Origin of the sequence: Burkholderia sp. MSMB1835, assembly GCF_001526365.1 — a bacterium.
GTDB lineage: Bacteria > Pseudomonadota > Gammaproteobacteria > Burkholderiales > Burkholderiaceae > Burkholderia.
Genome location: NZ_LOYP01000001.1, coordinates 1 through 56,259, shown reverse-complemented (window position 1 = coordinate 56,259; position 56,259 = coordinate 1). Strand labels below are relative to the sequence as shown.

At 66.8% G+C, this 56,259-nt stretch carries 55 protein-coding genes and 1 tRNA gene (1 of these 56 only partly in view); 41 read left to right on the top strand and 15 right to left on the bottom strand.

The genetic code is table 11. The features are described 5' to 3' along the window. The 6 genes in view from gspI to WS96_RS00255 are tightly spaced (at most 36 nt apart) and all read left to right on the top strand, a layout consistent with a single transcriptional unit that may run on beyond the window. Positions 1–299, top strand: partial view of a type II secretion system minor pseudopilin GspI gene (gene gspI / locus WS96_RS00280; protein WP_059780481.1) — the 3' portion only. The gene continues 103 nt to the left of window position 1, outside the view; the window shows 299 of its 402 coding nt (coding positions 104–402); its start codon lies off the left edge, out of view; the stop codon is at positions 297–299. A 7-nt stretch (positions 300–306) separates the two neighbouring features. Next, positions 307–975, top strand: coding sequence for a PulJ/GspJ family protein (locus WS96_RS00275; RefSeq protein WP_034209673.1), 669 nt, complete (start codon positions 307–309; stop codon positions 973–975). Between the two features lie 2 nt (positions 976–977). Further along, positions 978–2,087: a type II secretion system minor pseudopilin GspK gene (gspK, locus tag WS96_RS00270; protein ID WP_059830031.1), complete on the top strand. Its 1,110-nt coding sequence runs from the start codon at positions 978–980 to the stop codon at positions 2,085–2,087. A 26-nt stretch (positions 2,088–2,113) separates the two neighbouring features. Continuing rightward, positions 2,114–3,490 carry a type II secretion system protein GspL gene (gene gspL / locus WS96_RS00265; RefSeq protein WP_059829843.1) on the top strand — a complete coding sequence of 459 codons (1,377 nt, stop codon included), beginning with the start codon at positions 2,114–2,116 and terminating at the stop codon, positions 3,488–3,490. Then, complete coding sequence (gspM, locus tag WS96_RS00260; RefSeq protein ID WP_034209865.1) at positions 3,487–3,993, top strand: type II secretion system protein GspM; 507 nt, start codon at positions 3,487–3,489, stop codon at positions 3,991–3,993. The genes gspL and gspM overlap by 4 nt, the downstream gene beginning before the upstream one ends. 36 nt (positions 3,994–4,029) lie before the next feature. Beyond that, positions 4,030–4,818, top strand: a complete 789-nt coding sequence (locus WS96_RS00255) for a type II secretion system protein N (RefSeq protein WP_059780483.1) — start codon at positions 4,030–4,032, stop codon at positions 4,816–4,818. A 25-nt stretch (positions 4,819–4,843) separates the two neighbouring features. Here WS96_RS00255 and WS96_RS00250 read toward each other — a convergent pair whose 3' ends face one another. Next, entirely contained in the window at positions 4,844–6,418 is a 1,575-nt protein-coding gene (locus WS96_RS00250; RefSeq protein ID WP_059829841.1) for an efflux transporter outer membrane subunit, read from the bottom strand. A gap of 297 nt (positions 6,419–6,715) precedes the next feature. After that, positions 6,716–7,000, bottom strand: coding sequence for a multidrug ABC transporter ATPase (locus WS96_RS00245; RefSeq protein ID WP_179949902.1), 285 nt, complete (start codon positions 6,998–7,000; stop codon positions 6,716–6,718). 174 nt (positions 7,001–7,174) lie between these two features. Between WS96_RS00245 and WS96_RS00240 the strand changes: the two genes are divergently transcribed. The 4 genes from WS96_RS00240 (at position 7,175) to WS96_RS00225 (ending at position 10,140) form a co-directional block, all read left to right on the top strand. Beyond that, positions 7,175–7,663, top strand: a complete 489-nt coding sequence (locus tag WS96_RS00240; RefSeq protein WP_059780439.1) for a MarR family winged helix-turn-helix transcriptional regulator — start codon at positions 7,175–7,177, stop codon at positions 7,661–7,663. 177 nt (positions 7,664–7,840) lie between these two features. Beyond that, positions 7,841–9,403: a DHA2 family efflux MFS transporter permease subunit gene (locus WS96_RS00235; protein ID WP_059780440.1), complete on the top strand. Its 1,563-nt coding sequence runs from the start codon at positions 7,841–7,843 to the stop codon at positions 9,401–9,403. A gap of 105 nt (positions 9,404–9,508) precedes the next feature. Further along, positions 9,509–9,757 carry a type II toxin-antitoxin system Phd/YefM family antitoxin gene (locus WS96_RS00230; protein WP_059829836.1) on the top strand — a complete coding sequence of 83 codons (249 nt, stop codon included), beginning with the start codon at positions 9,509–9,511 and terminating at the stop codon, positions 9,755–9,757. Then, positions 9,754–10,140, top strand: a complete 387-nt coding sequence (locus WS96_RS00225; RefSeq protein ID WP_059829835.1) for a type II toxin-antitoxin system VapC family toxin — start codon at positions 9,754–9,756, stop codon at positions 10,138–10,140. Before WS96_RS00230 ends, WS96_RS00225 begins: the two co-directional genes overlap by 4 nt. 22 nt (positions 10,141–10,162) lie before the next feature. Here WS96_RS00225 and WS96_RS00220 read toward each other — a convergent pair whose 3' ends face one another. Beyond that, the gene (locus WS96_RS00220; protein WP_059829833.1) at positions 10,163–11,089 is read right to left on the bottom strand and encodes a LysR family transcriptional regulator; all 927 of its coding nucleotides are present in this window, start codon (positions 11,087–11,089) and stop codon (positions 10,163–10,165) included. A 141-nt stretch (positions 11,090–11,230) separates the two neighbouring features. Between WS96_RS00220 and WS96_RS00215 the strand changes: the two genes are divergently transcribed. From WS96_RS00215 to fliR, 9 genes are all read left to right on the top strand, one after another. Next, positions 11,231–11,704, top strand: a complete 474-nt coding sequence (locus tag WS96_RS00215) for a CidA/LrgA family protein (protein WP_059827192.1) — start codon at positions 11,231–11,233, stop codon at positions 11,702–11,704. A 13-nt stretch (positions 11,705–11,717) separates the two neighbouring features. Next, on the top strand, positions 11,718–12,440 hold the full coding sequence (locus WS96_RS00210) for an LrgB family protein (protein WP_059503099.1): 723 nt from the start codon (positions 11,718–11,720) through the stop codon (positions 12,438–12,440). A 258-nt stretch (positions 12,441–12,698) separates the two neighbouring features. Continuing rightward, positions 12,699–13,199, top strand: coding sequence for a flagellar basal body-associated protein FliL (fliL, locus tag WS96_RS00205; protein WP_034209686.1), 501 nt, complete (start codon positions 12,699–12,701; stop codon positions 13,197–13,199). Positions 13,200–13,221: 22 nt separating this feature from the next. Next, positions 13,222–14,220, top strand: coding sequence for a flagellar motor switch protein FliM (gene fliM / locus WS96_RS00200; RefSeq protein ID WP_034209687.1), 999 nt, complete (start codon positions 13,222–13,224; stop codon positions 14,218–14,220). Beyond that, a complete protein-coding gene (gene fliN / locus WS96_RS00195) occupies positions 14,213–14,701 on the top strand; it encodes a flagellar motor switch protein FliN (RefSeq protein WP_034209688.1) in 489 nt (162 codons plus the stop codon). Before fliM ends, fliN begins: the two co-directional genes overlap by 8 nt. Next, positions 14,698–15,279 (top strand): flagellar biosynthetic protein FliO, encoded by a 582-nt coding sequence (fliO, locus tag WS96_RS00190; RefSeq protein ID WP_059829831.1) that lies wholly within the window; start codon positions 14,698–14,700, stop codon positions 15,277–15,279. Before fliN ends, fliO begins: the two co-directional genes overlap by 4 nt. A gap of 36 nt (positions 15,280–15,315) precedes the next feature. Then, positions 15,316–16,077: a flagellar type III secretion system pore protein FliP gene (gene fliP / locus WS96_RS00185; RefSeq protein ID WP_034188215.1), complete on the top strand. Its 762-nt coding sequence runs from the start codon at positions 15,316–15,318 to the stop codon at positions 16,075–16,077. Between the two features lie 17 nt (positions 16,078–16,094). Continuing rightward, complete coding sequence (gene fliQ / locus WS96_RS00180; RefSeq protein WP_006491272.1) at positions 16,095–16,367, top strand: flagellar biosynthesis protein FliQ; 273 nt, start codon at positions 16,095–16,097, stop codon at positions 16,365–16,367. A 22-nt stretch (positions 16,368–16,389) separates the two neighbouring features. After that, positions 16,390–17,172: a flagellar biosynthetic protein FliR gene (gene fliR / locus WS96_RS00175; protein ID WP_059829829.1), complete on the top strand. Its 783-nt coding sequence runs from the start codon at positions 16,390–16,392 to the stop codon at positions 17,170–17,172. 137 nt (positions 17,173–17,309) lie between these two features. Here the strand turns inward: fliR and WS96_RS00170 are convergent, their stop codons facing one another. Beyond that, a complete protein-coding gene (locus WS96_RS00170; RefSeq protein ID WP_156443540.1) occupies positions 17,310–17,624 on the bottom strand; it encodes a hypothetical protein in 315 nt (104 codons plus the stop codon). Between the two features lie 204 nt (positions 17,625–17,828). Then, positions 17,829–18,122 (bottom strand): hypothetical protein, encoded by a 294-nt coding sequence (locus WS96_RS33440; protein ID WP_156443539.1) that lies wholly within the window; start codon positions 18,120–18,122, stop codon positions 17,829–17,831. 39 nt (positions 18,123–18,161) lie between these two features. On the opposite strand from WS96_RS33440, the gene WS96_RS00165 reads away from it, so the two are divergent. The 15 genes from WS96_RS00165 (at position 18,162) to WS96_RS00095 (ending at position 35,838) form a co-directional block, all read left to right on the top strand. Next, positions 18,162–19,166, top strand: coding sequence for an ABC transporter substrate-binding protein (locus WS96_RS00165; protein ID WP_059830029.1), 1,005 nt, complete (start codon positions 18,162–18,164; stop codon positions 19,164–19,166). A gap of 112 nt (positions 19,167–19,278) precedes the next feature. Continuing rightward, the gene (locus WS96_RS00160; protein WP_059780449.1) at positions 19,279–20,076 is read left to right on the top strand and encodes an ABC transporter ATP-binding protein; all 798 of its coding nucleotides are present in this window, start codon (positions 19,279–19,281) and stop codon (positions 20,074–20,076) included. A 26-nt stretch (positions 20,077–20,102) separates the two neighbouring features. Next, positions 20,103–20,951, top strand: coding sequence for an ABC transporter permease (locus WS96_RS00155; protein ID WP_034209866.1), 849 nt, complete (start codon positions 20,103–20,105; stop codon positions 20,949–20,951). An 88-nt stretch (positions 20,952–21,039) separates the two neighbouring features. Next, positions 21,040–22,407, top strand: coding sequence for a sensor histidine kinase (locus tag WS96_RS00150; protein WP_059829825.1), 1,368 nt, complete (start codon positions 21,040–21,042; stop codon positions 22,405–22,407). A 13-nt stretch (positions 22,408–22,420) separates the two neighbouring features. Continuing rightward, positions 22,421–23,098, top strand: coding sequence for a response regulator (locus WS96_RS00145; protein WP_034209696.1), 678 nt, complete (start codon positions 22,421–22,423; stop codon positions 23,096–23,098). A gap of 282 nt (positions 23,099–23,380) precedes the next feature. Further along, positions 23,381–24,508, top strand: coding sequence for a porin (locus WS96_RS00140; protein WP_034209697.1), 1,128 nt, complete (start codon positions 23,381–23,383; stop codon positions 24,506–24,508). A gap of 336 nt (positions 24,509–24,844) precedes the next feature. Further along, the gene (locus WS96_RS00135; protein ID WP_257127904.1) at positions 24,845–26,146 is read left to right on the top strand and encodes a TolC family outer membrane protein; all 1,302 of its coding nucleotides are present in this window, start codon (positions 24,845–24,847) and stop codon (positions 26,144–26,146) included. 40 nt (positions 26,147–26,186) lie between these two features. Beyond that, on the top strand, positions 26,187–27,446 hold the full coding sequence (locus WS96_RS00130) for an HlyD family secretion protein (protein WP_059829821.1): 1,260 nt from the start codon (positions 26,187–26,189) through the stop codon (positions 27,444–27,446). A gap of 41 nt (positions 27,447–27,487) precedes the next feature. Beyond that, complete coding sequence (locus tag WS96_RS00125) at positions 27,488–29,626, top strand: peptidase domain-containing ABC transporter (RefSeq protein WP_059829819.1); 2,139 nt, start codon at positions 27,488–27,490, stop codon at positions 29,624–29,626. 103 nt (positions 29,627–29,729) lie between these two features. Beyond that, entirely contained in the window at positions 29,730–30,044 is a 315-nt protein-coding gene (locus tag WS96_RS00120; RefSeq protein WP_059829817.1) for a hypothetical protein, read from the top strand. Positions 30,045–30,154: 110 nt separating this feature from the next. Next, positions 30,155–30,394, top strand: coding sequence for a hypothetical protein (locus tag WS96_RS00115; protein ID WP_059829815.1), 240 nt, complete (start codon positions 30,155–30,157; stop codon positions 30,392–30,394). Positions 30,395–30,590: 196 nt separating this feature from the next. Next, positions 30,591–31,136, top strand: a complete 546-nt coding sequence (locus WS96_RS00110; RefSeq protein WP_034209703.1) for a fimbrial protein — start codon at positions 30,591–30,593, stop codon at positions 31,134–31,136. Between the two features lie 210 nt (positions 31,137–31,346). Continuing rightward, on the top strand, positions 31,347–32,051 hold the full coding sequence (locus WS96_RS00105; protein ID WP_257127807.1) for a fimbria/pilus periplasmic chaperone: 705 nt from the start codon (positions 31,347–31,349) through the stop codon (positions 32,049–32,051). A 140-nt stretch (positions 32,052–32,191) separates the two neighbouring features. Beyond that, positions 32,192–34,828, top strand: coding sequence for a fimbria/pilus outer membrane usher protein (locus WS96_RS00100; protein ID WP_257127903.1), 2,637 nt, complete (start codon positions 32,192–32,194; stop codon positions 34,826–34,828). Beyond that, complete coding sequence (locus WS96_RS00095; RefSeq protein WP_059829811.1) at positions 34,828–35,838, top strand: fimbrial protein; 1,011 nt, start codon at positions 34,828–34,830, stop codon at positions 35,836–35,838. The genes WS96_RS00100 and WS96_RS00095 overlap by 1 nt, the downstream gene beginning before the upstream one ends. 25 nt (positions 35,839–35,863) lie before the next feature. Here the strand turns inward: WS96_RS00095 and WS96_RS00090 are convergent, their stop codons facing one another. Further along, entirely contained in the window at positions 35,864–36,616 is a 753-nt protein-coding gene (locus WS96_RS00090; RefSeq protein WP_257127902.1) for a response regulator transcription factor, read from the bottom strand. 435 nt (positions 36,617–37,051) lie between these two features. Here WS96_RS00090 and WS96_RS00085 point away from each other — a divergent pair, with 435 nt between their 5' ends. Together WS96_RS00085 and WS96_RS00080 are read left to right on the top strand one after the other, a co-directional pair. Further along, positions 37,052–39,070, top strand: a complete 2,019-nt coding sequence (locus WS96_RS00085) for a site-specific DNA-methyltransferase (RefSeq protein ID WP_059829807.1) — start codon at positions 37,052–37,054, stop codon at positions 39,068–39,070. After that, on the top strand, positions 39,070–42,096 hold the full coding sequence (locus WS96_RS00080; RefSeq protein WP_059829805.1) for a type III restriction-modification system endonuclease: 3,027 nt from the start codon (positions 39,070–39,072) through the stop codon (positions 42,094–42,096). Before WS96_RS00085 ends, WS96_RS00080 begins: the two co-directional genes overlap by 1 nt. A 247-nt stretch (positions 42,097–42,343) precedes the next feature. On the opposite strand, the gene WS96_RS00075 is transcribed toward WS96_RS00080, so the two are convergent. The 5 genes from WS96_RS00075 to egtB form a co-directional block, all read right to left on the bottom strand. Then, positions 42,344–42,712, bottom strand: a complete 369-nt coding sequence (locus WS96_RS00075; RefSeq protein WP_059829803.1) for a hypothetical protein — start codon at positions 42,710–42,712, stop codon at positions 42,344–42,346. A 175-nt stretch (positions 42,713–42,887) separates the two neighbouring features. Beyond that, positions 42,888–43,142: a hypothetical protein gene (locus WS96_RS00070; RefSeq protein ID WP_059829802.1), complete on the bottom strand. Its 255-nt coding sequence runs from the start codon at positions 43,140–43,142 to the stop codon at positions 42,888–42,890. A 36-nt stretch (positions 43,143–43,178) separates the two neighbouring features. After that, positions 43,179–43,469, bottom strand: coding sequence for a hypothetical protein (locus tag WS96_RS00065; RefSeq protein ID WP_059829800.1), 291 nt, complete (start codon positions 43,467–43,469; stop codon positions 43,179–43,181). 291 nt (positions 43,470–43,760) lie between these two features. After that, entirely contained in the window at positions 43,761–44,774 is a 1,014-nt protein-coding gene (egtD, locus tag WS96_RS00060) for an L-histidine N(alpha)-methyltransferase (protein WP_059829798.1), read from the bottom strand. After that, positions 44,758–45,984 (bottom strand): ergothioneine biosynthesis protein EgtB, encoded by a 1,227-nt coding sequence (gene egtB / locus WS96_RS00055; protein WP_059829796.1) that lies wholly within the window; start codon positions 45,982–45,984, stop codon positions 44,758–44,760. Before egtB ends, egtD begins: the two co-directional genes overlap by 17 nt. Before the next feature lie 579 nt (positions 45,985–46,563). Here egtB and WS96_RS00050 point away from each other — a divergent pair. Then, on the top strand, positions 46,564–47,040 hold the full coding sequence (locus tag WS96_RS00050) for a carboxymuconolactone decarboxylase family protein (RefSeq protein WP_059829793.1): 477 nt from the start codon (positions 46,564–46,566) through the stop codon (positions 47,038–47,040). Beyond that, positions 47,040–47,921 (top strand): sigma-70 family RNA polymerase sigma factor, encoded by an 882-nt coding sequence (locus WS96_RS00045; RefSeq protein ID WP_059829791.1) that lies wholly within the window; start codon positions 47,040–47,042, stop codon positions 47,919–47,921. The genes WS96_RS00050 and WS96_RS00045 overlap by 1 nt, the downstream gene beginning before the upstream one ends. A 106-nt stretch (positions 47,922–48,027) precedes the next feature. Here WS96_RS00045 and WS96_RS00040 read toward each other — a convergent pair whose 3' ends face one another. Further along, the gene (locus tag WS96_RS00040; RefSeq protein ID WP_059830027.1) at positions 48,028–48,543 is read right to left on the bottom strand and encodes a DUF2628 domain-containing protein; all 516 of its coding nucleotides are present in this window, start codon (positions 48,541–48,543) and stop codon (positions 48,028–48,030) included. A gap of 312 nt (positions 48,544–48,855) precedes the next feature. After that, positions 48,856–48,932: transfer RNA gene (locus WS96_RS00035), tRNA-Val, on the bottom strand. A gap of 1,453 nt (positions 48,933–50,385) precedes the next feature. Here WS96_RS00035 and WS96_RS00030 point away from each other — a divergent pair. Next, a complete protein-coding gene (locus WS96_RS00030) occupies positions 50,386–51,543 on the top strand; it encodes a JmjC domain-containing protein (RefSeq protein WP_059829789.1) in 1,158 nt (385 codons plus the stop codon). A gap of 1,127 nt (positions 51,544–52,670) precedes the next feature. Here the strand turns inward: WS96_RS00030 and WS96_RS00020 are convergent. Together WS96_RS00020 and WS96_RS00015 are read right to left on the bottom strand one after the other, a co-directional pair. Next, positions 52,671–53,429, bottom strand: a complete 759-nt coding sequence (locus tag WS96_RS00020; protein ID WP_034209720.1) for an anti-sigma factor family protein — start codon at positions 53,427–53,429, stop codon at positions 52,671–52,673. After that, positions 53,426–53,947 (bottom strand): sigma-70 family RNA polymerase sigma factor, encoded by a 522-nt coding sequence (locus WS96_RS00015; RefSeq protein WP_059829784.1) that lies wholly within the window; start codon positions 53,945–53,947, stop codon positions 53,426–53,428. The genes WS96_RS00020 and WS96_RS00015 overlap by 4 nt, the downstream gene beginning before the upstream one ends. A gap of 157 nt (positions 53,948–54,104) precedes the next feature. Between WS96_RS00015 and WS96_RS00010 the strand changes: the two genes are divergently transcribed. Beyond that, positions 54,105–55,193: a catalase family peroxidase gene (locus WS96_RS00010; RefSeq protein ID WP_059829782.1), complete on the top strand. Its 1,089-nt coding sequence runs from the start codon at positions 54,105–54,107 to the stop codon at positions 55,191–55,193. Continuing rightward, complete coding sequence (locus tag WS96_RS00005; RefSeq protein ID WP_059829780.1) at positions 55,190–55,723, top strand: cytochrome b; 534 nt, start codon at positions 55,190–55,192, stop codon at positions 55,721–55,723. Before WS96_RS00010 ends, WS96_RS00005 begins: the two co-directional genes overlap by 4 nt. The last annotated feature ends 536 nt before the right edge of the window (positions 55,724–56,259 follow it).

Genomic DNA, 56,259 nt, shown 5'->3' with positions numbered 1-56,259 from the left:
TCCGCGCGGTCGGCACGATGGCGACCAACGCGTCCGACCTGCATCGCCGGCTGCTCGCCGGCTGGAGCGCCGACAACGCACTCGCGCAGTTGCGGCTCACGCATGCGTGGCCGGAGGTCGGCGAACAGAGTTTCGACTGCTCGCAAGGCAACGTGCAGCTCGTCTGCACGCAGCGCGTGAGCACCACGCCGAACCCGGTGTTCCGGCGCGTGCGGATTTCGGTGAGCATGCCCGGCCGCGCCGGCGTGCTCGCGCAGATGGTGACGGTGGTCGCGAATGAAACCAGCCGTCCGCTCTGACGCGCCGATGCGCCGCCTGTCCGCTCCCTCGGGCCGCCCTGCCCGCGGCTTCACGCTGATCGAGCTGATGATCGCGATCGCGATTCTCGCGGTGGTCGCGATCCTCGCGTGGCGCGGGCTCGACCAGATCATGCGCGGCCGCGACAAGGTCGCGTCCGCGATGGAAGACGAGCGCGTGTTCGCGCAGATGTTCGACCAGATGCGCATCGACGCGCGGCTCGCCGCCACCGACGACGAGGCCGGCCAGCCGGCGATCGGCGTCGCCGGCAATACGCTGCAGATCGTGCGCGAACTCGACGTGCCGGGCGTCGCGCCGCGGCTGCAGGTGGTCCGCTACCGGATCGCCGGCGGCCGGGTCGTGCGCTATGCATCGCCGCCGATCGACGACACGAACCGGCTGCGCACCCTGCTGAAGGACAGCAGCGTCGAAGGCTGGAGCTGGGTCGCGCTGATGGGCGGCGTCGGCGCGATCGACGCGAAGCTGTACGTGCCGCGCGTGGGCTGGACCACCAACCTGCAGACGGCCGACGAAGCGCTCGCGCAGAACAACGACGCGCTCAAGGTGCCGCAGATCGGCAACGCACCGCCCGCGCGCGCGGTGACCGGGCTGCAGGTCAGCATCGGCGCGACGTCGCTGCGCGTGCCGGTCACGCGCATCTTCCTCGTCGGGGAATGACGATGCGTGCGCGCCCTGCCCGCCGAATGCCCGCCCGCCGCCAGCGCGGCGCCGCGATCATCACCGCGCTGCTCGTGGTCGCGCTGTCGGCGATCCTCGTGTCGGGGATGCTGTGGCGCCAGCAGGTGCAGATCCGCCGCATCGAGAACCAGCGCACGATCGCGCAGGCGCAGTGGGTCGCGCGCGGCGCGCTCGACTGGACCCGGATGATCCTGCGCTCCGAAGGCGACACGGCGCCCGGCATCACCTATCTCGGCGGGATCTGGGGCGTGCCGATCGCGAAGACGAAGCTGTCGGATTTCCTCGGCCGGATCGGCTCGCCCAACGACAGCGGCGGCGAAGACACCTATATCTCCGGCTCGATCGAGGACGCGCAGGCGAAGTTCAACCTGCGCAACCTCGTGTCGTCGCCGGCGCCCGGCGTGCTGCAATTGAACGTCACGCAGATGCAGGCGTTCCAGCGCCTGCTGACGACGCTCGGCTACGACAGCGCGTTCGCGAAGCGCATCGCGCTCCAGGTGCGCGCGGGCCTGCTGCATTCGGCCACGCGGTTCCAGATGCCGAACCTGCCCGGCGGCGGCGCGACCGCCGCGAACGCCGCGACCGCACCGGTGACGAGCGGCGACCTGCAGGGCAGCGGCTTCACCGACGATCCCGGCATGGCCGGCGGGGACCGCGGGCCCGCGCCGCTGATGATGACGCGCGTGGACAGCCTGCTCGACGTCGACGGCGTGACGCCCGAGATGGTCGCGCGGCTGCGCCCGTTCGTCACCGTGCTGCCGACCACGACGCCCGTGAACATGAACACCGCGCCGGCCGAAGTGATCGCGGCGCTGGTGCCGGGGATGAGCGTGTCGTCCGCGCAGGCGCTCGTGTCGCGCCGAGAGACCGTGTTTTTCCGGAACGTCGGCGACGTGCAGCTCGCGCTGCGCGGCGCCGGCGCGCCGCCGAACGTGACGATCGACTCGAGCCTCGTCGACGTCAATTCGAGCTATTTCATCGTGCATGGCCGGATCCAGCACGAACGCGCGGAGGTCGACCGCACCTCGCTCGTGTATCGTGATCCGACCACGCACTCGACGCGGGTCGTGCGTATCCGCGACCAGCTATAACGACGCCAATCGGGAGAGGAGCTCTTGTGAGCACGTTGATTGTTTCTTTGCCGCCGCGCGAGCCTGCCGTGCCGTTGCAGGAATGGCAGTGGCCCGAGCTGCCGTTCACGCTCGTCGACAAGGCCGGCCAGGTGCAGCGCGCCGGCCGCGCCGCGCTGGCGCTGCTGCCGCGGGCGAACGCGACGGTGCTGATCGTCGCCGCGCGCGACGTGCTGCTGCTGGCCGCGACCGTGCCGCCGCTGAAAGGGCCGAAGCTGCGCCAGGCGCTGCCCAACATCGTCGAGGATCAGCTGATCCAGGATCCGCTCGGCTGCCACATCGCGCTCGACCCGGCCGCGCTGCCGGACGGGCGCCGCGTGCTGGCCGTCGTCGATCGCGCGTGGTTCCGCACGATCTGCGACGCGTTCACCGCGGCCGGCCACCGGCACCTGAGCGCGGTGCCCGCGACCCGCTGCCTGCCGGCGCCGCGCGCGCCGGCCGAAGCGGCATCCGTCGCGCCGGCGGCCGACGACGAGGCCATCGATGCCGCCCCGCTCGTCACGGCCGCGACCGAGCCGCCCGCCCGCCCGACGACGGTCGCCGCGGTGCTCGGGCTCGCGACGGCGGTCGAACCGGTGCTCGTCGAAGCCGGCGCGCTGCCGGCGGCGGCCGGTGCGCCGCGCCTCGAGCTGGCCGTCGCGCGCGGCGCGCTCGGCGAAGGCTTCGCGGCGCCCGCGTCGCGCGCGGCCGGCACGCTGGCCGCGCTCGCCGGCGGCGGCGACATCGAACTGTACGAACTCGGCGAACCGGGCGCGGAGCCGCGGCTCGCATCGGTCGGCCGCACCGACGGCCCGCTGCTGCCGGGCGCCGCGCCGTTGTCGTTCGACACGTTCGCGCGCCGGGCGCTGACCGAGCCATTCGACCTGTGCCAGTTCGAATTCGAATCGCAGCCGTGGCGCTTCGACCGCGCGACGCTCAAGCGCCTGCGCGTGCCGATCGCGCTCGCCGCGGCGACGCTCGGCGTCGCGGTGATCGGGATGAACCTGCACTGGTGGAAGCTGTCGCGCGAGCGCGATGCGCTGTCCGCGCAGATCACCGAGACGCTGCTGTCCGCGTTCCCGAAGACGACCACCGTGCTCGATCCGCCCGCGCAGATGCAGCGTCAGCTCGACCAGCTGCGCCTCGCGGCCGGCGAGCTGTCGCCGAACGATTTCCTCGCGCTGTCGAGCGGCTTGTCGCGCTCGATGGGCGCGCTGCCGCTGAACGGCATCGCGTCGCTCGACTATCACGACCGTCGGCTCGACGTCGGCTTCAAGCCGGAGGTCAAGGTCGATCCCGATTTCACGCAGCGCCTCGCGCGTAACGGACTGTCCGGCGAAGTCGACAGCAACACGGGCAAATGGACGATCCGGAGCCGCTCATGAAAACCGAACAACTGAACCAGACGCTGACCCAGTTCTGGGGCGAGCGCTCGCCGCGCGAAAAGACGCTGCTCGGCTGGGGCGGCGCCGTGCTGGCGGTCGCGATCGCGTATTCGGTGCTGTGGTCGCCCGCGCAGGAAGGCCGCGCGCGGATCCAGCGCGAATTGCCGACGATGCGTCGCGAACTCGCGCAGATGACTGCGCAGGCGAACGAGGCGAAGTCGCTGACGGCCGCCGCGCAGGGCGTCGCGCCGACCGGCCTCGCGCTGAAGGACGCGCTGACCGCGTCGCTGTCCGATCACGGGTTGCAGGGCGCGCAGGTGCAGATCGTCGGCAACGGCGTGCAGATCCAGATGAAGAACGTGTCGTTCCCGGCATGGACCCAGTGGCTCGACGATGCGCGCCGGCAGTTCAAGGTGCAGGTCGGCGAAGCCCACGCCACGGCGCTGAAGGAAGACGGCCAGGTGGACCTGACGGCCGTGATGCAACCTTCCGTCCAGAAGTAGATGACGGCAGTGGATGACGCAAACGAAGGGCGGCCGATGCGGCCGTGGGCAAGGCGGCTCGTCGCCGTATTGCCGTGGGTGCTGGCGGGCGGCCTGGCGACGGCGGTGACGCTCGTCGCGCTCGCGCCGGCCGCGTGGATCGCGCCGCAGTTCGCGCGTGCGACCGGCGGCCACGTGAATCTCGTCGATCCGGACGGGTCGCTGTGGCACGGCTCGGGCACGCTGATGCTCGCGCCGGGCGCCGATCAGAGCGCGGCGACGCTGCTGCCGGGCCGGGTCGAATGGACCACGCGGTTCTGGCCGCTGCTGACCGGGCGCGTGCAGATGCGCATGCGGCAGACGGAAGCGATGCCCGATGCGGTCACGCTCGATGCGACCTGGCGCGGCGCGGTGCTGTCGGCGGGCACGATGGCCGTGCCCGCGTCGCTGCTCGCGGGGCTCGGCACGCCGTTCAACACGCTCGACCTGCAGGGCGACGTGCGGCTCGGCTGGAGCGACTGGCGGCTCATCGGCACCAACGCGTTCGGCCAGTTGACGGTGACGATCGATTCGATGAGTTCGCGCGTGTCGCGCGTGAAGCCGCTGGGTTCGTACCGGGCGGTATTGCAGGCGAAGGGCGCGGGCGCCGATCTCGATCTGTCGACGACGCAGGGCCCGCTGTTCCTCGACGGGCACGGCAGCTTCGGCCCCGGCCAGGGCTCGTTCCGCGGGACCGCGCATGCGGCGCCCGAGCAGCAGGCGAACCTTGCCGGGCTGCTGAACCTGCTCGGGCATCCGATCGGCAACAACCAGGTGTCGCTGATCTTCGGCGACGCGCAGCGCTGAACGCGCGCGTCGGCCGCTTCCCTTCCTACTTCTGCGCGAGCGGCGCGGCGGCCGACGGTGCGGCGGCCGACGGTGCGGCGGCCGCACCGGACGCCGGCAAAGGCGCCGGCGCCGCCATGTCGCCGTTCTCGCGCGCCATCTCCGATACGTTCCAGCCGCCGCCGAGCGCCTTCACGAGCCCGACCGACGACACCATCCGCTGCCCGGCGATCGTCGCGAGCTTTTGCTGCGCGGTGAACGCGGTGGTCTGCGCGGTCAGCACGTTCAGGTACGCGACCGTGCCGGCCTTGTACTGGTTCGTGACGATCGCGAGCGCGTGCTCGGCGCTGTCGACGGCCTGCCGCTGCACGTCGATTTCCTGCGCGAGGATGCGCTGCGACGCGAGGTTGTCCTCGACGTCCTGGAACGCGGTGAGCACCGCGAGGCGATAGGCGGCGACGTCCTGGTCGTAGGTCGCGCGCGCGGCGTCGGTCTGCGCGGCGCGCAGGCCCGCGTCGAACAGCGTGGCCGCGAGCTGCGGGCCGACCGTCCAGAAGCGCGCGGGCAGCGTGAACAGCTGCGACCACACCGAGCTCTGGAAGCCGCCGCTGGCCGACAGCGTCAGCGTGGGGAAGAACGCGGCGATCGCGACGCCGATCTGCTCGTTCGCGGCCGCCGCGCGGCGCTCGGCCGCCGCGACGTCGGGCCGGCGCTCGAGGATCGCCGACGGCACGTCGACCGGCGTGATCGGCGGCTCGGCCGCGAGCGGGGCCGGCGGCAGCGAGAAGGTCGACGCCGGTTCGCCGATCAGCGTCGCGATCGCATGCTCGTACTGCGCGCGCGCGACGCCGTTGTCGATCTGCGCGGCCTGCGCGCTCTGCAACTGCGTCTGCGCCTGGATCACGTCCGCGCGCGCGGCGACGCCTTGCGCGTACTGGTTCTGCGTGAGCTGCAGCGACCGTTCGTACGACTTCACGGTGTCGTCGAGCAGCTTTTGCAGCGCGTCGGACGTGCGCAACTGGAAATAGGTCTGCGCGAGCAGCGCCTGCTGCGACAGCCGCGCGTTCGCGAGATCGGCCGCGGCGGCCGCTTCGCCGGCGCGCTGCGCGCTGACGGTGCGGCTCACCTTGCCCCACAGGTCGGGTTCCCAACTGGCGTCGAGGCCGACGCTGTAGCTGTTGTTGATCGACCCCGTCGATCCGCTGCCGAAATTCGACGACGAGCTCGACGACAGCGACGTGCGCGGCGTCCGCGCGCGCGAGCCCGATGCGCTCAGCCCGACGGTCGGGAAATACGCGGCGCGCGCCTCGGTGACGAGCGCGCGCGCCTGCCGGTAGGCGGCCGCCGATTGCGCGATGGTCTGGTTCGACGCGTTGAGCTTGCCGATCAGCGCGTCGAGCTGCGGATCGCTGTAGACCGTCCACCACGCGCCGCGGTCGGCGCGATCGGCGGGTTGCGCGACTTTCCAGCCGGCCGGCGCTTCCTTGAAGGCGGCGGGGATCGACGTGTCGGGCCGGTGATAGTCGGGCCCGACGGCGCAGCCGGCGAGCAGCACGGCCGTCGCAATGGCGACGGCGGCGCTCAGCGGGCGAACGGCGCGCGGGAGGGAGGCGTACGGCATGGTGGTTTTCCTGTCTGGGCGTGGCGGCCGGCGAGCGGCGCCGCGCGATGCGGTCGTCGTGCCGCTGGCGGACAAATGGTAACTGACGGCGAGAAAGCTGCGCAGCCCTAAGGGTACGGTGCGCGGCGGCCCGGATGTGTTACCGGCGCGGCCGGCCGGGTTACCGGCCATTACGGCTTGCTTGCGGGACGGCAGGCGGGCGAACGGGCATACGACGCCGGCCGCGCGTGACGCGGCGGGCGATCGGACAGACTGGAATCGGGCCGGGATAGTGTGGCGCGCGGACGCGGTGCGGCGTCAGTGGCAGCGCACGGGCGCCGGGACGGGTTCGGCGGCGGCCCGCCATGTCGACGGCTCCGTCGCGGCCGGCTGGCTCGTGCGGCGCGCGCCGCCCTTCGCGTTGCGCTGCCGGCGATGATCGAACCACGCGAACCCGAGCGCCGCGAGCGAGCCGCCAGGCACGACCAGCATCGTCACGTACAGCGCGATTTTCCAGCCGCGGTGCGGCCCGGAAAACACATGATGAGCGGTATCGGTCAGGGTGCGGCGCAGCGCGCCGGCGGCATTTTTCAGGAACAGCATCGCGAACATCCTCGGGTGCCCGGCAGTGCGGGCCGATCGGTCAGAACATAGTCTCCGGCAGTGCAACATGCACGTCGTAACTGGTTGACTCAAATAATATTGACTAAGCAATCATTTTTCAAGATACTGGACGCGTTTTAACCCGAAACGCACTATTGCTGCGCGCGCAATCGTATGACCGGCGGCCTCTACGATCCCGAGAACATCGCGCTGGAAACGAGCCTCGGCTATTACCTGTCGAAGGCGAAGCAGGCGCTCGTCGAGCGGATGGATCGTGCGCTCGAGCCGTTCGACCTCACCGCGCAGCAGATCGGCGTGATCCTGCTGCTGTCGCGCGGCTACGCACGCACGCCGTTCGAACTGTCGCGCAAGATGTCGTACGACAGCGGGTCGATGACGCGCATGCTCGACCGGCTCGAACGCAAGGGGCTGATCGCACGCACGCGCAGCGAGCAGGACCGCCGGATGATCGAGCTGACGCTCACCGAGCGCGGCGTCGAAGCCGCCCGCGCGCTGCCGTCGCTGGTCGCGACCGTGCTCAACGCGCAGCTCGAAGGCTTCTCGGCCGACGAACTCGCGACGCTCACCGGCCTGCTGCAGCGCTTCATCGCCAACGGGCCCGGTTCGACCGGCTGCCCGAAGCCTGACGAAGCCGACTGCTGATGCGCGTGGAGCCCTCATGTCTCAGTTAAACGTTCGCTTATTTCTCTGTCTGGGCAGAAGATGACGAGGCACGTGCTCCACCTTTCCCCTTTTTCATTCCACCCGGCCGGGCCGCGCTGCGTCGCGCGTCCGTGCGTTGTGCCGGCGCGTCGCGCGCGCCGCGTCTAGGAGATTCCGATGTCCGCCACCACGGCATCCGCCCCCTCCCCCGCTGCCGAACCGGCACCGCTGACCGGCGGCGCGCTCGCGCTGCTGACCGTCGGGCTCGCGCTCGGCACCTTCATGGAAGTGCTCGACACGTCGATCGCGAACGTCGCGGTGCCGACCATCTCGGGCAGCCTCGGCGTCGCGACGAGCGAGGGCACGTGGGTGATTTCGTCGTACTCGGTCGCGTCAGCGATCGCGGTGCCGCTCACCGGCTGGCTCGCGCGGCGGGTCGGCGAAGTGAGGCTGTTCACGCTGTCGGTGCTCGCGTTCACGATCGCGTCGGCGCTGTGCGGCCTCGCGTCGAACTTCGAGACGCTGATCGCGTTCCGGCTGCTGCAGGGCCTCGTGTCGGGGCCGATGGTGCCGCTGTCGCAGACGATCCTGATGCGCAGCTACCCGCCCGCGAAACGCGGGCTCGCACTCGGGCTATGGGCGATGACGGTGATCGTCGCGCCGATCTTCGGCCCGTTGCTGGGCGGCTGGATCAGCGACAACTACACGTGGCCGTGGATCTTCTACATCAACCTGCCGATCGGCGTGTTCTCGGCGACTTGCGCGTACTTCCTGCTGCGCGGCCGCGAAACGAAGACGTCGAAGCAGCGGATCGACGCGATCGGCCTCGCGCTGCTCGTGATCGGCGTGTCGTGCCTGCAGATGATGCTCGACCTCGGCAAGGACCGCGACTGGTTCAACTCGTCGTTCATCGTCGCGCTCGCGCTGATCGCGGTCGTGTCGCTCGCGTTCATGCTGGTGTGGGAGGCGACCGAGAAGGAGCCGGTGGTCGACCTGTCGCTCTTCAAGGACCGCAATTTCGCGCTCGGCGCGCTGATCATCTCGTTCGGCTTCATGGCGTTCTTCGGCTCGGTCGTGATCTTCCCGCTGTGGCTGCAGACGGTGATGGGCTACACGGCCGGCAAGGCCGGCCTCGCGACCGCGCCGGTCGGGCTGCTCGCGCTCGTGCTGTCGCCGCTGATCGGGCGCAACATGCATCGGCTCGACCTGCGGATGGTCGCGAGCTTCGCGTTCATCGTGTTCGCGGGCGTGTCGATGTGGAACGCGACGTTCACGCTCGACGTGCCGTTCAACCACGTGATCCTGCCGCGGCTCGTGCAGGGCATCGGCGTCGCGTGTTTCTTCGTGCCGATGACGACGATCACGCTGTCGAGCATCTCCGACGAACGGCTCGCGAGCGCGTCGGGGCTGTCGAACTTCCTGCGCACGCTGTCCGGCGCGATCGGCACCGCGGCCAGCTCGACGTTCTGGGAGAACGACGCGATCTACCATCATGCGCGGCTGTCCGAATCGGTGAGCGTCTACGCGCAGAACACGACCGATTACCAGGGCGCGCTCGCGCAGCTCGGCATCGTCGGCCAGACGGCCAATGCGCAGCTCAACCAGCTCGTCACGCAGCAGGGCTTCATGATGGCGACCAACGACTTCTTCCACCTGTCGGCGGTGGTGTTCATCGCGCTCGCGGCGCTCGTGTGGATCACGAAGCCGAAGAAGGGCGCGGGGCCGGCGATGGGGCATTGAGGACACGCCGGGCGGCTTTGTATCGGGCGACCGCGGACCTTGCGGACGTGCCCCCAGTGAACTAAGCTAATAAATTGACTAAACTTAGTTCATTTGAGGTATGCCATGCAGACCTACAACATGCATGACGCGAAGACGAACCTGTCGCGTCTGATTGACGAGGCAGTTCACGCGGGTGAACCATTCGTGATCGCCAAGGCCGGCAAGCCGCTCGTCAAGGTCGTGCCGATCGATGCGCCCGAGGCGCCCCGGCCGGCGCGGATCGGCTTCATGAAGGGGCAGATCGTCGTGCCGCCCGACTTCGACAGGATGGGCGACGAGGCCATCCGGAAGCTGTTCGAGGGCGACGCGTGAAACTGCTGCTCGATACGCACCTGATCCTTTGGGCGGCGGCGGACGCGACCGAATTGCCGGATCAAGCCCGCACGCTCATCGAGGATCCCGCCCATACCCTGTTGTTCAGCGTCGCAAGTCTGTGGGAGATCGTGATCAAGCGCGGGCTCGACCGCAATGATTTTCAAGTCGATCCGCACGTGCTGCGTCGCAATCTGCTCGACGCCGGCTACGTCGAATTGCCGATCACGAGCGAGCATGTTGTCGCCGTGGAACAACTGCCGGCAGTGCATCGCGATCCGTTCGATCGGGTCCTGATTGCCCAGGCGATTTCGGAAGGCGTCACGTTGCTCACGCACGACCATACGGTGGCCCGGTATCCGGGCCCGATTCGGCACGTCTGATCGCGCCGAGCCTGAGCGACCCTCACTCCCTCGCCCGCAACCCCCCGAACGCCAGATCGTCGCCCGCCGCGAGCGGCAGCGTCGCCCGCGCGACGTCGAGCCATGCCCGCGCCGCGTGCGACAGGTAGCCTTTCTTCAGCCAGCCGAGCGCGATCGCCCACGTGATTTCCGGCTCGACGATCGGCCGGCACGTGAACTGGCCCGCGTCGAGCCGCCGGCAATACGGCTCGGGCAGCAGCGCGATGCCGACGCCCGCATGCACGAGCGCGGCCATGAAATCCCAGTGGCCGCTGCGGCTCACGATCGACGGCGTGAAGCCGGCCTGCCGGCACGCATCGAGCACCGCATCGTGCAGCGCGAGGCTTTCCGCATAGAACACGAACGATTCGCGCGCGAGATCCGCGAGCGGCACGGCCGTGTGCTCCTCCCAGCGCGACTCGCGCGGCGCGACGAGCCACAGCGGCGCGCGCACCATCGGCAGCCGCTCGAACGTGCCCGGATCGACGGGCTCGAGCAGCCCGCCGAGTTCCAGCTCGCCCGACGTCAGCGCGGCCTCGATCATCCGCGCACCTTGCTCGAACAGCTTCAGCTCGATGTTCGGATAGCGCTGCTTATATGCGGCGATGATCGGCGTGAACAGCGAACCGCCGAGCGGCGGAATGCCGATGGTCAGCTCGCCGCGTCCGAGCGTGCCGAGATCGTTCAGCTCCGATTGCAACTGCGCCTGCGCGGCGAGCACGTCCTGGCCGCGCTGGAACACGATCCGCCCGGCGTCGGTCAGCACCATCTGCCGGCCGTCGCGCAGCAGGAGCGGCGAACCGATCTCGTCTTCCAGCGCCTTCACCATCTTGCTGATGGTCGGCTGCGTGACGAACAGCCTGTCGGCCGCCGCGGTGAAGCTCTGCTGGCGAACCACCTCGACGAAGTACCGCAGCGCGCGCAATTCCATCGATCACTCCCCAGATTGGTGCGGCAACATCAAAACGAATTCCGAATTGGAATGATAAGGATAGAGACAAGTCATTTTATTTATGGTTAGGGGAAACCCTATACTGACGCCATCGACAGAAACACCCGTATGGAGCCCGTCATGAACAAGCCGACCGCCACTGCCGCCGCCCGCCCTGCCGCGTCGGGCAGCCTTGCGCACACGGGCCGGATCGTGCTGCAGGCCACCGCGCTCGGCGTGCTGTGGATGGCCGTCGACTGGGCCGTGCGCAAGGTCGGGCTGCCGATTCCGTCCGGCGTGATCGGCCTCGCGGTGCTGCTCGTGCTGCTGTTCTCGGGTCGCGTCGCGCCGGCGTGGGTGAAGGACGGCGCGAACTGGCTGCTGTCCGACATGCTGCTGTTCTTCGTGCCGGCCGCCGTCGCGGCCGTGCAGTACGGCGGGCTGTTCCGCGAGGACGGCTGGCGCATCGCGCTGGTGATGCTCGCCGGCACCGCGTTCGTGATGGTCGCGGTGGCCGTGGCGGTCGATCTCGCCGCGAAGCTCGAACGTCGGCTCGCCGCGCAGCGCGTATTCGCCGAGCGCCGCCGTACGCGCCTGAGCGCCGTCGCTCACTGAGCCGGAGCCGCCCATGCTCGCCGCGCTGTCGAACCTGCCCGCCGACCGCGTGAATACCGCGATCTCCGTCGGCTGCTTCGTGCTGACGGTCGTGCTGTATTTCGCGTCGAAGCGGCTCTATGCGTACAAGAAGACGCTGCTGTTCTCGCCGCTCGTGTTCGTGCCGGGCGTGCTGGTGCTGCTGGTGCTGCTGACCGGCATCCCGTATTCGGTCTATTTCCGCGACACGCGCTGGCTGATGTGGCTGCTCGGCCCGGCGACGATCGCGTTCGCGGTGCCGATCTACGAGTATCGCGAGCTGATCCGCCGCCACTGGCTGTCGCTGTCGGTCGGCGTCGCGGTCGGGATCGCCGCGGGCGTATGCGGGTCGCTGCTGCTCGCGAAGCTGCTGCACCTGTCGCCCGAACTGCAGCGCTCGCTGATGACGCGCTCGGTGTCGACGCCGTTCGCGCTCGCCGTGTCGGACAAGATCCACGCGCCGAAGGATCTCACCGCCCTGTTCGTGATCGCGACGGGCATCTGCGGGATGCTGCTCGGCGAACTGGTGCTGGCGCTCGTGCCGATGCGCACCCGGCTCGCACGCGGCGCGCTGTTCGGCGCGGCCGCCCACGGCGTGGGCACCGCGAAGGCGCGCGAGATCGGCAGCGAGGAAGGCGTCGTGTCGAGCCTGACGATGATGATCGCGGGCGTCGCGATGGTGCTGATCGCGCCGCTGCTCACGCTGCTGCCGATCTGACGATGCACGGGCGGGCGCAGCCGCCCGCCCCGCCGTCGCGCCCGCTCGCTCCGTCCGGCGGCCCGGTTCCCGCCCGCCGCGCGCCACCCTTGCTCCTTGTTCGTTTTCCCCGCCATTGCCGTCCAGCGTCGAGCCGACACCCGGCCGACCGTCGGGACAATCGGCTGAGATAGCCGCAATTCCCCCCTCTTTTCCGCCCATCGGCGTCGGCCCGGATGCCGAACAATGCATGCTACGAGACATCACGCACGCATTCACATGGCCACGACCGCAACCCCGACCGCCGACAAGCCGGCTTCGTCCGGCAAGTTCAAGCGCATCGCGCTCATCGCCGTCATCGCGCTGGGCGCGGCTGCCGCCGCCGCCGGCGGCATGTACGTGTTCCTGAGCAAGGCTGGCGTCGGCCATGCGAGCGCGCCCGCCGAGCCGGCGCCGCTTGCCGCGCCGACGTTTTTCGCGCTCGACCCGCTGACCGTGAACCTGCAGTCCGACGACGGCGCGCAGCACTACCTGCGCGTCGGCCTGTCGCTGAAGCTCACCGACCCGAAGGCGCAGGAGCAACTGACCGCGCGGATGCCGGAGATCCGCAGCCGGATCCTGCTCGCGCTGTCGAACAAGCATCCCGAGGAACTCGCGACGCCGGACGGCAAACGTTCGCTCGCGAACGAGCTGCGGGACCTGATCGAGCAGCCGACGCAGCCGGGCAACCAGCGCGCGAAGGTCGACGACGTCCTGTTCACCGAGTTCGTCGTCCAGTAACGCGGCCGCGAAAGGAGCGCGTATGGGTCACCAGGAGTTCATGTCCCAGGAGGAGGTCGATGCCCTCCTCAAGGGCGTCACGGGCGAAACCGATGCGGTCGACGAGCAGCGCGACACGTCGGGCGTCCGCCCCTACAACATCGCGACGCAGGAGCGCATCGTCCGCGGCCGGATGCCCGGCCTCGAGATCATCAACGACCGCTTCGCGCGCCTGTTGCGGATCGGCATCTTCAACTTCATGCGGCGCACGGCGGAAATCTCCGTCAGCCAGGTGAAGGTGCAGAAGTACAGCGAATTCACCCGCAACCTGCCGATTCCGACGAACCTGAACCTGGTGCACGTGAAGCCGTTGCGCGGCACGTCGCTGTTCGTGTTCGACCCGAACCTCGTGTTCTTCGTCGTCGACAACCTGTTCGGCGGCGACGGACGCTTCCACACGCGCGTCGAGGGCCGCGATTTCACGGCCACCGAGCAGCGGATCATCGGCAAGCTGCTGAACCTCGTGTTCGAGCACTACACGACCGCATGGAAAAGCGTGCGGCCGCTGCAGTTCGAATTCGTGCGCTCGGAAATGCACACGCAGTTCGCGAACGTCGCGACGCCGAACGAGATCGTGATCGTCACGCAGTTCTCGATCGAATTCGGGCCGACGGGCGGCACGCTGCACATCTGCATGCCGTACTCGATGATCGAGCCGATCCGCGACGTGCTCAGCTCGCCGATCCAGGGCGAGGCGCTCGAAGTCGACCGCCGCTGGGTGCGCGTGCTGTCGCAGCAGGTGCAGGCCGCCGAGGTCGAGCTGACCGCCAATCTGGCCGAGATCCCGTCGACGTTCGAGAAGATCCTGAACCTGCGCGCGGGCGACGTGCTGCCGCTGGAGATCGAGGACACGATCACCGCGAAGGTCGACGGCGTGCCGGTGATGGAGTGCGGCTACGGAATTTTCAATGGTCAATATGCGTTGCGCGTGCAGAAGATGATCGGCGCGAGCGATTCGATGAAGGAAGGTGGATATGAGTGAGCTGAACCAGACGCCCGACGACGACATGCAGGCGATGGCCGATGCGGCCCTCGCGGCGTCGGCCGCCGACGCGCAGGCGCCGGCCGCGGCCGACGAGGATCCGGGCATGGACGACTGGGCGGCCGCGCTTGCCGAGCAGAACCAGCAGCCGGTGCAGGCCGGGGCGACGGGCGCCGGCGTGTTCCAGCCGCTGTCGAAGGCCGCGGCGAACTCGACGCACAACGACATCGAGATGATCCTCGACATCCCGGTCAAGATGACCGTGGAGCTCGGCCGCACGAAGATCGCGATCCGCAACCTGCTGCAGCTCGCGCAGGGGTCGGTCGTCGAGCTCGACGGCATGGCCGGCGAGCCGATGGACGTGCTCGTGAACGGCTGCCTGATCGCGCAGGGCGAGGTCGTGGTCGTCAACGACAAGTTCGGCATCCGCCTGACCGACATCATCACGCCGGCCGAGCGCATCCGGAAGCTCAATCGATGAACGTCGCGATGCCCGGCCAGCGCGCATGCGGCGCGATCGCGGCGACGGCGCTGGCCGCCGTCGCGGCGCTCGCGTGCGCGCCGGCCGGCGCCGCCGACATGAACGCGGTGAACCACGCCGGTGCGATCGCGTCGAGCGTGACGGTCGGTTCGGCCGCGCCGTCGCTCGGCATCGGCGCGGTGCTGCAGACGCTCGTCGGGCTCGCGGTCGTGATCGGCCTCGTGTTCGCATGCGCATGGCTCGCCCGCCGCTTCGGCTTCCAGCCCGCCCGGCGCGGCGGCCCGCTGAAGGTCGTGTCGAGCGTCGGGCTCGGCGCGAAGGAAAGCGCGACGATCGTCGAGATCGGCGACACCTGGCTCGTGCTCGGCGTCGCGCCGGGCAACGTGCGCCTGCTGCATACGCTGCCGGCCGGTTCGGCGGCGGCCGCCGCGACCGCGGGTTCGGCCCCGGCACCGGCCGATACACCCGCCGGCGGCGATGCATCGGACGCCGGCCTGCCCGGCACGTTCGGCTCGCGGTTTCGCGCCGCGCTCGCGGGCGAAGCCGCGAAACGCCTCGGTCGCGGCAAGGACCGCTGACATGGCGCCGCGCCCTCTTTCCGACCTCGCATTCCGATGAAACACGCCTTCCTGCGGCGCGCGGCGCGCGTCGCGCCCGTGCTGATCCTCTGTCTCGCGCCCGCGCTCGCCTGCGCGCAGGCGAACGGCCTGCCCGCGTTCAACGCGAGCCCGGGCCCGCACGGCGGCACCACCTATTCGCTGAGCGTGCAGACGATGCTGCTGCTCACGATGCTGTCGTTCCTGCCGGCGATGCTGCTGATGATGACGAGCTTCACGCGCATCATCATCGTGCTGTCGCTGCTGCGCCAGGCGCTCGGCACCGCGACGACGCCGCCGAATCAGGTGCTCGTCGGCCTCGCGATGTTCCTTACCTTCTTCGTGATGTCGCCGGTGCTCGATCGGGCGTACAACGACGGCTACAAGCCGTTCTCCGACGGCTCGATGCCGATGGAGCAGGCCGTGCAGCGCGGCGTCGCGCCGTTCAAGACCTTCATGCTGAAGCAGACTCGCGAGACCGATCTCGCGCTGTTCGCGAAGATCTCGAAGGCCGCGCCGATGCAGGGCCCCGAGGACGTGCCGCTGTCGCTGCTGGTGCCCGCCTTCGTCACGAGCGAGCTGAAGACCGGCTTCCAGATCGGCTTCACGGTGTTCATCCCGTTCCTGATCATCGACATGGTCGTCGCGAGCGTGCTGATGTCGATGGGGATGATGATGGTGTCGCCGTCCACCGTGTCGCTGCCGTTCAAGCTGATGCTGTTCGTGCTGGTCGACGGCTGGCAACTGCTGATCGGCTCGCTCGCGCAGAGCTTCACGTAAGCGGAGGAACACGCGCGATGACGCCCGAACAAGTGATGACGCTCGCGCATCAGGCGATGATGGTCGGCCTGCTGCTCGCGGCCCCGCTGCTGCTGGTCGCGCTCGCGGTCGGCCTCGTCGTGAGCCTGTTCCAGGCCGCGACGCAGATCAACGAAGCGACGCTGTCGTTCATCCCGAAGCTGCTCGCGGTCGCCGCGACACTCGTGATCGCCGGCCCGTGGATGCTGACGACGATGCTCGACTACCTGCGGCAGACGCTGCTGCACGTCGCGACGCTCGGCGTCGGCTGAGCCGCGCACAGCGCCGGCGGCGATGTTCTCGGTTACCTACGCGCAGCTCAACGGCTGGCTCACGGCGTTCCTGTGGCCGTTCGTGCGGATGCTCGCGCTCGTCGCGACGGCGCCCGTCGTCGGCCACGCGGCGGTGCCGGTGCGCGCGAAGATCGGCCTGGCCGCGTTCATGGCGCTGGTCGTCGCGCCGACGCTCGGCGCGATGCCGGACGTCACCGTGTTCTCCGCGCCGGGCATCTGGATCCTCGTCACGCAATTCCTGATCGGCGTCGCGATGGGCTTCACGATGCAGATCGTGTTCGCGGCCGTCGAGGCGGCCGGCGACTTCATCGGGCTGTCGATGGGCCTCGGCTTCGCGACCTTCTTCGACCCGCACACGAGCGGCGCGACACCGGCGATGGGCCGCTTCCTGAACGCGGTCGCGATGCTCGCTTTCCTCGCGGTGGACGGCCACCTGCAGGTGTTCGCGGCGCTCGCCGCGTCGTTCCAGTCGCTGCCGGTGTCGGGCGACCTGCTGCACGCGCCGGGCTGGCGCACGCTCGCCGCGTTCGGCGCGACCGTGGTCGAGATGGGGCTGCTGCTCGCGCTGCCGGTGGTCGCGGCGCTGCTGATCGCGAACCTCGCGCTCGGCATCCTGAACCGCGCGGCGCCGCAGATCGGCGTGTTCCAGGTCGGCTTTCCGGTGACGATGCTCGTCGGGCTGTTGCTCGTGCAACTGATGGTGCCGAACCTCGTGCCGTTCGTGTCGCACCTGTTCGACATGGGGCTGGATGCGATGGGGCGGGTGTTGATCGGCTGGCGCTGACGGGCTGCGCGGACTTCAGTCGCCGGGAGACGACTCGGCCGGAATGGTGGCGGCGCACCCAATGGGATAGCGGCAAGCGCCAGAATCGGCCAGCTACCGAACACACGATATTCCAGTGCGTTCGGCAGCCGGTTTTCTCACGACGCTTGTATTAGCGGGGGGGGGGACCATCCGGCGAATGCGCCCTGGAGCGCGCCGGTCGCCATGCCCGCCAGGCCGTTGACAGCCCAGGGAACGCCAAGCATCGGCCCGGTAAGGGCTCCGCCGATCCCGCCCACCACCGAGCCTTGCAAGCCACCTACCACGGCGCCCCACGGGTTGCCGGCGCCAGCGACAAGCAGTCGTTCTTCATCGGACAGAATACGCATATTGCCGAGAGTATCGACGGTGTCGAACGTATCGCAGGCAAGCATCGCTTCTTCGTTGAAAACTGAATATGCCACCTTGGTCATCTCCTTTTTCTGAAAATGTAAAAAAACGACTCACTTAATGCGACACCTATCGCCGTGGCCAGCAGCGTAGATGCCGATCCTGCCGGCAGGATCGCAAATTTGGAATTTACAAAATTGATCGCGATAATCGATAAAATTGCGTTCGCTATCCTTGCGATAAAAATCATGGTCGGCTTTCTCTTTTGGATTTGGTGTGCTTGTCACTTAATGATCGGCATGGGTATCGATGGTGATAATCCAGTTGAAATCCGGGAATCGTAAAGCATCCATTCTTGCGAAAACGGTGAATGAGATTCGGCCGTTCACACACAACGTCCAGCCGACCATGCAGCGGCGAGAAATCGGCATCGACAGGTCGGTCGCAGCTTCGCTTTGAAACACGATCCGGATGGACGCCCGTCCATCAAGGGATTCGTGGAAAACCCCTAACGGAATCGCCGCCCCGCGAAAGGTAGCGGAAGGTTTCGCCTCCCTATACTCGTGATGACGATGCAGCAAGCATCGCGCCATACGATTACAACGAAGGAGACGATCCCGATGCGACCCATCCTGCGCACCCTCGCCGTTGCAGCCACCCTCACCTGCGCGCTCGCCGCCCACCCCGCTTTCGCCGACGACGACGGCAAGATCACGATCATGGTCGGCGGGATCGCGAAGATGATCTACCTGCCCGCGCGGCTCACGCAGGAGCTCGGCTACTTCAAGGCCGAGGGGCTCGACGTCGAGCTGCTGTCGCAGCCGGCCGGCGTCGACGCCGAGAACGAGCTGCTCGCGGGCGCCGTGCAGGGCGTCGTCGGCTTCTACGACCACACGATCGACCTGCAGAGCAAGGGCAAGGACGTGAAGGCGATCGCCGTGTTCGGCCAGGTGCCGGGCGAAGTCGAGATGGTGTCGACCAAGGCCGCGCCGACCTTCAAGTCGATGGCCGACGCGAAGGGCAAGACGCTCGGCGTGACGGGCCTCGGCTCATCGACCAGCTTCCTCACGCAATTCCTCGCGCTGCAGCACGGCATCCCGTCCACGCAGTACACGATGCTGCCGGTCGGCGCCGACGCGAGCTTCATCGCCGCGATCAAGCAGGGCCGGATCGACGCCGGCATGACGACCGAGCCGACCGTGTCCGCGCTCGAGAAGATGGGCGATGCGAAGGTGCTGGTCGACCTGCGCACGCTCGAAGGCACGCGCGCCGCGCTCGGCGGCACCTACCCGGCCGCGAGCCTGTACGTGCAGTCGGCGTGGGCCGATTCGCACAAGCCGCAGGCGACCAAGCTCGCGCACGCGTTCGCGAAGACGATGCAGTTCATCCACACGCACAGCGCCGAGGACATCGCCGCGAAGATGCCGGCCGACTACCAGAAGGACAAGGTGCTGTACGTGAACGCGCTGAAGGCGTCGCTGCCGATGTTCACGGCCGACGCGAAGATGCCTGCCGACGGGCCGGCGACCGTGCTGAAGGTGCTGTCGGCGTTCAACCCGTCGGTGAAGGGCAAGCACATCGACCTGACGCGTACCTACACGAACGAGTTCGTGAGCGCGAAGTAAGCAGCGGCGCCGGCGGCGGCGATCCCGCCGCCGTGCGTTCCCCGTTCCGGCCCGGTCGACCGGCCCGGCGCCGCCATGCGGCGACGCCCTCTTCACCCGCAGGACGAACGCGATGAATCAGGCAGTCTCCCCGAGCACACCGGCGATCGAGTTTCGCAACGTGTCGTGCCGCTTCATTTCGCCGGAAGGCAAGGCTACCGTCGCGCTGCGCGACTTCAGCATGAGTGTCGCGCGCGGCGAATTCATCGCGATCGTCGGCCCGACCGGCTGCGGCAAGTCGACGACGCTGAACCTGATCACCGGGCTGCTCAAGCCCGTGTCGGGCGAAGTGCGCGTGATGGGCCGCCCGGTCGACGGAATCGACCCGCGCATCGGCTTCGTGTTCCAGGCCGACGCCGTGTTTCCGTGGCGCAACGTGATCGACAACGTCGCGGCAGGCCCGCTGTTTCGCGGCCGCTCGAAGGACGTCGCGTACGCGCAGGCCGAGGAGTGGATCCGCAAGGTCGGCCTCGACAAGTTCACGAAGCACTACCCGCACCAGCTCTCGGGCGGGATGAGAAAGCGCGTCGCGCTCGCGCAGACCTTCATCAACCAGCCCGAAATCCTGCTGATGGACGAGCCGTTTTCCGCGCTCGACATGCAGACGCGCACGCTGATGCAGGACGAGTTGCTGCAGCTATGGTCCGCGAACAAGGGCTCGGTCGTGTTCGTCACGCACGACCTCGAGGAAGCGATCGCGCTCGCCGACCGCGTGTTCGTGCTGACCGCGCGCCCCGCGACGCTCAAGCGCGTGGTCGAGATCGACCTGCCGCGTCCGCGCGTCATGTCGGACGTGCGCTACGACGCGCGCTTCATCGAAATTTCCAGGAACATCTGGCACGACCTGCGCGAAGAAGTGCAGATCGGCTGAAAGCAAAGGACAGGAGCATGACCGACATGACGCTTCCCACCACCGCCATTGCGGCGACCACGCTCGAGGACGACGAGCGCGCCGCGCAACGCCGGCTGCGCCGCCGGCGAAACCTGATCGTCACGCTGCGGATCGCCGTACTCGTGTTCGTGCTGGGCGGGTGGGAACTCGCCGCACGGCTGAAGTGGATCGACCCGTTCTTCTTCTCGATGCCGTCGCTGATCTTCGCGCAGATCCAGGACTGGTTCGTGAACGGCACGTCGCAGGGCCCGCTGCTCACGCAGGTGTGGGTCACGCTCGAGGAAACCGCGATCGGCTTCCTGATCGGCTCGGTCGCCGGCGTGATCTGCGGGATCGTGCTCGGCCGCAACAAGCTGATGGCCGACGTGTTCGGCCTGTACATCCAGATCGCGAACTCGATTCCGCGCGTCGTGCTCGGCTCGGTGTTCGTGATCGCGCTCGGCCTCGGGATGGCGTCGAAGATCGCGCTGGCCGTCGTGATGGTGTTCTTCGTCGTGTTCGGCAACGCGTTCCAGGGTGTGCGCGAAGCCGATCGCTACCTGATCGCGAACGCGCAGATCCTCGGCGCGTCGCGCCGGCAGATCACCACGTCGGTCGTGATCCCGTCCGCGCTGAGCTGGATCCTCGCGAGCCTGCACGTGAGCTTCGGCTTCGCGCTGGTCGGCGCGGTGGTCGGCGAATTCCTGGGTTCCAAGCAAGGGATCGGGCTGTTAATCTCCACCGCCCAAGGCGCGTTCAACGCGAGCGGCGTGTTCGCGGCGATGATCGTGCTGGCCGTGGTCGCGCTGGCCGCCGACTATCTGCTGACGCGCATCGAGAAGCGGCTGCTGAAGTGGCGCCCCGCGGCGTTCTGAACACCGCGGAACGACGCCTGACATGACACACGCGACCGCGCCGGCGACCCCGGCGCGGTTCGGCATTTCGGAGAAGGAGCGCAACAGGATGGCGCACAGCCTGCGCGGACGGCTGCTGTGGTGGCTGCTGCTGCCGCTCGCGGTGTTCGTGCTGATCGCGGGCGCGATGTCGTACGACACCGCGCGGACCACGGCCGGGCTCGTGCAGGACAGCGCGCTCGTTGCGTCCGCGCGCACGATCGGCGAGGACGTCGAATGGCGCAACGGGCGCCCGGCGGCCGACGTGCCGCCGGCCGCGCTGGAGATTTTCGAATCGCCGTCGGGCGACTCGGTGTTCTACAAGGTGATCGACGGTCACGACCGCCTGCTCGCCGGCAATCCGGCGCTCGACCTGCCCGCGCGGCACGGCATCGAGCCGACGCTGTACGACACGTCGCTCGACGGCGTGCCGCTGCGCGCGGTGGCCTACGACCGCCAGCTCTACGACGAGGGGCAGGTCGAGACGGTCACGGTGGTCGTCGCGAAGACGACGCGTTCGTACGGCGCGATGGTCGCGACGATCTGGCGGCCGCAGCTCGTGCGCCTGTCGCTGATGCTGGTGCTCGCGGTGGTGCTCGTCTACCTCGGCCTCACGCTGGAGCTGCGCCCGCTGATGAAATTGAAGGACGACGTGGCCGATCGCGGGCCGATGGAACTGGAGCCGATCCGCCCCGAGCGGCTGCAGCACGAGCTGCGCCCGATCGTCGACGCGATCAACCAGTGCATCGCGCGGCTCAACACGCATACGGCCACGCAGCGCCGCTTCATCGCGGATGCCGCGCACCAGTTGCGCACGCCGATCGCGGTGCTCGACACGCAGATCCAGTACGCGCAGCGGCGCGGGCACGACGATGCGGAACTCGCGGCGGTGCTCGACAGCATGCAGCGCAGCAGCCGCAAGATGGCCGATGTGACCGACAAGCTGCTGCTGCTCGCGCATGCGGAAGCGACGCCGTCGACGCTCCTGACCCATCGCGTCGATCTCGCGGCCGTGGTGTCGAGCGTGCTGGAAGAGACGATCGTGCTCGCGCAGCGGCGCGAGATCGACCTCGGCGCCGATCTCGGCGAGCGGCTCGACGTCGCGGGCAGCGATAGCCTGCTGACCGCGCTGGTGATGAACCTCGTCGACAACGCGGTGCGCTACACGCAGCCGGGCGGCTGCGTGACGGTCTGCGCGCGGCGCGACGGCGATGCGGTCGTGCTCGACGTGGTCGACGACGGCCCCGGCATCCCGGCCGAGGCACGGCCGCACGTATTCAAGCGGTTCTACCGCGTGTCGGCCGATACCGAGGGCTCGGGCCTCGGGCTCGCGATCGTCCGCGAGATCGCGCAGGCGCACGGCGGCAGCGCGTCGCTCGCGCCGGGCCCCGGCAATCGCGGTATCGTCGTCACCGTGCGGCTGCCCGCTTTCGATTGAAGAGAACGCCGTCATGAAACTCCTGCTGGTCGAAGACAACGCCGAACTCGCGCACTGGATCGTGAACCTGCTGCGCGGCGAGGATTTCGCGGTCGACAGCGTCGGCGACGGCGAGCGCGCCGACACGGTGCTGAAGACCGAACGCTACGACGCGGTGCTGCTCGACATGCGGCTGCCCGGCATCAGCGGCAAGGAAGTGCTCGCGCGGTTGCGGCGCCGCAACGACAACGTGCCGGTGCTGATGCTGACCGCGCACGGCTCGGTCGACGACAAGGTCGACTGCTTCGGCGCGGGCGCCGACGATTACGTCGTGAAGCCGTTCGAGTCGCGCGAGCTGGTGGCGCGGATTCGCGCGCTGATCCGCCGGCAGGCCGGCGTCGGCACGACGCAGCTCGTGTGCGGCGATCTCGTCTATGCATTCGGCACGCGCGAATTCCGCTGCGGCGACGCCGTGCTCGCGCTGCGGCGCCGCGAGCACGCGATCCTCGAAACGCTGATGCTGCAGCAGAACAAGACGGTCTCGAAGGCGCGGCTGATGGACAGCGTGTTCGCGCTCGACGACGAACCGAGCGCCGACGCGATCGACATCTACATTCACCGGCTGCGCAAGCATCTCGCGCTCAGCACGGCCGAGATCATCACGCTGCGCGGGCTCGGTTACATCCTGCGCATGAAGAGCGCGCACGATTGACGCGGCTCGCTTCCGCACGCGCTCATAACGATTCGTAGCACGAATCGTTATCCAGGCCTGCCGAGCGTCGGGCGGAGTCGCTTCCGCACGCCTTCCCGATCCGGGATGATTGCGCGTTCGGTGTTTTCACCGATCCGATTCTTGCGTCGGGGAAAGCGTCGTGAAGGATTGCACCCTCTACGATGCTACGCGTCGGCCCTCTCGCTGTGGCCGGCAAGAGTCGGCATACATTACGTACTGCCAACGACCGGATTTCAATACGGCAGCTCGGAGGAGACGATCTTGAAACGAAAAACCCTGGCCCTTTCCATCGCGGCGGCAGGCCTGTGCGCCGGCCACGCGCATGCGCAGTCGAGCGTGCAGCTCTACGGCCTGATGGACCTGAGCTTTCCGACCTACCGGACCCACGCCGACGCGAACGGCAAGCACGTGATCGGCATGGGCAACGAAGGCGAGCCGTGGTTCAGCGGCAGCCGCTGGGGCCTGCGAGGCGCCGAAGACATCGGCGGCGGCACGAAGATCATCTTCCGCCTCGAAAGCGAATTCGTGGTCGCGAACGGCCAGATGGAGGACGAAGGCCAGATCTTCGACCGCGACGCGTGGGTCGGCGTCGAGGACGAGCGCTTCGGCAAGCTGACGGCCGGCTTCCAGAACACGATCGCGCGCGACGCGGCGGCGATCTACGGCGACCCGTACGGCTCCGCCAGGCTGTCGACCGAGGAAGGCGGCTGGACCAACTCGAACAACTTCAAGCAGATGATCTTCTACGCGGCCGGCCCGACCGGCACGCGCTACAACAACGGCATCGCGTGGAAGAAGCTGTTCGCCAACGGCATCTTCGCGAGCGCCGGCTACCAGTTCAGCAACTCGACGCAGTTCGCGACCGGCTCCGCGTACCAGCTCGCGCTCGGCTACAACGGCGGCCCGTTCAACGTGTCGGGCTTCTACAGCCACGTGAACCACGGCGGCTTCCGGAACCAGACGTTCTCGGTCGGCGGCAACTATACGTTCGACATCGTGCGCCTGAATGCCGGCTACTTCCGCTACAACGGCGACCAGGGCGCGCTCGGCCAGCGCCACGACGATGCGTGGACGGTGTCGATGAAGATCGCGCCGAAGGGCGCGCTCGACTACGAGCTCGGCTACCAGCAGATGCGCATCAAGAACGCCGCGAACAACGCGGACGGCTTCACGCCGAACGCGAACCTCGGCGCATTCAGCCTGACCAACGGCGTCGCCAACGGCTTCAAGGAGACGATCTACGGGTCGGTGTTCTATCACCTGAGCAAGCGCACCGAGGTGTACCTGGCCGGCGACTACATGAAGCTGCATGGCGGCTACACGGCGGCGTCGACGTTCGGCGCGAAGAACCAGCTCGAACTGACGTCGGGCATCCGGACGCGCTTCTGACCGGCGTTTCGCCCGGGCGGGGCCACCGTGCTCCGCCCGTCTCTCTTTCTGGAATCTCCATGCGGGCACGGCCGGCGCACTGCGCCGACCGTGCTTTTTTTCGTCCTGCCGCGACAAGCTGCGGGCGGGTCGCGATCGTCGTCGCACAAGCGCGATTCACTGCGCCGTTGCGCGCCGACCGACGCCAAAATGGACGTAATACGATATCTCGCCGTCATGCGTTGCTGAAGAATTCAGCGTTTTCCAGACGCGACGCCCGTCGTGTCACGGCGGCCCGACGGCCGTCAGGTACTGACGCACATGATATCGACACGATGTTTCCGGCGAATCGCCGTTTTGGGCTGGCTGGCCGCCGCTTGGCCGGCGCACGCGGCCGACTTGCTCGACGCGGTCAATGCGGCGAGGGGATTCGACTCGGGCATCGCCGCGGCGCGTGAAGCACGACTCGCCGGCCGCGAGAAGCGGTGGCAGGGGCTGGCAGGCCTGCTGCCGCGCGCGCAGATCGACGGCAACTACACGAAGCAGGATCAGCCGACGGCGACCTATGCGGCCGCGGTGCGTCGCCATAGCGCGTCGGCAACGATCACGCAGCCGATCTTCGATATGGCGCGTATCGCCGACTTCAAACGGGGCGGCGCACTCGCCGACCAGGCCGACATCGAGTACGAAAAGGCCCGGCAGACCCTCATCACGGACGTCTCCAACGCGTATTTCGACGTGCTGTATGCACGCGAGGTACTGCAGGCGGCCGATTCCGCTCGGCAGGCGTTCCAGCGGCAGTTCGACCAGGCGCAGGCCGCGCTGCGCATCGGCGACGGCACGCGGACCGACGTCGACGAGGCGCGGGCCAATCTCGATGACGCGCTTGCGCGCAAGGTCGGCGCGCAAACGGATCTGGAAATCGCGAGCGGCACGCTGCGCCGGCTGACGGGGCTGCCCGCGGACGACATAGCGCCGATCGCATGGCAGTGCGTGCCGCCCGCGGCACCCGTCGACCTGTCGACCGCGATGGACGAAGCCGCGCTCGACAGCGTCGACGTGCGCCTGGCCGAAAAGCAGCTCGAGCAGTCGCGCGCCGACATCGTTGCCGCGACCGGCGCGAACCTGCCCGTCGTGAACCTGCAGGCGAGCTACGGCACCAACTGGAGCCGCGGCGCCGACGAGAACGTGCTGGACAACATCTTCGGCACGACGTCGAAAACCCGTTCGTCGGTGATCGGCGTGACGATCACGATTCCGCTGTTCGCCGGCGGCGGCCCGCTGTCGGCGAGCCGTGAAGCCTATCGCCGCCGCAACCAGGCGCGCGACGCGCTCGAGGACGCACGCCGCAAGGCGCGCGAGCGCGCGCGCAGCGCGTATCTCGGCATCACCAACGGTCTCGCGCTGATCCGCGCGCAGGAGCGCGCGCTCGCGTCGGCCGACAGCAAGGTGAAATCGACGCGCCTCGGCCGTGAAGTCGGGCTGCGCACGCAGATCGACGAGCTGAATGCGCAGCAGCGCTACTTCGAGGCGATCCGCGATCTTGCCGACACGCGCTACCGCTACCTGCGCGCACGGCTCCAGCTGTCCGCCGCCATCGGTACGCTCGGCGACCACGACGTGGCCGCCCTCTCGTGCGCGGCGCCGGGTTCGCCATGACGCGCCGCGCGCCTGCCCCGCCCTTTTTCCGCGAACACTCATGACCGACTCCCTGTTCCGCCAGGAAGCGCTCGATGCGACCAAGCACAAGCTGATGGGCACCGTTGCGCTGTATTCGCCGCCCTATCGCTGGCTGACGATCGGCATCGTGTCGGCGCTCACGCTCGCGATCGTCGCGTTCCTCACGTTCGGCACCTATACGAAGCGCGAACGGGTCGTCGGCCAATTGCTGCCGGCGAAGGGGCTGCTGACCGTGGCGCCGCCGCTCGCGGGAACCGTGATCGACACGCGCGTGCGCGAAGGGCAAACGGTCGCCGCGGGCGCGGAGCTGATGGCCGTATCGGGCGAGATCGCGACACAGCTCGGCGCGACGCGCGAGATGGTCGCGCGGCAATTGAAATTCCAGCGCGAACGGCTGCAGACCGATCTCGCCGGGCAGACGCAGTTGAGCGACGAGGCGCGGCGCGGCCTGCGCGTGCAGGCGGCAGCGCTGAACGACCAGCTCGCGCAGATCGCGCAGCAGAAGATCCAGCGCACGCGCCAGGCGGAACTGTCGCGCCGGCAGCTCGACAAGCTGCAGGCGATGCGCGAGGAAGGCTACGTGTCGAACAGCCAGGTGGAACAGCAGGAAGGCGTGTTGCTCGACGCGCAGACGCGCCTTCAGGATCTCGCGCGCCAGCGGCTCGACGTCGACCAGCAACTCGACCGGATTCGTCAGCAACTGCGCGAACTGCCGCTCAACACGCGCAATCGGCAGAACGACATCGAGCGCAAGCTCGCGGAGCTCGACCAATCGATCGCCGAAAACGAGGCGCGTCGCGCGGTGATCCTGCGCGCGCCGCAGGCGAGCGTCGTCGCGGCGCTGCTCGCGAAGCCGGGGCAGCTCGTCGGCGCCGGGCAGACGGTCGTGTCGCTGCTGCCGCAGGGCGCGCAGCTCGAAGCGCAACTGATGGTGCCGAGCCGCGCGATCGGTTTCGTGCGCGCCGGCGCGCGCGTCGTGCTGCGCTACGAGGCGTACCCGTTTCAGAAGTTCGGGCAGCAGTTCGGGCGCGTGACCGAGGTGTCGCGCACCGCGCTCACGCCGCAGGAGGTCGCGAACCTGACCGGCCGGACGAACGTGCCCGAGCAGCTTTATCGGGTCGTCGTCGCGCTCGACCGGCAGGACATCCTCGCATACGGCAAACCGGAAGCGCTGCGCCCGGGCATGGCGCTGGAAGCCGACGTGCTGATCGACCGGCGACGGCTGATCGAGTGGGTGCTCGAACCGCTGTACGCGCTCGGCCGGCGCGCATCGTCGTGATCGCGCCTGCGTGCACGCATACGTCATGGAGCAATAAAACGATGAAATGGATGGACGCGTTGCAGTTCGGCTGGCGTCGCCGGCTGCCGGTCATGTTGCAGACGCAGGCGGCCGAATGCGGGCTCGTCTGCGTGGGCATGGTGGCGAGCTATTTCGGCCACGATCTCGACCTCGTCAGCCTGCGCCGCCGTTTCAGCCCGTCGCTGAAGGGCGCCACGCTCGGCGACGTCATGCTGATCGCCCATCGGCTGGGTCTCGCCTCCCGTGCACTCCGACTCGAGCTCGACGAGCTCGGCCGGCTGCGGCGCCCGTGCCTGCTGCATTGGGACATGAACCACTTCGTCGTGCTGAAGTCGGTGTCGCGCGGCAAGATCACGATTCACGATCCGGCGCGCGGCCTCTGCGACGTGCCGATGTCGGAGGTGTCCGCTCATTTCACCGGGGTGGCGCTGGAACTGCTGCCGTCGCCGTCGTTCAAGCGCACGCAAGCGCGCGAATCGATCTCGATGACGCGGCTGATCGGCAACGTGACCGGCATTCGCACGACGCTGGTCCAGGTCTTGCTGCTGTCGGCCGCGCTCGAGGTATTCGGCATCGTCACGCCGTTCTACATGCAGTGGGTGATGGATCAGGTGCTGGTGTCGGCCGACGCCGATCTGCTGACCCTGCTCGGGATCGGCTTCCTGCTCGTCGTGCTGTTCCAGAACGCCGTGTCCGCGCTGCGCTCGTGGGTCGTCACGTGGTTCTCGAGCCTGCTCGGCGTGCAATGGACCGCGAACGTCTGCTCGCATCTGTTCCGGCTGCCGCTCGCGTACTTCGAGCAACGGCACATCGGCGACGTCGTATCGCGCTTCGGTTCGATCGGCACGATCCAGAGCACCCTGACCACCCAGTTCATCGGCGCGCTGCTCGACGGCGTGATGGCCGTCGTCACGCTCGGCATGCTGTTCGTCTACAGCCCCGTGCTGACATGGCTCGTGCTCGGCCTGTTCGCCGTCTACGGCCTGATTCGCTGGGTGTCGTACCGACCGTTCCGGCAGGCGAACGAGGAACACATCGTCTACGCGGCGCGCGCGCAGTCGAACCTGCTCGAATCGATCCGCGGCGTGCAGGCGGTCAAGCTCGCGAACCAGCAGGACGCGCGCGTCGCGGCCTATGCGAACGCGATCGTCGAGACCACCAACAAGAACGTGGCCATCCAGCGCCTGTCGATCGGCTTCTCGACGCTGCAAGGCGTGATCTCCGGCGCCGGCCGCGTGGTGCTCGTGTGGCTTGCGGCGAAGCACGTGCTCGACGGGCAGTTTTCGGCCGGCATGCTCGTCGCGTACGTGAGCTTCGCCGACCAGTTCATGTCGCGCGGCGCGGCGCTGATCGGCACGATCATCGATTTCCGGATGCTGCGCCTGCACGGCGAGCGCCTCGCCGACATCGTGCTGACCGATGTCGAGGGCGACATGGAGGCGAAGATCGCGCATGCCTCGCGGGGGACGGACGATGCCGGCCCGCCGGCGATCGACGTGCGCGGCGTGAGCTTCCGCTACGGGGAAACCGAACCGTGGGTGCTCGAGGACTGTTCGTTTTCGGTGGCGCCCGGCGAATCGATCGCGCTCGTCGGCCCGTCGGGCCACGGCAAGACGACGATGGCGAAACTGATGCTCGGCCTGCTTGCGCCCGAGCAGGGCAGCGTGTGCATCGATGGCATCGACATCCGCAAATTCGGCCTGCAGCCGTATCGCGACCGGATCGGCTGCGTGATGCAGGACGACATCCTGTTCGCCGGTTCGATCGCCGACAACATCTGCTTCTTCGATCCGCAACCGGACCACGCGCGCGTCGAGGAAGTCGCGCGGCTCGCGCAGATCCACGACGACATCGTCGCGATGCCGATGGGTTACCAGAGTCTCGTCGGCGACATGGGCTCGTCGCTGTCGGGCGGCCAGTGCCAGCGCGTGCTGCTCGCGCGCGCGTTCTACCGGAAGCCGGCGATCCTGGTGCTCGACGAGGCGACGAGCCATCTCGACGTCGAGCGCGAACGCCTGATCAACGACGCGGTGCGGGCGATGAACGTGACGCGGATCATCATCGCGCACCGGCCGGAAACCATTCGCAGCGCGGACCGGATCGTCGAGCTCGTGCAGGGCCGCGCGCGGGCGCTGGAGTGCGGCGCACTGGCCGTGTGACGGCGCGGTGACCACGGAATCCTCGTCGCGCGATGCGCGGCGGGCCGGCCGACGCCGATCCGGCCATCACGATCGGCAACACGTAACTGCAAGGAGAACGTCAATGCGTGAATTGACGATGATGGAAATCAACGAAGTGAGCGGCGGGGGTGTCATGAGCCGGCTCGGTGCGTCGGTGCTGGGCGGGATGGCCGGCATCATCAGCGGCACGGCCAAGGGCGCCGTGGTCGGCGGCGCACAGGGCGGGCTGCTCGGCGTGGGCCTCGTCAGCGGCGCGGCGGGCATGGTCGTCGGCGCCGTGTATGGCGCCGTCAGCGGCGCGGTCTACGGGCTGGTCAACGATGCCCCGCAGACGCTCAAGGTCTTCAATACGCTGATGGAGAACGTCTTCGACTGGCTGGCGCCGACGCCGAAGTGATCGGCCGTGCTCGGGATTCGACGTTCCGAGCGCGTGTCGGCATCCGCCGCTTCGCGTCACGCACGACGGCGCGGCATCCAACATGTACACCTTCAATCGAACAGTAAATCATGCGTATCTTGAACGACGTGGAATGCAGGGCCGTCTCGGGCGGCCTGTCGACCAGCACGGTGCTGGACTGGATCAACAATCTGATGCGGCCGAGCAAGCCTTCCGAACCCTGGGTCAATCCGTTTCCGGCCGACAATCAACAGATCGGCGCGGTGGAGGCAATCGGGAAATTCGTCGCCGCCGTCGGCATTGCGGTCGCGGTCACCGGCTGGTCGCTGATCCGCAACGGCGGGCGGTAAGCGTCCCACCGGAACGGAATCTCGCATCGATGCAGTCATTCGTCCTCCTATATTTTCGAGATTGTGCAGGGTGAGGATCGAGATTTATGGACGAATTGCGATAGCGAAATTTAGCCATTCAGAGTGAAATCGAGTCGGTTCGTTCACAGCAGCACGAATCGAGTTTTCAATCAGTCATTCAAAAGGAAATCAAACGATGATCAAGCAACTTAGCGTAGCTGCCGCAACGGTGGCCACGATCGCCTTGGCGCCGACCGCCGCGCACGCGTACGACGGCACCGTGACCTTCACGGGTTCGCTGTCCGGCGCGACCTGCACGGTCAAGGTCAACGGCGCGAACCAGAACGGCACCGTGCAATTGCCGAGCGTGGGCGCGAGTTCGCTGGCGTCGAAGGGCGCGACGACCGGCGCGACGAATTTCACGATCGCGCTCAGCGACTGCACGAACGCGGACGGCAAATCGGTTCGCGCATTCTTCGAAGCCGGCCCCACCGTGAACACCAACGACGGCACGCTGGCCAACCGCGCGAACGTCAATGCGGCAACGAACGTCGCGGTGCAGCTGCTCGACATCGACGGCAAGGCATTGAAGGCCGGCGACATCAGCCAGCGCAACGGCGGCTCGGTGGCGCTCACGAACAACAGCGCCACGCTCGTCTACGGTGCGCAGTACTACGCGACGGCCGCTGCAACCGCCGGTAGCGTGAACACGTCGGTCACCTATTCGATCGACTACCTCTAAGCGTCAGTCCGTCGGGTGGGCGGCGTATCGTATCCGTCCGCCCGACGCTTCGTATCGACCAGTCGCGCCATGCGCGCTTCTCGTCCGGCCGCGCATCGTCACGAAGCGCCGTATGCCGGCGCTTGCGGCCCATCGCATCACATGATGACCCGATTCTTATCCCTTCTGTCCCGTCGGCTCATGCCGTGCCTCTGCGCGATGCTCGCGTGCATGACGCAGCAAGCGGCGGCGAGCGTCGTCATTTCCGGTACGCGCGTGATCTATCCCGCGGGCGACCGTGAAATTACCGTCAAGATCGACAACAACGGAACACTGCCCTCGCTCGTGCAGGCCTGGCTCGACGACGGGGACGTGCACTCGCGCCCCGGCACCGCCACGGTGCCGTTCGTGATGATGCCGCCGATTTCCCGGATCGATCCCGGCAAAGGCCAGACCCTGCGGATCGTCTATACCGGCGATCCGCTCCCGCAGGATCGCGAATCGGTGTTCTGGCTCAATGTGCTGGACATTCCGCCGAAAGTCGACGAGTCGAGTACGACGACGGCGCTACAGCTTGCGTTTCGTACGCGTATCAAGCTGTTTTTCCGGCCGGTCGGCCTCGATGCGGACGGCGCCGTCGCCGCGGCGAAGCAGTTGAAATGGTCGGTGGTACCCGCGCCGGGCGGCGACGGGCATGCGTTGCGCGCAACGAATGCGTCGCCGTTCAACGTCACCGTGTTGTCGGCGCGCGTCGCCCACGGCGGCCGCACGTACGGGACCGTCGACGGTGCGATGGTGGCGCCCGGGCAATCGCACGTTTTCCCGCTGGACGCCCCGTTGCCGGCGCTGCCCGGTCGGACGAAGCTCGATTATTCGACGATCAACGACTTCGGCGCTGGCGTCGAATGGCAGTCGTCGATCGACGATACGCCGTAGCGCCGCCCGCTCCCCCTCTCGACATCCGCCCAGTGCCCGGCCGCCGCCATTCGCGCGCGCCGCGGCCCGTCATTCGAGTCTCTGGAGTCAATGCCATGGAACGCGCCGATTGCGCGACGACGCGACGCGTCCGTCCACTCATGCCAGCGTTGCGCCATTCGTACGCGATGGTGCTGCTTGCGTGTTCGTCGCTGCCGCTCACCGCCGCCGCGAGCGAACCCGCGCCGGCGGCCGGCCGCATGCCGGGTGTCGGCGATGCCGAAGCGGCGCGCAAGCCCGGCGGTAACCCGGTGCAGTTCAATCCGGACCTCGTCGCTTCGCCGGCCGGCGATGACATCGACCTGTCGCGTTACGAAAAGGGAATGCCCGTGTGGCCCGGCCGCTACCGTTCGGACGTGTATCTGAACGGCTCGATGCTGGGCCGCGACGACGTGACGTTGCGCGAGCCGAGCCGCGGCGCCGTGCAGATCTGCATCAGTCGCGCGCTGCTCGACAAGTTCAACGCGAACCTCGCCCAGATCCCGCCGGAACGGCTCGCGCTGCTCGACGCCCCCGGCGCATGCATCGCGCTGGAACAGCTGCTGCCCGGCACGTCGGCATCGTTCGATGCGGCGGAGGCCCGCCTCGACGTGCAGATTCCGCAGGCGCTGTTACGGCGCGCCGCGCGCGGCTACGTAGATCCGGCGCTGTGGGACAACGGCGTGACGGCGGGATTCGTCGGCTACAACGCGAACATTTACCGAAACGTCGCACGTGGGATGAGCGCGAACAGCGCGTATGTCGGCGTGAATGCGGGCATCAACGTCGGCGGCTGGTATCTGCGGCACGACGGCGCGCTGAACTGGCAGCAACGCGGCACGAAACGCTACGGCAGCGTCAACACCTACGTGCAGCACGATCTGACGGCGCTCAAGGCGAGGGTGCGGATCGGCGACGCGAACACGTCCGGCGAACTGTTCGACACGTTCGCGTTTCGCGGCGCGCAGCTCGCGAGCGACGACAGCATGTGGCCGGATTCGCAGCGGGGCTATGCGCCGGTCGTGCGCGGCATCGCCAATACCAACGCGCGCGTGACGATCCGGCAGAACGGCTCGGTGATCTACGAAACGGCGGTGCCGCCCGGACCGTTCGTGATCGACGACCTGTTTCCGACCGGCTACGGCGGCGATCTCGACGTGACCGTCACCGAAGCGGACGGCAGCGCCCGCGCGTTCAAGGTGCCCTACGCATCGGTCGCGCAATCGTTGCGGCCCGGCCAGAGTCGGTTCAGCGTGGTCGCGGGCACCGTGCGCAACCTGGATCTGTCGTACACGCCGCACTTCGTGCAGGCCACCTACAGCCGCGGCATCACCAATCTGCTGACGCTGTACGGCGGCGTGCTCGCGAACGAAAACTATCAGAACGTGCTGGCGGGCGGCGCGCTCAACACGCCATTCGGTGCGATGGCGCTCGACATGTCGGGCGCAATGACGTCGCAAGACGGCCAGCGGCTGCGCGGAACCAGCGTGCGCGTCACGTACAGCAAGACGATCGAGGCGACGGACAGCACGCTGTCGGTGGCCGCCTATCGCTTCTCGTCTGCCGGGTACCTCGATTTCGCCAACGCGCTCACCTTCGTCGACAACGTCAAGCGCAACCTGACCGGCGCCGACGCACTGCCGGCATGGCGTGCGCGCAATCGCATCTCGATCACGGCGGCGCAGCCGCTCGGCGACCGCTGGGGCCAGCTCTACATCAGCGGCTATACGCAAAACTACTGGGCCCGCGGCGGCAGCGACACGCAGTTCCAGATCGGCTACAACAACCGCTATCGCCAGCTCGATTACTCGGTTTCGGCAAACCGGTCCCGCACCTATACCGGCGATCTCGATACGCAGTACATGCTGACCGTGTCGATGCCGCTGGGTTCGAAGCCGATGGCGCCGCGCTTGACCGTCAATCTCGCGCGCGACAGCGTCAGCGGCTTCACGTCGATGGCCAGCGCGACCGGTTTCCTCGGCACGCGCAACGAGGGCAGCTATTCCGTTTCCGCCGCACGCGAAACCGGCGCGACTTACTCGGGCAACGTGTCGGGGCAATACCGGACGCCCTACACGACGGTCCAGGGCGCGTTCGCGAAGGGCGACGGCTATACGTCGGGGTCGTTCGGTTTGAGCGGAGGCGTCGTGGTCCACCCAGGCGGCGTGACGGCGACCCCGTATACGGCCGACACGATGGCTGTCGTCGCCGCACCGGCGGCGGGCGGCGCGGCGGTGGCCGGTTACGGCGGCATTCGCCTCGATTCGCGCGGCTATGCGGTCGTGCCTTATCTGAATCCCTATCGTCTCAACCGGATCGAGCTCGATCCGCGCGGCCTGCCCGCCGACGTCGAGCTGGAAACGACGAGCCAGCAGGTCGCGCCGCGCAACGGCGCCGTCGTGATGCTGCGCTATCCGACGGTGCAGGGGCGAGCGTTGCTGATCGGCTCGAAGGTATCCGACGGCACCGAGTTGCCGTTCGGGGCGCCGGTATTCGACGGCGCCGGAAACCAGATCGGGATCGTGTCGCAGGGCGGCCGGATTTATGCGCGGCTGCGGGAACCGGACGACGTGCTGACCGTGAAATGGGGGCACGCCGACGCGTGGCAATGCTCGATCAAGGTTGCGTTGCCGCCGCCCGATCGGCACGCCGCACGCGTCGGAATCGAGCGCATCGACGCGCCGTGCCAGCTGCAAGCGAAACCCGCCGCCGCGAGCGGCGAATCGGCCGCTCGACGAGGCCTCGCAGGAGAATCGTGATGGACCGCAAGGAAAGGAAACGGAATGCGCATCGGCGCGCAAACTGGCTGAGCGCCGTGTTCGGCGCGCTGCTGTGGATGGCCGGCATCGGCGCCGCGCATGCGGCGCTGGCGAAATGCCAGCCTTCGTCACCGGCCGACCTCGGCCGGTTGCCGGAATCGCTGAAAATTTCCGCGGACGCGCCAATCAACACGGTCCTGTGGAGCAAAAAGGGCATCACGATCTCCGCGACGTGCACGAAGACCCTGCCGGTCCCGGGAACCAGCGGCGTGCCGGCGACGCTGTATCGATGGGCCGACGATCCCAAGCTGATGGCCAACGGGCTCGCGCTGTACGTCACTTACCAGGGCAACCGCGGGCACGGCGCCGCGTCGTTTCCGATGGGCACGACGATCAAGGCGTTCGGGGAGACGGTCGTCACGGCGACCGTCGACGTCGAGCTGGTCAAGGTCGGACCGACGCCAGCCGTCCCGACGGACTTTCCCGTCCTGTCGGTCCTCACGGTATTGATCGGCGGCCCGGACAACGCATATTCGGATTCGGCCCGCTACCTGACGCTCGGCTTCAACAATATTTCGTTTCAGGCGACGACCTGCTCGACCACGACGCCGTCCGTCGCCGTCGATCTGGGTACCCAGTCGCTCGGCAAGTCGTCGGGGCTCGGGTCCGGCGTCGGGTCGACATCGCCGGCCAAGGGGTTCTCGATCGGCCTGCGCTGCGACGCCGGCGTCGCGGGCAACTTCATCGTCAACTTGATGCTCGACGGCAACACGGTCGATGCATCGAACGGCGTGCTCGCGCTGTCGTCGTCGAGCGGAGCCACGGGCGTAGGCATCCAGGTGCTCAGGAGCGACGGTCAGCCCGTTCCGTTCGGCACACCATGGAAGGTCGCGGGATCGCTGTCGTCGACGCTGCTGGTGCCGCTCTCGGCCCGCTATTACCAGACCCGGCAGACGACCCGGGCCGGCACCGCGAACGGGGCGGCGACCTTCACGATCATCTACCGGTAACACCGCGGCGCGTGTACCGCGCCGCTCAGAGCAATCCGTTTTCGTACGCGTATCGGATCAGGTGAATGTTGGTGTCGGCGCGCAGCTTGCGCATGGCCGTGTATTTTTGTGTCGATACGGTGCTGACCGAGCGGCCGAGCTGTTTCGCGATGTCGGCAAGCGAGTGCCCGGAAACGAACAACCGCACGACATCGAGCTCCTTTTGCGTGAGCGGCGGCGGGGCCTCGTGCAATACCGTGCCGGCCTGATCGACGATCGTCCGGACGGTCGGCGACAGATAGTGCGAGCCGCCATCGTTGATGTATCGGCATGCGCGCAGGATCTCCCCGACTTCGTCCTCCTTGCTGACGATGGCCGCCACGCCCAGGCGGACGGCGGCCGCGAACACGGTCGGATTCTTCTGCGCGGTAAACAGCACGCGCCGGGCTTTCGGTGCCACGTCTCGAAGCTTGCGCAATAGCGCGAACCCGTCGACCGGCCGGTTGCCGCGGGTCATCGAATAATCGACGACGACGATGTCGGTCGACGCGCGGGCCAATGATTCGATCAACAGCGAACCTTCATTGCAACAATGCTCGACGTGAAAGGACGGGTCGCGCTGGAACAACTGCATGAGTACGCTGACGACAACCGGATGATCGTCTGCAATGGCGACGGTAATGGCCATAAGGAACTTCTCGGAAAATATTTTGACCGGACAAGTCAACACGGACATCCGCATCAATGTGAAAGGGGTTCGGCTGTTACCGTTCAGGGCGGTGCCGATGACGCTGGTCAAGTAATAATCGATCGATTATTTTCTAAAGGGGACAGAAGGACGAAATCGAACGTGACATTGGATCATAGGCAATGAATCTGCAATGAATCGACCATCTCTCCATTCGCCGCCGTTGATATTCGGATATTCTCGCGACGCCCTATCAATTGCAGTCTCGGGAATCGCTGACTATCCCGGAAATTCAAAAAAGTGTTTCAAACCGTTTCAACTCGTCGTAGTCGCTGCAGCGTCGAATACGGGCAATCGGGTCGCGCAATGCGATAATCCGGTAGCCTCGGCGCCGCGCATCCCGTGCGGCGCGGACGCGCGATTTCGCCCCATATCGGCGCTTGACCTGCGCCGACCGACTCGCTAGCGTTTCGGGTTTGCCCGGGCGGCCATTGCCGCCGGTGCCGTGAGCGCGCCCGACGTCCTGGCGCGCGCGGCCGGGCTCCGATGGAAAAGACGATGCAGAAACTCGATGCGGCCAGCCCGCAGGCGATGTCGACGGATTTCACCGCCGACAACGTCGCGCGCCTGAAGGCGCTGTTCCCCGAACTCGTGACCGAAGGCCCGGACGGCGCGTCGGTCGACGTCGACGTGCTGAAGGCGCTGATCGGCGAACACACGGTCGGCGACGCCGACGAGCGCTACGGCTTCCACTGGCACGGCAAGCGCAGCGCGCGCCAGGCCGCGCTGACGCCGTCGACGGGCACGCTGCGCCCCTGCCCCGACGACAGCGTCGCATGGGACGACACGCGCCATCTCGTGATCGAGGGCGACAACCTCGACGTGATGAAGCTGCTGCACAAGAGCTACGCGGGCAAGGTGAAGCTCGTCTACATCGACCCGCCGTACAACACCGGCAGCGATTTCGTCTATCCGGACGACTTCAGCGACAGCATCCGCCACTACCTGGCGATGACCGGCCAGACCGACGGCGGCGTGAAGCGCAGCACCAATACCGAGGCGAACGGCCGGTTCCACACCGACTGGCTGAACATGATGTATCCGCGCCTGAAGCTCGCGCATGCGCTGCTGTCCGACGAAGGGCTGATCGCCGTGCACATCGACGAGCACGAAGTGCATGCGCTGGTGCTGATGCTGCGCGAGATCTTCGGCGAGGAAAACGAGCTCGGCGTGGCCGTGTGGGACAAGCGCAACCCGAAGGGCGACGCGCGCGGCGTCGCGTACCAGCACGAATCGCTGGTGCTGTTCGCGCGCAACGCCGAGACGCTGCTCGAACGGGCGCCGCTCAAGCGCCCGAAGCGCAACGCGCAGCGCATGCTCGACGCCGCGCACGACGCGGTGTACCGAAGCGGCAACCCGAAGGACGCGCAGAAGGCGTACCGCGCGTGGCTGAAGGCGCAGACCAACCTGTCCGGCGGCGAAGTGATGTACGACCGGCTGTCGGCGGAAGGCCGCGTGTACCGCCTCGTGTCGATGGCGTGGCCGAACAAGAAGAAGGCGCCGGACGAATATTTCACGCCGCTGATCCACCCGGTCACCGGCAAGCCGTGCGCGATGCCGGCGCGCGGCTGGCGCAACCCGCCCGCGACGATGCAGGCGCTGCTCGAGCGCGGCCAGATCGAATTCGGCCCGGATGAAACCACGCAGCCGCAGCGGATCTACTACCTCGACGAGAACATGTACGAGAACGTGCCGTCGGTGCTGCCGTTCGCCGGCTCCGACGACGCGCTGTTGAAGACGCTCGGCATTCCGTTCGACCTGCCGAAGCCGGTCGACTTCGCGGCGGCCGTGATCGGATGGTGCACGCGCGGCGACGACATCGTGCTCGACTGTTTCGCCGGCTCCGGCTCGACCGGCCACGCGGTGATGCAGGTGAATGCGACCGACGGCGGCGCGCGCCGCTACATCCTCGTGCAGTTGCCCGAGGCGCTCGACCGCCGCGACAAGACGCAAGCCGCGGCCGCCGATTTCTGCGCGAAGCTGAAGAAGCCGCTCACGCTCGCGGAAATCACGAAGGAACGCCTGCGCCGCGCCGCGCAGCAGGTCGCGCGCGACTATCCGGAAAGCTATGGCGACCTCGGCTTTCGCGTGTACCGGCTCGACACGACCAACGTGATCGAGTGGGACCCGCGCCGCGACGACTTCGACCATGCGCTGTTCGCGTCCGTCGAACACGTGAAGACCGGCCGCACCGAGGACGATCTGCTCGCCGAACTGACGCTGAAGCTCGGCCTCGACCTGTGCACGCCGGTCGAGCATCACCAGGTGGCCGGCAAGACCGTGCACCTGATCGGCCGTGCGATCGTCGCGTGCTTCGATGCGCGGCTGTCGCGCGACGACGCGGGGCCGCTGGCCGACGGCATCGTCGACCTGCTCGATGCGACCGGCGCGTCGCGCGACGTCACGTGCCTGTTCCGCGACAGCGGCTTCGTCGACGACGTCGCGAAGCTCAATCTCGCCGCGCTGCTCGAACAGCACGGCGTGAAGCGCGTGCGGAGCCTGTGATGCGGCTGCATTTCGAAGCGGATCTCGACTACCAGCGCGAGGCGATCGACGCCGTCTGCGACCTGTTTCGCGGGCAGGAGTCGTATCGCGGCGACTTCAGCGTGCTCGCGAACGCCGCGCCCGGCACGACGGCCGCCGCGCAAGGCTCGCTCGGCTTCGCGGTATCGGAGCAAGGCGTCGGCAACCGGCTGTCGCTGACCGACGATGCGCTCGCGCGCAATCTCGCCGACGTGCAGTTGCGCGGCGGGCTGCCGCCGTCCGGCCTGCCCGGCTCGCGCGACTTCACCGTCGAGATGGAGACGGGTACCGGCAAGACCTACGTGTACCTGCGCACGATCTTCGAGCTGAACCGCCGCTACGGCTTCACGAAATTCGTGATCGTCGTGCCGTCGATCGCGATCAAGGAAGGCGTGCACAAGACGCTCGCGATCACCGAGGATCACTTCCGCGCGCTGTACGCGGGCGTGCCGTACGACTACTTCCTGTACGACTCCGCGAAGCTCGGCCAGGTGCGCCACTTCGCGGCGAGCGCGGCGATCCAGATCATGGTGATGACGGTCGCCGCGATCAACAAGAAAGAGATCAACAATCTCTACAAGGACAGCGAGAAGACCGGCGGCGAGAAACCGATCGACCTGATCCGCGCGACGCGGCCGATCGTGATCGTCGACGAGCCGCAAAGCGTCGACGGCGGCCTCGAGGGGCGCGGCCGCGAAGCGCTCGCCGCGATGAATCCGCTGTGCACGCTGCGCTATTCGGCCACGCACGTCGACCGCCACCACATGGTGTACCGGCTCGACGCGGTCGACGCGTACGAGCGCAAGCTCGTCAAGCAGATCGAAATCGCGTCGGCGATCGTCGAGGATGCGCACAACAAGCCGTACGTGCGGCTCGTCGGCGTGTCGAACCGGCGCGGCGCGATCAGCGCGCGCATCGAGCTCGACGTCGCGACGGCCGCGGGCGTGAAACGCCAGATCGTGTCGGCCACCGACGGCGACGATCTCGAGCGCCTGACCAGGCGCGCGCTGTACGCGGGGCTGCGGATCGGCGAAGTGCATGCGGTCAAGGGCGCCGAGTACGTCGAACTGCGCCATCCGGAAGGCGAGGCGTTCCTGTCGCTCGGCGAGGCGTTCGGCGACATCGACACGCTCGCCGTGCAGCGCGAGATGATCCGCCGCACGATCCGCGAGCATCTCGACAAGGAGCTGCGTCTCGCCGAGCGCGGCGTGAAGGTGCTGTCGCTGTTCTTCGTCGATTCGGTCGAGCGCTATCGCCGCTACGACGAGAACGGGATGCCCGTGAAGGGCGACTACGCGCTGATCTTCGAAGAGGAATATGCGCGCGCGGCGCGCGTGCCGGCCTACCGTGCGCTGTTCGACGGCGTCGACGTGGCCGTCGAAGTCGAGCGTGCGCACAACGGCTACTTCTCGATCGACCGCAAGGGCGGCTGGACCGACACGAGCGAGAGCAGCGCGGCGGCCCGCGAGAACGCGGAGCGTGCGTACGGCCTGATCATGCGCGAGAAGGAAGCGCTGCTGTCGTTCGACACGCCGCTGAAGTTCATCTTCTCGCACTCGGCGCTGAAGGAAGGCTGGGACAACCCGAACGTGTTCCAGATCTGCACGCTGCGCGACATCCAGACCGAGCGCGAGCGCCGCCAGACGCTCGGCCGCGGGCTGCGCCTCGCCGTCGACCAGGACGGCGAACGCGTGCGCGACCCGGGCGTGAACACGCTCACCGTGATCGCGACCGAGCGCTACGAGTCGTTCGCGGAGAACCTGCAAAAGGAAATCGAGGCCGATACCGGCATTCGTTTCGGGATCGTCGAGGAACACCAGTTCGCGGCGCTGCCGGTGCAGGAAGACGGCGGCCCCGCGCACGCGCTCGGCGTCGAGCTGTCGCGCGTGCTGTGGAACCATCTGCACGAACAGGGCTACGTCGATGCGCAGGGCAAGGTGCTCGACCGGCTGAAGGATGCGCTGCGCCAGAGCGCGCTCGTGCTGCCGGACGCGTTCGAGCGGCTGCGTGCGCCGATCGTCGCGACGCTGCGCAAGCTGTCGGGCCGCTTCGCGGTGCGCAACGCCGACGAGCGCCGCGCGATCGCGTTGCGGCGCGATGCGTCGGGCAAGGCCGTCGTGTTCGGCGAGGATTTCCGTGCGCTGTGGGATCGCATCCGTCATCGCACCGTGTACCGCGTCGAGTTCGACAACGCGAAGCTGGTGCGCGACTGCACGGCCGCGTTGCGCGCCGCGCCGGACATCGCGCGGGCGCGGCTGCAGTGGCGCAAGGCCGAGATCGACATCGGCAAGGCCGGCGTCGAGGCGATCGAGGTGGCCGGCGCCGGCACGGTGCTGCTCGACGAAGGCGAGTTGCCGCTGCCCGACCTGCTCACCGAGTTGCAGGACCGGACGCAGCTCACGCGCCGTTCGCTCGCGACGATCCTTGCGGACAGCGGCCGGCTCGACGATTTCCGCGTGAATCCGCAGCAGTTCATTGCGGTGGCGGCCGACGCGATCAACCGCTGCAAGCGGCTCGCGCTCGTCGCGGGCATCGCGTACCGCAAGCTCGGCGAGCGCCACGTGCATGCGCTCGAATCGTTCGAGAGCGAAGCACTGACCGGCTACCTGCGCAATCTGCGGCTGGACGCGCGCAAGTCGATCCACGAGGCGGTCGTGTGCGAGACGGATGCCGAGCGCGCATTCGCCGATGCGCTCGAAGCGCACGACGGCGTGAAGCTGTACGCGAAGCTGCCGGCGTGGTTCCGCGTGCAGACGCCGCTCGGCAGCTACCATCCGGACTGGGCCGTGCTCGCGGAACAGCACGGCGGCGAGCGGCTGTACTTCGTCGTCGATACGCCGAATGCCGACGGCCACGTGCCGAGCGAGCACGAGCGCGCGAAGCTCGCGTGCGGTGAAGCGCATTTCCGCGCGCTGACCGATGGCGACGGCGCGGCGCGCTTCGTGCGCGTCGGGCAGGCGGATGCGTTGTTCGAATCCGCGGCGGCGCCGGCGGGCGCGGTGCGGTGACACGCAGGGCGGCGACGAGCCGCCCTTTTTATCGGCGTGGCCCGGCCGTCGTCGATCGCGCCGGCTAGCCGCGCATCGCCCGCTGCGTCATCCGCATGAAAGCAATCCGCATTGCTCGCGTGCGGGCGACGCCGTTACGGCTGGTTGCAAATCGGGTCGGCGCGATGTTTTCGCTCGCCCGACACGTTGCGTTTCCGCCATGAAAAAGGGCGCCGCAGCGCCCTTCCCGTGCATTCGCAGGCTGCGCTTACAGCGTGCGGCCGAATGCGTTGCGATGCGAATGATGCGTGGACGTCGACGCATGCGCGGTATGGCCATGCGCGTGCGAGTGACCGCGGCCCGGCTGCGCGCCGGCGCGATCGGCGATCGTGTCGGAACGGTCGGCCGCGCGCGACAGGCCCTTGTCGCGGTCGCCGGCGTGCATGCCGTTCGAGTTGCTCAGCGCCTGGCCGCTCATGTGGCCGCCCGACATGCCGCCTGCGTTGCCGCCCGAGCCGCCTGCGCCATGACCGCCGCCGTTGCCCCCGCCATTGCCGCCGGCCGCCGCATGGGCAGACACCGAGCCGAGCGCAAGCAGCGCGGCCGCCAGGACGGACAGATATCGTTGCTGTTTCATTTTGTGCTCCCTTGAGCGCGTTTGCGTGACTGCATTTTATGAACGCGCAGAATTCGCGCAGCACGACGTTGTAAATGATCGTAACGACGCGTGCGGCACGCATTCGTCGGATCAATTGAGGGCATGCATGAACGCGGGGGCGACGCACCGGGGCGATGCCGCGGTGACGATGCGCCTACTGCGCCGGCTGCATGCCCTGCGCGGCGGCCTTGTGCTGCGCGGCCTGCTCTTGCGCGTGCTGCTTCGCCATGTGATGGCCGACGATACAGCCGCCCACGGCGCCGACCACGGCGTGGTGCCCTGCATAGTGGCCGGCCACACCGCCGACCACCGCACCCTTCATGCAGCCCGCCGCGTGCGCGCTGCCGATCGTTGCGAGCGCAACGACAGCGGCGGCGGCACGCAGTCCGATGTATCGAACGGGCATCATGTTTTCACTCTCCTCTCGAATGATCGATCGGGCCGCTTAGTCCCAGCGGCCGCCACGCCAGCCGCCGCGCTCGCGCCACTCGTGCTCGCGCCATTCGTGGCGGCGCCACTCGTGTTCGCGCCATTCGCGCTGACGCCAACCGTCGTCGCGATAGCCGACCGGCGCGTACATCACCGGCGGAGGCGGCGCCACGTAGACGGGCGCCGGCGCCGCATAGACGCCCGGCACGCCGATGCCGACCGACAGGTCGACGTGGGCCGATGCGACGCCCGAGGCTGCCAGCGCCGCTACACCGAGAACTGCACCGAGAATAAGTTTCTTGCTCATTTCGCGACTCCCTGCACGTGTCGTGCGTCGTGTGACTACGGTTCGGAGTCTAGGCACCGGACGCCGACACAGGTGAAACGGGTATGCGAGACAGGTAACGGACGTTTACAGGTGTCCGCAAAGCCTGATGGAGCACGGGAGAGGCGGCATGCCGGACACCGTTGCGGCGATGCATCGGGTCGGTAAAAAAGGGGTTTTTCGGCACGAAACCGGCGATCGGATCGAACCCGCCGGTGCACGGGGAGCGAACCGCTCTCATCCTGCGGCGCGAGCGGTTCGCGGCGGCGCGCGTTACGCGCGGATATCGTCGACGCTGCGCAACCAGTGCACGCTGAACAGGTTGTCCGCGTCGGTCCACACGGTATCGGGTTCGAACCCGGCACGGCGCGCGATCGCATGGAAGCCGTCGATCGTGAACTTGTGCGAGTTCTCCGTGTGGATGCGCTCGCCGGCTTCGAAGCTGAACGCGTGGCCGCGCACGTGTACGGTCTGCGCGACGTCGCTGACGAGATGCATCTCGATGCGCTGCCGCTCGCGGTCGTAGAACGCGCAGTGCGAGAACGCATCGACGTCGAAATCCGCGCCGAGTTCGGCGTTCGCGCGCACCAGCAGGTTCAGGTTGAACTGCGCGGTCACGCCCTGCGCGTCGTTGTACGCGTCGTGCAGCGTGCGCTCGTCCTTCACGAGATCCGCGCCGACCAGCAGGCCGCCGCCGCGCAGCAGCCGCGCCGCGTCGCGCAGGAACGTGTCGGCCTCTTCCGGCGAGAAGTTGCCGATCGTCGACCCGGGAAAGAAGCCGATGCGCCGCCGCGGCGTTTCGGTCAGCTCGGCCAGTTGCTCGGCCTTCGTGTAGTCGGCCGCGAGCGGCGCGACGTCGAGCCACGGATACGCGGCGCGCAGGCGGGTGGCCGCGCCGTGCAGATGGTCGGCCGAGATGTCGATCGGCACGTAGCGCGCCGGCGCGTTCGCGTAGTTGTTCGCGAACGCGTCGAGCAGGATGCGGATCTTCTCGAGCGAGCCCGCGCCGAATTCGACGATGTCCGCATGCGGGCCGACACGCTGCGCGATCTCGGCCGCGCGCTCGCGCAGGATGCCGAGCTCGGTGCGCGTCGGGTAATACTCCGGCAGTTCGCAGATGCGGTCGAACAGCACGGAACCGGCCGCATCGTAGAAGTATTTCGGCGAAATGCTGCGCGGCGTGCGCGACAGTCCGTCGATCAGGTCGCGCTCGAACGCGCTCGGCCGCGCATCGCGGGCGGGTTGCAGGCCACCGCTCGTGGCCGTCAGGTCAGACGTCTCGCGCAAGTCGCACTCCCGTGAATTGCCAGCGTGCCGCCGGCGGAAAGAAATTGCGGTACGTCGGCCGTTCGTGCCCGGGCGGCGTCGCGATGCTGCTGCCGCGCAGAACCTGCTGGCCGACCATGAACTTCCCGTTGTATTCGGCCGCCACACCCGCGAGCGGCCGAAAGCCCGGATACGGCTCGTAGGACGAACGCGTCCACTGCCACACCTGCCCGAGCATCTGCCGGATGCCGTCGGCCGCGAACGCGGTTTCCCATTCGAATTCGGTCGGCAGCCGCGCGCCGGCCCATTCCGCATACGCAGCCGCCTCGTAGAAGCTCACGTGACACACCGGCGCGTCGGGCGCGAGCGGCTCGACGCCGTGCAGGCCGAAGGTGCGCCGCACGCGCGTGGCGGCCGCGTCGTCGTCGTCCGGCATCCAGTACGCGGGCCCTTGCCACCCTTCCCGCTGCACCGTGGCCCAGCCGTCGGACAGCCAGAATTCGGGGCGCGTATAGCCGCCGTCCGCAACGAACGCCGCGAATTCCGCGTTCGTCACGAGGCGATTCGCGATCTCGTACGGCCGCACGAGCGCCGTATGACGCGGCCGTTCGTTGTCGAACGAGAACGCATCGCCGTCGTGGCCGATCTCGACGAGCCCGCCCGGCTGACGCAGCCAGCGCAACGGGCCGGCGTCGCCCGCGGCGAGCGCGCCTGGCGCATCGGCGCCGGTGCGTGGCCGGAACGCCGGCCGCAACGGGTTGCACGAGAACGCATGCAGCATGTCGGTGACGATCAGTTCCTGATGCTGCTGCTCGTGATGCAGGCCGAGCACCAGCTCGGGCGCGATCGCGTCGAGCCGCGCCGGGTCTGCGTCGGCCAGCGCGTGCAGCATCGCGTCGTCGACGTATTGCCGGTACGCATGCACGTCGTCCAGCGACGGACGCGTGAGCAGTCCGCGCTGCGGTCGCGGATGGCGCGGGCCGAGCGCTTCGTAATAGGAATTGAAGAGAAACTGGAATGCGTCGTCGAACGGCGCGTAGCCGGGCACGCGGCGCATCAGCACGACGGTTTCGAAGAACCACGTCGTATGCGCGAGGTGCCATTTCGTCGGGCTCGCGTCGGGCATCGACTGCACGGCCTGGTCTTCGGCGGACAGCGTCGCGGTCAACGCGACGCTATGGGCGCGCACGTCCTGGTAACGGCGCTGAAGCTGTGATGCAAGGAGGCTCATCGGTTTACCGTCCACGTCGCGATTCGCTGCGTTGCGTTGCCGGAAAAGGGAAAGCCTTGCGCTGGGGTGCGCGCGGCTGACGTGCAACCTGCTGCTGCGTCGTCGGGCAGCCGGCGCGCGCGCCGGGCCGCGGATGCGGCGTCACTTCGTCTGCCCGTGCAGAACAGTATGGGCCAGAAATGTGAACGTCGCGAATCGGATTTCCGATGAAACGAAGGCGAAAGAAAAATGAAAGCATTCTCGGTGGGGGCGTCGCACGCGTCACGGACCGTCGGCGGCCGTCGCGGCCGGGTTCGGCCGAGGGAGGCAATACACGTGCCCGCGACTGCACACTGCTGACGTCCGGTGACAACCGCACGGCGTGCATGAAAGGTCGATGGCGCGCATTCGTCGGCGCAACGGCGCGATGTGTCCCATTCGTCCGTCGATATCGCGTCCTGCGGCGCCCTGCTCGACGGCTCCGCCCTTCGCTTGCCGCCGCCCGCCTCGACGAGTTCGAAATTTTTTTTACGTCGATGTCACACCCGCGGGGGGCTCGCTCGTCATATCAGCGGAACCCACACGAAAGGAGAAGCCACCATGACTGCGAAACTCAATCCGTTTGCCGCCGCCCCCGCGCTGATGAAGCACTGGATGACCGTATCGGTCGCCGCCGCCGGCAGCCTCGAGCCGACGCTGATCGAGCTGGTCAAGATCCGCGCGTCGCAGATCAACGCGTGCGCGAACTGCATTAACATGCACACCGCCGAGGCGCGCGAGCAAGGCGAGAGCGAGCAGCGCATCTACCTGCTGTCCGCGTGGCGCGAAGCGCCCTGCTACACCGACCGCGAGCGCGCGGCGCTCGGCTGGACCGAGGCGCTCACGCGGCTGTCGGAGGGGCATGCTGCGCACGAAGCGGCCTATGCGGCGCTGAACGACCATTTCAGCGAGGAGGAACAGGTGAAACTCACGGTGATGATCAACGTGATCAACGGCTGGAACCGGCTCGCCGTCGGCTTCGGGCTGTGGGTCGACCCGGCCGACGCGAAGGCCGCCGCCGCGAAGATGGTGGCCTGATGTCGAACCTCGACCCGGCCAACGTCGGCGCCGACGAACGGGCCGACGCGGCGGCGAGCTTCGATCCGCTGCGCCGCACGCTGCTGCGCGTCGCGTACCGGATGCTCGGTTCCGTCGCGGATGCCGAGGACATGGTGCAGGACGCGTTCATCCGCTGGATGGACGTCGACCGCACCGACGTGCGCGTGCCCGAGGCGTTCCTGCGCCGCATGGTGATGCGCATGTGCCTCGACCAGTTGAAGTCCGCGCGACACCAGCGCGAGACCTATATCGGCCCGTGGCTGCCCGAGCCGGTCGTCGAGGAAGATCAACAGGACGACGTCACGCTGCCGCTGCTGCTCGCGCTCGAACGGCTCTCGCCGCTCGAACGCGCGGCGTTCCTGCTGCATGACGTGTTCGGCCTCGAATTCGACGAAGTCGCCGCGACGATCCAGCGCGAGCCGGCCGCGTGCCGGCAACTCGCCGCGCGGGCACGCACGCACGTGCGCGACGCACGGCCGCGTTTTCATGTCGAGAAGCAGCGCGGGATCGAGCTGGCCGAAGCGTTCTTCGCGGCGTCACGCAGCGGTGACATGCGCGCACTCGGCGCGATGCTCGCCGAGGACGTGAGCCTGCATTCGGACGGCGGCGGCAAGCGCACCGCGGCCGGCAAGCCGGTGTTCGGTTTTGAACCCGTGATGCGGGTGCACGCGTACCTCGCCGAGCTGTTCACGACGCATGCGTCGAAGCTCGTGCGGGCCGGGTTCATCAACGGGTTGCCGGGTTTCGTCACGCTGGAAGCCGACGGCGAGCTGCAGACGACTGCGCTCGAGATCGACGACGGGAAGATCGTCGCGATCTATGTCGTGCGCAATCCTGACAAATTGAAGCATCTGCATTGAGGGTGGCGCGAGCATGCGTCGCGTGCCATGTGGATGCATGGCGACGGCGACGGCGCCGCCTCCCCTCTTCTGTTCACCCCGCGTTGCCGGTTGCCCGCGACCGCGATCAGAACGTCATGCCGCCGGCGTTGCCGATCGTGTACAGCAGTACGCCGAGCAGCGGCGTCGCGACGGCGAAACCGGCCGCCGCCAGCCAGTTCGTGCCGCCTTGCGCGTCGAGCAGCGCGAGAAACGATTCGCGGGACGTCGCGTTCGGGCGCAGCTTTTCGATCCTCCGTTCGACGTACCGCTTGTAGACGCCGTTCCCGTACCAGCCGAGCGACACCGCGATCGCGATCGTGGCCGGGTCGAGCGTGCTCGATTCGAAGTATCCCGGGAAGTACAGCAACTCGATCAGCGTGATGCCCAGCGTGACGGCGAGCACGGCGGCCGCCTGCCAGTACATGCATCGATACGCCATCCAGACCGGGCCGAGGAAGCACGCGGCCCAGTTCCACGACTGCCGGCTCTTGCGCGATTCGGCGATCGCCCACTTTCGTTCGTACCAGTCGGCCTTCTTGCCGACGTAAGCGGCGATTTCGTCGTGGCTTGCGCGCGATGCGGCGGTCGTGACCTCGGACATGTCGTGTGCTCTCAGCCGCGCGAAGCGCGCGTCGTTGTTTTGATGCGGTGGAAATCGGGCGACGGGCGAAGCCGCCACGTCGATGCGCACACGATTCTACGCGCCGTGCATCGGCCATTGTGTGGCAAGTCGGGATGTCGAACGGAGGATGCGATGCCGCGGTTCGCACGAAACGACGCGTCGAGGCTTCACGCGTCGTTTCGGACCGGAAAAGAAAAACGCCACGCGATGTTGCCGCGTGGCGTTCGTATGTTTGGCGAGCCGCGTTGCCTGTAGGCAAGTCGTGCTGCCGGACCCCTTCATTTTGTTCGTTGGTAGGCTCGATTGGATTCGAACCAACGACCCCCACCATGTCAAGGTGGTGCTCTAACCAACTGAGCTACGAGCCTAAGAAGCCGCGAATTATAGAGAGGGTTTCCGGGGAGCACAAGCCCCTTCGTGAAAATTTCTTGAAATGGGGCGTGCGCGGGCTGACGTCGATGTTGCCTGGCGATGCCGGCGGCGTCGGCCTCATCCGTTCGCGTCACAGCAAAACGCGTCGATGCGCTGCGGTGTTATCCACATTCCCCTCTGGATAACCATCCGGCAAGCCTCTGGATTCACAGTGGAACGATTGAGGATAGGTCGGCGCGGCTGTGAATCGACGAAAAGTTGTTCTGTGCTGCCGGGCGCTGTTCACGTCGCGCACCCAGGGTTATGCATTTCGCTTCCTGCTGATGATTCAGTGCGTTACGGAGGTTATCCACTGTGAGGCGGGTCGCTTGTTAACTATCACTACGTATGTATACCAACTCTGTTAACACCTTTGGATAAGCACAGTCCGGCGACTGTGCTTCGAGCGGGATGTCCACTGCGGGGCTAGGAGATGAAGAAGCGGGACGGTTTTGCCGTCTGCCTGCGAAGTGCAGACGGGTGTGTCCACAGTCCGGCTCAATATTGAGACGCGACCTGGAGAATCACCATGAAGACTTTCCGCGACTGGACGAATCTGGCGCAATTTCGACATGCATCACGGACGAAAAGGCCGGGCAGGTTCAAGTCCGAAGGACGCCGTCATCGGCGTAACGTTCCTGACAAAGCTTCTGACTCGCCGTCGGCCGCGTTGCGAATGCGAGTTCCCTCGGGATGCCGAGCGAGTGCGTCATCTTCCCGGAAACCGGTGACATTCCATGAGTTCACGGGATTCAAGCGACTGCAGGTACCGAATTCCCGAGACGGGAGATTGGGTCACATCGCATGCCGGAACCGATCAAAGAGAAAGTTCGGCATTCGGTTGTGGACAATGGGCCTCGAAACAGTTCGAAACACTGTGCACCCAGCCATGAGCACGGCAACGAGGCGTTACGCAGAACCCGGATCGTGGTGCTCCGAGCAGTTCGAATCTGGAGAGGCACGCGTTGTCCACTGATGCTTCAGCCGCGCCACGGCACATATTTCCGAGAGGCTGGCAGTAGAAGACCGGTGAGATATCCGACCGATTTGGATATGGTGAATGGCGCGTTACCCAAAAACCAAGAGGAACCAATCCGATGAAAGAACTCAGTATTACTGAATTGGAGATTGTGGCCGGGGCCACGGTATCCGGCGATATCGCCATGACCTTGGGTGGTGGCAGCGGCGGGCGCAATTGCTGGCGCTGCCTTTGGTGGGCCGGCTGGGGGAGCGGTAGGAGGTATCGTCGGAGCCGGGGCTGGCATTGGTTTCGTCCTGAGCGGCGGCTCGTTTGGGCGAGATGACCAGGCCGGCACCGACTATTCGGGGTGCGACTACCACTAATCTCTTACCTTCACCGGAAAGGAGCTTGGGCTGCCACTTGCGGCGCCAAGCTCTGCCGCCAATCCCATGAGTATTCGATTCAGTGTTTCGTCCGCTGACTTCATCGATCATTTTCAGGAGCAGAAGCCACTCCTGATGAAAGCGGTGGCCTCGACGACAGTTTTTTCCTGGCGCGACGTCAATGAAATCTTCGAGAGAAGTGACATTGCCTCCAAGGACTTCAAACTGTCCTACGACGGCATCCGGCCCAAGGAAGAGTACGTCGAGAGTTATCTGGACGTGGGCACTTTGCGGTACCGTCTGATCAAGTCGGCCGTGTACGATTACCTGCGCAGAGGTGCGACGCTGATCGCAAACAAAATCAGCAACGAACCCAAGGTCCACCTGTTCTCCAAACGCATCGCGGATTACACCGGCAGGCGGGTGGTCAGCAGCGCATATGCCGCGTTCGGCACCAAGGACTCGTTCCGCTGCCACTGGGATACCCGCGATGTCTTCGCAATTCAATTGATCGGCCGCAAGCGATGGATCGTGTATGAGCCGACGTTCAAGCTACCGCTGTATTCGCAGCAGAGTCGCGACTACGAGCACCTTTACCCGTGTCCGACCGACGCGTATCTAGACGTCGTTATGGAGGCAGGCGACGTTCTCTATGTCCCTCGCGGCTGGTGGCACAATCCTCTGCCGCTTGGCGAAGGCAGCTTTCACTTGGCGATAGGCACCTTTCCCGCTTATGCCGTGGACTACGTGAGTTGGGCGCTGAACCAAATGCCCGAGTTTCTACCCGCGAGAATGTCGCTGCGTGACTGGGAGCACGATGAGAGCATCATGGCCGACATCGCCCGGCATGTCAGTGCCTTTCTGAGCGACCGGGAAAACTACAGTCGCTTCATGGATGCATTCGTTGGCGCAACGCGTGTCGAATCGCCATTGGCCATCGAGATGTTCGGAGATTCGGCAGCGGGCTGTATCGACGAGAATATCGGCCTGAGGTTGGCGACGGACTTATCTCATGATGGGCCAACGCGCGATTACGTTCTGGCCAACGGCATAAAGCTGAATCTTTGTGAGCAAAGCCAACGGCTCATTCACTGCATCGCGACGACCCCGGGTATTACGCTCGCAGGCTTGGAGGTTCGGCTTTTTGATCTGGACGCGCGCAAGTTGTGCCGGCTCGTCACGGAGCTTTGCCGGCAGGACGTCCTGGAACTGATCCGTCCGTGACGGTGGCGAGCGGAATCTGAATCTGCATTTTTATGCCATGAAAATTCACAGCTTATTTGTGCTCAAGCGGCTCATACCGGAAGTCAGAGGTTTGTCGAAGAGCGAAATCGCGGCCCTGGTGGAATCCGCGAGGCAATCGTCCATTCCTCGAATCAGAAAATACTCCGGGTACTGCTTTGTGGTGTCGTTTTTTGTTCCCCCGGTTGCACTCTCCATCGTATCCATCAAGTTGGGTCTCATCCCGGGTGAAATGTCGTTTGTCTTTGTCGCAGCAATAGGCGTTTTATCGGTATTTTCAAATTATCTTTTGACATCGGTATTCAATACGCTTATTTTGAGGCCGGCCATTTACGATCAATTGAACAAAAAATCGCGACCCTCACAGCTGTCCGTGTGACAATCCGCGCGACGATCTGGGTCGCTGGTGTAGCACCTGTTTGCGGCGCTTATCGTTAGCCAGATGATCGTAAGCGAGCGATGTTCAGAATTCTCTCGAGCCAACAGCCGAAGTCCTGCAATGCGCGAGCAGAAGAATTTCGACAACTCAAGTGATGAGGGAATGTGGACAAACCGGCATCGCCAGAGTCAAAACCCTGTGCGATGGACGGGTGAGACCCTCGCGTCTGACTGGGTCGACTACCGGTGCAGCCATGCCTGGCTTGGTGCTGTTCGAATTGATCGACGGAGTTGCATATTTCGCGCACGCCGCGCGGAAGGCGAATCTCCCATGGACATCATCACGTCCAGAAACCACTCGAGACTCGATGGATCCGACTGACGAGCGCGTTCGAACTCGACATTCACGTTCGTTGATCACTGGGGTTGTGGATATCGAAATCTCGGACCACCCGAAACGCTGTGCCGATCGACGACGAAGAATTCACCCGATCCCTGCACGCGGATCATCATGACCGATGTGGATATCCCGCTCCACGACGACTCGAAACCCTGTGATTCCAAAGGTGAGGGCGCCGGCGCGATCTCGATGTGAATAACAGCCGGCGAAAGCCAGTCGAAACGCTGTGCATTCGAGCGGTGAGCGTGCGCCCGTTCAAGCGGGCCGAGCCGCGCCGGAAAAGGCGCGGGCGGCCACTACCGACCGCCGTCCGGGCGCGCATCGTATCACTTCAAGTCTGCTGATCGAGCGCCTGCAGGACCGCTTTCTCCCCGACGCTCCCGGCCGGCCCGACCACCGCATAGTTGAGGCCGTTCACCGATCCATACCGCGCCAGCAGCGCGCCATCCACGCGTTGCCCGGCCGGCAGCAGCCGATGTTCCGATTCCGCCGGCCGGAGATAGAAGCTCAGCGTTTGCCCCGCATCGTCCTGATAAAGCACCATCGCGGCCGTGGCCCCGCTGTCCGTCGTGAACAACCGTCCGCCGACCGGCGTGAACCCCGCCGCGCTCAAATCCGGCAGCTTCGCCGACGCACCGACGCGCCTGGTGAGCCACCCCTGCAAATCGCCCGCACCGGTCGGCCGGTAATCGACCTTCGCCGTCTGATCGACCACCATCATCCGGTAAGCCTTGACCGCATCGCTCATCGGCGCGATGGGCGGCGGCGCGTTCCAGCCGCGCGCCTGCCATCCGCCGAACGTCCCGAGCCCGACACAGAACACGAACGAAGCCGCCATCGCGAACCGCATCCGCGTGCGCTCCGCCCGCCGGCCGCGAATCGCTGCCGGATCGAGCGCGGGATTGTCCGCCGGCATCCGCACGCTCTCCAGCGCGGCCCGCAGCCGCTGTGCGTCCTGCTGCCATTGCTTCACCTGTTCCGCGCGCTCCGGATGCAGCGCGAGATAGCGTTCGACCGCGGCGCGCGCATCGTCGTCGAGCTGGCCGTCGACATAGGCCTGAAGGTCATGTTCGTTCGGAGGCGTGTTCATTTCTTCATCAACCGCAAGGAAGGAGCAGGCAGTTCGCCGTCGCTGAGCTGGCGCAACGCCTGGCGCGCGCGAGAGAGCCGCGACATCACGGTGCCGATCGGCACGTCGAGCAGGTCGGCGACTTCCTGATAGGTGAAGCCTTCGACCGCGACGAGCAGCAGCAGGCTGCGCTGTTCGTCGGAGAGCCGGCCGAACGCCTCGAGCGTCGCGCGCGCCGCGAATTCGCGTTCGGCGGACGGCCAGTGCGCTTCGTCGTCGTCGCGGATGCGGCCGAGCAGCCACGCGTAGCGCTTCGCGTTGCGTTTCCCGTCGAGAAACTGCCGGTACAGGATCGTGAAGAGCCAGCTGCGCAGCGACGCGTCGTCGCGACGGCTCGTCCAGCGCGACAGCGCGCGCTCGAGCGTCGACTGGACGAGATCGTCGGCCGCATGGACGTCGCGCGCCAGCCACAACGCGAAGCGTCGCAGCCGGGGGATGAGTTCGCGCAACGCGTCGTCGTCGAGGGCGGTGGAGGGCATGGCCGGGCCGGTTGCCGAAAGGGTCGTAGTGCCGCGTAGGACGCCGGTCGGCACCGATTATTCCCTCCAGCATACGAAAAAACTTTTCGTGGAATAAAGCGGCACGGGCGGCGTCCTACGCGCGTTCGACAATGATCTGACGATCGGGAGTGCATTCATGAAGCAATCTTCGTCTTCTTCGCCGCAGCGCGAGCCCGGGCGCGGGTGGTGGCGCTGGGCCGTGATCGGCGGCGCGGTGGCCGGCGTCGCCGCGGCGTTCGGGTATGCCGGCGGATGGCTCGCGCCCGCGCGCCTGACCCCGCACCGGCTCGTCGACGCACTGCAGACCAACAGCGGCGTCCACCCGGGCTTCCGGCGCAATCACGCGAAGGGCGTGTGCGTGACCGGCTACTTCGAAGGCAACGGCGCCGCGAGCGCGTATTCGGTCGCGCCGTTCTTCAGGGCGGTGCGCACGCCGGTGGTCGGGCGCTTCGCGTTGCCGGGCGGCAACCCGTACGCGCCCGACAGCAGCGTGCCGATCCGCAGCCTCGCGCTGAAGCTCACCGCGCCGGACGGCGAGCAATGGCGGACCGGGATGAATGCGATGCCGGTGTTTCCTGTGGCGACGCCGCAGGCGTTCTACGAGCAGACGCTTGCGACCCGGCCCGATCCGAAGACGGGCAAGCCCGATCCGGCGAAGGTGAAGGCGTTTTTCGGCGCGCATCCGGAGGCGGCCGCGTTCCTGCAGTGGGTGAAGGGTGCGAAGCCGAGCGCGAGTTACGTCACCGAAAGCTATTACGGGTTGAACGCGTTCTACTTCGTCGACGCGGCCGGCAAGCGCCAGGCGGTGCGGTGGCGCGTCGTGCCGGAGCAGACGGCCGGCGCCGGCGACGTCGCGACGGCCGCCGACGCGAACGTGCTGCAGCAGGACGTGACGCAGCGCATCGCGGCCGGTGCGCAGAAGTGGAAGCTGCTGGTCACGCTGGCCGAGCCCGGCGACCCGGTGGACGACGCGACGAAGATCTGGCCCGTGCAGCGCACGACGATCGACGCGGGCACGCTCGTGCTCGACCGCGTGGAGGCGCAGGACAGCGGCCCGTGCCGCGACGTGAATTACGACCCGACGGTGTTGCCGCAGGGGATCCAGGTGTCGGGCGATCCGTTGCTGGCGGCGCGCTCGGCCGCGTATGCGGATTCGTATCTGCGTCGCACGAGTGAAGAGGCCGGCGTGGCAGGCGTGGCGCGATTGAGTGGGGAGGGACGATGATGAAGGCTTCGACGACGTTTAGCTGGCCGGCGCGGGTGCTGCATTGGGTGATGGCGGCGATGATCCTCGCGATGCTGTTCATCGGGGTGGGGATGGTGGCGTCGGTTTCCGCGCGGCACGAGGTCCTGGTGGCGATTCACAAGCCGCTGGGTGTCGCGGTGCTGGTGTTGGTGTGCGTGCGGATCGTGGTGCGGATCGTGTCGAAGCCGCCGGCGTTGCCCGAGGATCTGCCGGGGTGGCAGAAGGTGGCCGCGCACGGGTCGCATCTCGTCCTGTATGCGCTGATGGTCGCGATGCCGCTGATCGGCTGGGCGATGCTGTCGGCCGGCGGATATCCGGTGACGCTGGGCGGCGGCGTGCAGTTGCCGGCGCTGGTATCCGCTGATCCGGTGACGTTCGCGTGGCTTCGGGTTGCGCATCGCGTGCTGGCCTATCTGTTCTTCCTGACGTTCCTCGCGCACTTCGCAGCTGCGCTGTATCACGGGTTGATCCGGCGGGATGGGGTGGTGAGGGCGATGGTGGGACGGTGAGCGACGCGGGTTGCGTTCGATGCGGCGGGGCGGTTCGCGGGCGAGCGCGGCTGCTGCTGCCGCGCTCGCTTATATATGACCAATCGGGAGGCTCGACGGCCGCAGGCACGGCATGTCAAAAATATTTCACGAAGGGGGTTGCGGAGACCGAGGCAGGTGCTTAGAATCTCGCCTCTTTCGCGCTAACGGAAACGCGGCGCGGGGGAAGAAGGGAAGCGGTGCTGTTGAAGTCGGTTCTAGCGACTCCAGTGCATACGAAATTAAACCGCAGTCGTCACAACGAAGTAGTTAAAAAAGTTGTTGACGAGTTTCAAAAAACGGTTAATAATCTCGCTTCTCTGCTGCTGAAAACGCAGCGCTGCCGGGAAACTTCAGGTTCCCTCGCAGATTGCTCTTTAAAAATTAACAGCCGATAAGTGTGGGCGCTTGATGGAAGCGAGCTGATCCTCGGATCAGATGGCAAAAGTATCAAGAGTCTCACACTAAAGTAAGTCAGGTTTATGAAGTGATTCATATTCCTGTCAGCTTTGAGTGAG

Excerpts from the sequence above, each read along its gene's own strand:
- WS96_RS00275 (WP_034209673.1), top strand. The coding sequence starts at position 307 with ATGCGCCGCCTGTCCGCTCCCTCGGGCCGCCCTGCCCGCGGCTTCACG.
- gspK (WP_059830031.1), top strand. The coding sequence starts at position 978 with ATGCGTGCGCGCCCTGCCCGCCGAATGCCCGCCCGCCGCCAGCGCGGC.
- gspM (WP_034209865.1), top strand. The coding sequence starts at position 3,487 with ATGAAAACCGAACAACTGAACCAGACGCTGACCCAGTTCTGGGGCGAG.
- WS96_RS00255 (WP_059780483.1), top strand. The coding sequence starts at position 4,030 with ATGCGGCCGTGGGCAAGGCGGCTCGTCGCCGTATTGCCGTGGGTGCTG.
- WS96_RS00250 (WP_059829841.1), bottom strand. The coding sequence starts at position 6,418 with ATGCCGTACGCCTCCCTCCCGCGCGCCGTTCGCCCGCTGAGCGCCGCC.
- WS96_RS00245 (WP_179949902.1), bottom strand. The coding sequence starts at position 7,000 with ATGCTGTTCCTGAAAAATGCCGCCGGCGCGCTGCGCCGCACCCTGACC.
- WS96_RS00240 (WP_059780439.1), top strand. The coding sequence starts at position 7,175 with ATGACCGGCGGCCTCTACGATCCCGAGAACATCGCGCTGGAAACGAGC.
- WS96_RS00235 (WP_059780440.1), top strand. The coding sequence starts at position 7,841 with ATGTCCGCCACCACGGCATCCGCCCCCTCCCCCGCTGCCGAACCGGCA.
- WS96_RS00230 (WP_059829836.1), top strand. The coding sequence starts at position 9,509 with ATGCAGACCTACAACATGCATGACGCGAAGACGAACCTGTCGCGTCTG.
- WS96_RS00220 (WP_059829833.1), bottom strand. The coding sequence starts at position 11,089 with ATGGAATTGCGCGCGCTGCGGTACTTCGTCGAGGTGGTTCGCCAGCAG.
- WS96_RS00215 (WP_059827192.1), top strand. The coding sequence starts at position 11,231 with ATGAACAAGCCGACCGCCACTGCCGCCGCCCGCCCTGCCGCGTCGGGC.
- WS96_RS00210 (WP_059503099.1), top strand. The coding sequence starts at position 11,718 with ATGCTCGCCGCGCTGTCGAACCTGCCCGCCGACCGCGTGAATACCGCG.
- fliL (WP_034209686.1), top strand. The coding sequence starts at position 12,699 with ATGGCCACGACCGCAACCCCGACCGCCGACAAGCCGGCTTCGTCCGGC.
- fliM (WP_034209687.1), top strand. The coding sequence starts at position 13,222 with ATGGGTCACCAGGAGTTCATGTCCCAGGAGGAGGTCGATGCCCTCCTC.
- fliN (WP_034209688.1), top strand. The coding sequence starts at position 14,213 with ATGAGTGAGCTGAACCAGACGCCCGACGACGACATGCAGGCGATGGCC.
- fliO (WP_059829831.1), top strand. The coding sequence starts at position 14,698 with ATGAACGTCGCGATGCCCGGCCAGCGCGCATGCGGCGCGATCGCGGCG.
- fliP (WP_034188215.1), top strand. The coding sequence starts at position 15,316 with ATGAAACACGCCTTCCTGCGGCGCGCGGCGCGCGTCGCGCCCGTGCTG.
- fliQ (WP_006491272.1), top strand. The coding sequence starts at position 16,095 with ATGACGCCCGAACAAGTGATGACGCTCGCGCATCAGGCGATGATGGTC.
- fliR (WP_059829829.1), top strand. The coding sequence starts at position 16,390 with ATGTTCTCGGTTACCTACGCGCAGCTCAACGGCTGGCTCACGGCGTTC.
- WS96_RS00170 (WP_156443540.1), bottom strand. The coding sequence starts at position 17,624 with ATGACCAAGGTGGCATATTCAGTTTTCAACGAAGAAGCGATGCTTGCC.
- WS96_RS00165 (WP_059830029.1), top strand. The coding sequence starts at position 18,162 with ATGCGACCCATCCTGCGCACCCTCGCCGTTGCAGCCACCCTCACCTGC.
- WS96_RS00160 (WP_059780449.1), top strand. The coding sequence starts at position 19,279 with ATGAATCAGGCAGTCTCCCCGAGCACACCGGCGATCGAGTTTCGCAAC.
- WS96_RS00155 (WP_034209866.1), top strand. The coding sequence starts at position 20,103 with ATGACGCTTCCCACCACCGCCATTGCGGCGACCACGCTCGAGGACGAC.
- WS96_RS00150 (WP_059829825.1), top strand. The coding sequence starts at position 21,040 with ATGGCGCACAGCCTGCGCGGACGGCTGCTGTGGTGGCTGCTGCTGCCG.
- WS96_RS00145 (WP_034209696.1), top strand. The coding sequence starts at position 22,421 with ATGAAACTCCTGCTGGTCGAAGACAACGCCGAACTCGCGCACTGGATC.
- WS96_RS00130 (WP_059829821.1), top strand. The coding sequence starts at position 26,187 with ATGACCGACTCCCTGTTCCGCCAGGAAGCGCTCGATGCGACCAAGCAC.
- WS96_RS00125 (WP_059829819.1), top strand. The coding sequence starts at position 27,488 with ATGAAATGGATGGACGCGTTGCAGTTCGGCTGGCGTCGCCGGCTGCCG.
- WS96_RS00120 (WP_059829817.1), top strand. The coding sequence starts at position 29,730 with ATGCGTGAATTGACGATGATGGAAATCAACGAAGTGAGCGGCGGGGGT.
- WS96_RS00115 (WP_059829815.1), top strand. The coding sequence starts at position 30,155 with ATGCGTATCTTGAACGACGTGGAATGCAGGGCCGTCTCGGGCGGCCTG.
- WS96_RS00110 (WP_034209703.1), top strand. The coding sequence starts at position 30,591 with ATGATCAAGCAACTTAGCGTAGCTGCCGCAACGGTGGCCACGATCGCC.
- WS96_RS00105 (WP_257127807.1), top strand. The coding sequence starts at position 31,347 with ATGACGCAGCAAGCGGCGGCGAGCGTCGTCATTTCCGGTACGCGCGTG.
- WS96_RS00100 (WP_257127903.1), top strand. The coding sequence starts at position 32,192 with ATGCCAGCGTTGCGCCATTCGTACGCGATGGTGCTGCTTGCGTGTTCG.
- WS96_RS00095 (WP_059829811.1), top strand. The coding sequence starts at position 34,828 with ATGGACCGCAAGGAAAGGAAACGGAATGCGCATCGGCGCGCAAACTGG.
- WS96_RS00085 (WP_059829807.1), top strand. The coding sequence starts at position 37,052 with ATGGAAAAGACGATGCAGAAACTCGATGCGGCCAGCCCGCAGGCGATG.
- WS96_RS00080 (WP_059829805.1), top strand. The coding sequence starts at position 39,070 with ATGCGGCTGCATTTCGAAGCGGATCTCGACTACCAGCGCGAGGCGATC.
- WS96_RS00075 (WP_059829803.1), bottom strand. The coding sequence starts at position 42,712 with ATGAAACAGCAACGATATCTGTCCGTCCTGGCGGCCGCGCTGCTTGCG.
- WS96_RS00070 (WP_059829802.1), bottom strand. The coding sequence starts at position 43,142 with ATGATGCCCGTTCGATACATCGGACTGCGTGCCGCCGCCGCTGTCGTT.
- WS96_RS00065 (WP_059829800.1), bottom strand. The coding sequence starts at position 43,469 with ATGAGCAAGAAACTTATTCTCGGTGCAGTTCTCGGTGTAGCGGCGCTG.
- egtB (WP_059829796.1), bottom strand. The coding sequence starts at position 45,984 with ATGAGCCTCCTTGCATCACAGCTTCAGCGCCGTTACCAGGACGTGCGC.
- WS96_RS00050 (WP_059829793.1), top strand. The coding sequence starts at position 46,564 with ATGACTGCGAAACTCAATCCGTTTGCCGCCGCCCCCGCGCTGATGAAG.
- WS96_RS00045 (WP_059829791.1), top strand. The coding sequence starts at position 47,040 with ATGTCGAACCTCGACCCGGCCAACGTCGGCGCCGACGAACGGGCCGAC.
- WS96_RS00040 (WP_059830027.1), bottom strand. The coding sequence starts at position 48,543 with ATGTCCGAGGTCACGACCGCCGCATCGCGCGCAAGCCACGACGAAATC.
- WS96_RS00030 (WP_059829789.1), top strand. The coding sequence starts at position 50,386 with ATGAGTATTCGATTCAGTGTTTCGTCCGCTGACTTCATCGATCATTTT.
- WS96_RS00020 (WP_034209720.1), bottom strand. The coding sequence starts at position 53,429 with ATGAACACGCCTCCGAACGAACATGACCTTCAGGCCTATGTCGACGGC.
- WS96_RS00015 (WP_059829784.1), bottom strand. The coding sequence starts at position 53,947 with ATGCCCTCCACCGCCCTCGACGACGACGCGTTGCGCGAACTCATCCCC.
- WS96_RS00010 (WP_059829782.1), top strand. The coding sequence starts at position 54,105 with ATGAAGCAATCTTCGTCTTCTTCGCCGCAGCGCGAGCCCGGGCGCGGG.
- WS96_RS00005 (WP_059829780.1), top strand. The coding sequence starts at position 55,190 with ATGATGAAGGCTTCGACGACGTTTAGCTGGCCGGCGCGGGTGCTGCAT.